General features: G+C 27.9%; 56 protein-coding genes (2 of these 56 cut by a window edge). 24 read left to right on the plus strand and 32 right to left on the minus strand.

Going from position 1 to position 57,671, the window contains the following annotated elements:
* The 6 genes from KO488_RS06425 to carA all read left to right on the plus strand — a co-directional run.
* Positions 1 to 351: the 3' portion of an ankyrin repeat domain-containing protein gene (locus KO488_RS06425; RefSeq protein WP_216057970.1), read on the plus strand. The gene continues 135 nt to the left of window position 1, outside the view; 351 of the gene's 486 nt are visible here — the last part of the coding sequence; the start codon falls outside the window, past its left edge; it ends in the stop codon at positions 349 to 351.
* A gap of 81 nt (positions 352 to 432) precedes the next feature.
* On the plus strand, positions 433 to 1,542 hold the full coding sequence (locus KO488_RS06430) for a pyridoxal-phosphate-dependent aminotransferase family protein (RefSeq protein ID WP_216057971.1): 1,110 nt from the start codon (positions 433 to 435) through the stop codon (positions 1,540 to 1,542).
* 5 nt (positions 1,543 to 1,547) lie between these two features.
* Positions 1,548 to 2,393, plus strand: coding sequence for an ATP phosphoribosyltransferase regulatory subunit (locus KO488_RS06435; RefSeq protein ID WP_216057972.1), 846 nt, complete (start codon positions 1,548 to 1,550; stop codon positions 2,391 to 2,393).
* 1 nt (position 2,394) lies between these two features.
* The gene (locus KO488_RS06440) at positions 2,395 to 3,648 is read left to right on the plus strand and encodes an adenylosuccinate synthase (protein ID WP_216057973.1); all 1,254 of its coding nucleotides are present in this window, start codon (positions 2,395 to 2,397) and stop codon (positions 3,646 to 3,648) included.
* 4 nt (positions 3,649 to 3,652) lie between these two features.
* On the plus strand, positions 3,653 to 4,204 hold the full coding sequence (locus tag KO488_RS06445; RefSeq protein WP_216057974.1) for a DUF507 family protein: 552 nt from the start codon (positions 3,653 to 3,655) through the stop codon (positions 4,202 to 4,204).
* 1 nt (position 4,205) lies between these two features.
* Entirely contained in the window at positions 4,206 to 5,327 is a 1,122-nt protein-coding gene (carA, locus tag KO488_RS06450; RefSeq protein WP_216057975.1) for a glutamine-hydrolyzing carbamoyl-phosphate synthase small subunit, read from the plus strand.
* 11 nt (positions 5,328 to 5,338) lie between these two features.
* On the opposite strand, the gene KO488_RS06455 is transcribed toward carA, so the two are convergent.
* The 7 genes from KO488_RS06455 to KO488_RS06485 form a co-directional block, all read right to left on the minus strand.
* The gene (locus KO488_RS06455; RefSeq protein WP_216057976.1) at positions 5,339 to 5,563 is read right to left on the minus strand and encodes a DUF2798 domain-containing protein; all 225 of its coding nucleotides are present in this window, start codon (positions 5,561 to 5,563) and stop codon (positions 5,339 to 5,341) included.
* 9 nt (positions 5,564 to 5,572) lie between these two features.
* Complete coding sequence (locus KO488_RS06460; RefSeq protein WP_216057977.1) at positions 5,573 to 6,052, minus strand: phosphatidylglycerophosphatase A; 480 nt, start codon at positions 6,050 to 6,052, stop codon at positions 5,573 to 5,575.
* 9 nt (positions 6,053 to 6,061) lie between these two features.
* A complete protein-coding gene (locus KO488_RS06465) occupies positions 6,062 to 6,952 on the minus strand; it encodes a DNA-binding response regulator (RefSeq protein WP_216057978.1) in 891 nt (296 codons plus the stop codon).
* A complete protein-coding gene (locus KO488_RS06470; protein WP_216057979.1) occupies positions 6,949 to 8,073 on the minus strand; it encodes a bifunctional 2-C-methyl-D-erythritol 4-phosphate cytidylyltransferase/2-C-methyl-D-erythritol 2,4-cyclodiphosphate synthase in 1,125 nt (374 codons plus the stop codon). Before KO488_RS06470 ends, KO488_RS06465 begins: the two co-directional genes overlap by 4 nt.
* A 57-nt stretch (positions 8,074 to 8,130) precedes the next feature.
* A complete protein-coding gene (locus KO488_RS06475; RefSeq protein WP_216057980.1) occupies positions 8,131 to 8,952 on the minus strand; it encodes an HDOD domain-containing protein in 822 nt (273 codons plus the stop codon).
* A 113-nt stretch (positions 8,953 to 9,065) separates the two neighbouring features.
* Entirely contained in the window at positions 9,066 to 10,010 is a 945-nt protein-coding gene (locus KO488_RS06480) for an FAD:protein FMN transferase (RefSeq protein WP_216057981.1), read from the minus strand.
* Positions 10,003 to 12,057 (minus strand): 4Fe-4S binding protein, encoded by a 2,055-nt coding sequence (locus KO488_RS06485; RefSeq protein ID WP_216057982.1) that lies wholly within the window; start codon positions 12,055 to 12,057, stop codon positions 10,003 to 10,005. Before KO488_RS06485 ends, KO488_RS06480 begins: the two co-directional genes overlap by 8 nt.
* A 152-nt stretch (positions 12,058 to 12,209) precedes the next feature.
* Between KO488_RS06485 and KO488_RS06490 the strand changes: the two genes are divergently transcribed.
* Positions 12,210 to 13,382 (plus strand): Mrp/NBP35 family ATP-binding protein, encoded by a 1,173-nt coding sequence (locus KO488_RS06490; protein ID WP_216057983.1) that lies wholly within the window; start codon positions 12,210 to 12,212, stop codon positions 13,380 to 13,382.
* Between the two features lie 193 nt (positions 13,383 to 13,575).
* Positions 13,576 to 13,935 (plus strand): hypothetical protein, encoded by a 360-nt coding sequence (locus KO488_RS06495; protein WP_216057984.1) that lies wholly within the window; start codon positions 13,576 to 13,578, stop codon positions 13,933 to 13,935.
* 102 nt (positions 13,936 to 14,037) lie between these two features.
* Here the strand turns inward: KO488_RS06495 and hisIE are convergent, their stop codons facing one another.
* Genes hisIE through KO488_RS06515 form a run of 4 tightly spaced genes read right to left on the minus strand, consistent with a single transcriptional unit; the run spans position 14,038 to position 17,100 of the window.
* Entirely contained in the window at positions 14,038 to 14,721 is a 684-nt protein-coding gene (gene hisIE, locus KO488_RS06500) for a bifunctional phosphoribosyl-AMP cyclohydrolase/phosphoribosyl-ATP diphosphatase HisIE (protein ID WP_216057985.1), read from the minus strand.
* 11 nt (positions 14,722 to 14,732) lie between these two features.
* Positions 14,733 to 14,999 carry a hypothetical protein gene (locus KO488_RS06505; RefSeq protein ID WP_216057986.1) on the minus strand — a complete coding sequence of 89 codons (267 nt, stop codon included), beginning with the start codon at positions 14,997 to 14,999 and terminating at the stop codon, positions 14,733 to 14,735.
* Positions 15,000 to 15,037: 38 nt separating this feature from the next.
* Positions 15,038 to 16,126, minus strand: a complete 1,089-nt coding sequence (locus KO488_RS06510; protein ID WP_216057987.1) for a prohibitin family protein — start codon at positions 16,124 to 16,126, stop codon at positions 15,038 to 15,040.
* A gap of 53 nt (positions 16,127 to 16,179) precedes the next feature.
* Entirely contained in the window at positions 16,180 to 17,100 is a 921-nt protein-coding gene (locus KO488_RS06515; protein ID WP_216057988.1) for a branched-chain amino acid transaminase, read from the minus strand.
* A gap of 153 nt (positions 17,101 to 17,253) precedes the next feature.
* Between KO488_RS06515 and KO488_RS06520 the strand changes: the two genes are divergently transcribed.
* Both KO488_RS06520 and ribA read left to right on the plus strand, forming a co-directional pair.
* The gene (locus tag KO488_RS06520; protein ID WP_216057989.1) at positions 17,254 to 17,949 is read left to right on the plus strand and encodes a hypothetical protein; all 696 of its coding nucleotides are present in this window, start codon (positions 17,254 to 17,256) and stop codon (positions 17,947 to 17,949) included.
* Between the two features lie 152 nt (positions 17,950 to 18,101).
* Positions 18,102 to 18,665, plus strand: a complete 564-nt coding sequence (gene ribA / locus KO488_RS06525) for a GTP cyclohydrolase II (RefSeq protein ID WP_216057990.1) — start codon at positions 18,102 to 18,104, stop codon at positions 18,663 to 18,665.
* A gap of 45 nt (positions 18,666 to 18,710) precedes the next feature.
* On the opposite strand, the gene KO488_RS06530 is transcribed toward ribA, so the two are convergent.
* Positions 18,711 to 19,625, minus strand: a complete 915-nt coding sequence (locus KO488_RS06530; RefSeq protein ID WP_216057991.1) for a metal ABC transporter solute-binding protein, Zn/Mn family — start codon at positions 19,623 to 19,625, stop codon at positions 18,711 to 18,713.
* A gap of 145 nt (positions 19,626 to 19,770) precedes the next feature.
* Between KO488_RS06530 and KO488_RS06535 the strand changes: the two genes are divergently transcribed.
* The 3 genes from KO488_RS06535 (at position 19,771) to KO488_RS06545 (ending at position 24,871) form a co-directional block, all read left to right on the plus strand.
* Positions 19,771 to 20,370, plus strand: a complete 600-nt coding sequence (locus tag KO488_RS06535) for an SAM-dependent methyltransferase (protein ID WP_216057992.1) — start codon at positions 19,771 to 19,773, stop codon at positions 20,368 to 20,370.
* Positions 20,371 to 20,522: 152 nt separating this feature from the next.
* Positions 20,523 to 23,999, plus strand: a complete 3,477-nt coding sequence (metH, locus tag KO488_RS06540) for a methionine synthase (protein ID WP_216057993.1) — start codon at positions 20,523 to 20,525, stop codon at positions 23,997 to 23,999.
* An 11-nt stretch (positions 24,000 to 24,010) separates the two neighbouring features.
* The gene (locus KO488_RS06545; protein ID WP_228319052.1) at positions 24,011 to 24,871 is read left to right on the plus strand and encodes a DMT family transporter; all 861 of its coding nucleotides are present in this window, start codon (positions 24,011 to 24,013) and stop codon (positions 24,869 to 24,871) included.
* Positions 24,872 to 24,923: 52 nt separating this feature from the next.
* Here the strand turns inward: KO488_RS06545 and KO488_RS06550 are convergent, their stop codons facing one another.
* Complete coding sequence (locus tag KO488_RS06550; protein WP_216058207.1) at positions 24,924 to 25,538, minus strand: peroxiredoxin; 615 nt, start codon at positions 25,536 to 25,538, stop codon at positions 24,924 to 24,926.
* Positions 25,539 to 25,845: 307 nt separating this feature from the next.
* Here KO488_RS06550 and KO488_RS06555 point away from each other — a divergent pair, with 307 nt between their 5' ends.
* The 5 genes from KO488_RS06555 (at position 25,846) to KO488_RS06575 (ending at position 31,623) form a co-directional block, all read left to right on the plus strand.
* Positions 25,846 to 26,238, plus strand: a complete 393-nt coding sequence (locus KO488_RS06555; RefSeq protein WP_216057995.1) for a rhodanese-like domain-containing protein — start codon at positions 25,846 to 25,848, stop codon at positions 26,236 to 26,238.
* Entirely contained in the window at positions 26,225 to 27,058 is an 834-nt protein-coding gene (locus KO488_RS06560) for an AraC family transcriptional regulator (protein WP_303572028.1), read from the plus strand. Before KO488_RS06555 ends, KO488_RS06560 begins: the two co-directional genes overlap by 14 nt.
* Before the next feature lie 48 nt (positions 27,059 to 27,106).
* On the plus strand, positions 27,107 to 27,718 hold the full coding sequence (locus KO488_RS06565; RefSeq protein WP_216057996.1) for a LysE family translocator: 612 nt from the start codon (positions 27,107 to 27,109) through the stop codon (positions 27,716 to 27,718).
* A 50-nt stretch (positions 27,719 to 27,768) separates the two neighbouring features.
* Entirely contained in the window at positions 27,769 to 30,387 is a 2,619-nt protein-coding gene (locus KO488_RS06570) for a bacteriohemerythrin (RefSeq protein ID WP_216057997.1), read from the plus strand.
* A 90-nt stretch (positions 30,388 to 30,477) separates the two neighbouring features.
* A complete protein-coding gene (locus KO488_RS06575) occupies positions 30,478 to 31,623 on the plus strand; it encodes an iron-containing alcohol dehydrogenase (RefSeq protein WP_216057998.1) in 1,146 nt (381 codons plus the stop codon).
* Positions 31,624 to 31,635: 12 nt separating this feature from the next.
* Here KO488_RS06575 and KO488_RS06580 read toward each other — a convergent pair whose 3' ends face one another.
* Complete coding sequence (locus KO488_RS06580; protein ID WP_216057999.1) at positions 31,636 to 32,511, minus strand: AraC family transcriptional regulator; 876 nt, start codon at positions 32,509 to 32,511, stop codon at positions 31,636 to 31,638.
* Positions 32,512 to 32,571: 60 nt separating this feature from the next.
* Positions 32,572 to 33,621 carry a CNNM domain-containing protein gene (locus KO488_RS06585; RefSeq protein WP_216058000.1) on the minus strand — a complete coding sequence of 350 codons (1,050 nt, stop codon included), beginning with the start codon at positions 33,619 to 33,621 and terminating at the stop codon, positions 32,572 to 32,574.
* A gap of 207 nt (positions 33,622 to 33,828) precedes the next feature.
* On the opposite strand from KO488_RS06585, the gene KO488_RS06590 reads away from it, so the two are divergent.
* A complete protein-coding gene (locus KO488_RS06590) occupies positions 33,829 to 34,323 on the plus strand; it encodes a hypothetical protein (RefSeq protein ID WP_216058001.1) in 495 nt (164 codons plus the stop codon).
* 11 nt (positions 34,324 to 34,334) lie between these two features.
* Here the strand turns inward: KO488_RS06590 and KO488_RS06595 are convergent, their stop codons facing one another.
* Genes KO488_RS06595 through luxS form a run of 5 tightly spaced genes read right to left on the minus strand, consistent with a single transcriptional unit; the run spans position 34,335 to position 37,138 of the window.
* Positions 34,335 to 34,577, minus strand: a complete 243-nt coding sequence (locus KO488_RS06595) for a BPTI/Kunitz domain-containing protein (protein ID WP_216058002.1) — start codon at positions 34,575 to 34,577, stop codon at positions 34,335 to 34,337.
* 24 nt (positions 34,578 to 34,601) lie between these two features.
* Entirely contained in the window at positions 34,602 to 35,417 is an 816-nt protein-coding gene (locus KO488_RS06600) for a hypothetical protein (protein ID WP_216058003.1), read from the minus strand.
* On the minus strand, positions 35,410 to 36,156 hold the full coding sequence (locus tag KO488_RS06605) for a tRNA (5-methylaminomethyl-2-thiouridine)(34)-methyltransferase MnmD (protein WP_216058004.1): 747 nt from the start codon (positions 36,154 to 36,156) through the stop codon (positions 35,410 to 35,412). The genes KO488_RS06600 and KO488_RS06605 overlap by 8 nt, the downstream gene beginning before the upstream one ends.
* Positions 36,157 to 36,172: 16 nt before the next feature.
* Positions 36,173 to 36,616 (minus strand): hypothetical protein, encoded by a 444-nt coding sequence (locus KO488_RS06610; RefSeq protein ID WP_216058005.1) that lies wholly within the window; start codon positions 36,614 to 36,616, stop codon positions 36,173 to 36,175.
* Between the two features lie 6 nt (positions 36,617 to 36,622).
* Positions 36,623 to 37,138, minus strand: coding sequence for an S-ribosylhomocysteine lyase (luxS, locus tag KO488_RS06615; RefSeq protein WP_216058006.1), 516 nt, complete (start codon positions 37,136 to 37,138; stop codon positions 36,623 to 36,625).
* A 211-nt stretch (positions 37,139 to 37,349) separates the two neighbouring features.
* Between luxS and KO488_RS06620 the strand changes: the two genes are divergently transcribed.
* Together KO488_RS06620 and KO488_RS06625 are read left to right on the plus strand one after the other, a co-directional pair.
* Entirely contained in the window at positions 37,350 to 39,044 is a 1,695-nt protein-coding gene (locus KO488_RS06620) for an AAA family ATPase (RefSeq protein ID WP_216058007.1), read from the plus strand.
* Positions 39,037 to 39,942 carry a hypothetical protein gene (locus KO488_RS06625; protein ID WP_216058008.1) on the plus strand — a complete coding sequence of 302 codons (906 nt, stop codon included), beginning with the start codon at positions 39,037 to 39,039 and terminating at the stop codon, positions 39,940 to 39,942. Before KO488_RS06620 ends, KO488_RS06625 begins: the two co-directional genes overlap by 8 nt.
* 3 nt (positions 39,943 to 39,945) lie before the next feature.
* On the opposite strand, the gene KO488_RS06630 is transcribed toward KO488_RS06625, so the two are convergent.
* From KO488_RS06630 to aceE, 7 genes are all read right to left on the minus strand, one after another.
* The gene (locus KO488_RS06630) at positions 39,946 to 40,329 is read right to left on the minus strand and encodes a hypothetical protein (protein ID WP_216058009.1); all 384 of its coding nucleotides are present in this window, start codon (positions 40,327 to 40,329) and stop codon (positions 39,946 to 39,948) included.
* A gap of 95 nt (positions 40,330 to 40,424) precedes the next feature.
* On the minus strand, positions 40,425 to 40,967 hold the full coding sequence (locus tag KO488_RS06635; RefSeq protein WP_216058010.1) for a DUF1439 domain-containing protein: 543 nt from the start codon (positions 40,965 to 40,967) through the stop codon (positions 40,425 to 40,427).
* A 9-nt stretch (positions 40,968 to 40,976) separates the two neighbouring features.
* Positions 40,977 to 42,023, minus strand: coding sequence for an AbrB family transcriptional regulator (locus tag KO488_RS06640; RefSeq protein ID WP_216058011.1), 1,047 nt, complete (start codon positions 42,021 to 42,023; stop codon positions 40,977 to 40,979).
* 36 nt (positions 42,024 to 42,059) lie between these two features.
* Positions 42,060 to 44,417 carry a methyl-accepting chemotaxis protein gene (locus KO488_RS06645; protein ID WP_216058012.1) on the minus strand — a complete coding sequence of 786 codons (2,358 nt, stop codon included), beginning with the start codon at positions 44,415 to 44,417 and terminating at the stop codon, positions 42,060 to 42,062.
* A gap of 173 nt (positions 44,418 to 44,590) precedes the next feature.
* A complete protein-coding gene (gene lpdA / locus KO488_RS06650; RefSeq protein ID WP_216058013.1) occupies positions 44,591 to 46,018 on the minus strand; it encodes a dihydrolipoyl dehydrogenase in 1,428 nt (475 codons plus the stop codon).
* Between the two features lie 13 nt (positions 46,019 to 46,031).
* Positions 46,032 to 47,666 carry a dihydrolipoyllysine-residue acetyltransferase gene (locus KO488_RS06655; protein ID WP_216058014.1) on the minus strand — a complete coding sequence of 545 codons (1,635 nt, stop codon included), beginning with the start codon at positions 47,664 to 47,666 and terminating at the stop codon, positions 46,032 to 46,034.
* A gap of 9 nt (positions 47,667 to 47,675) precedes the next feature.
* Positions 47,676 to 50,348, minus strand: a complete 2,673-nt coding sequence (aceE, locus tag KO488_RS06660; protein WP_216058015.1) for a pyruvate dehydrogenase (acetyl-transferring), homodimeric type — start codon at positions 50,346 to 50,348, stop codon at positions 47,676 to 47,678.
* Positions 50,349 to 50,596: 248 nt separating this feature from the next.
* Between aceE and KO488_RS06665 the strand changes: the two genes are divergently transcribed.
* From KO488_RS06665 to KO488_RS06675, 3 genes are read left to right on the plus strand one after another with little or no spacing between them, the layout of a single operon-like run.
* Positions 50,597 to 51,304, plus strand: coding sequence for a lipoate--protein ligase family protein (locus KO488_RS06665; RefSeq protein WP_216058016.1), 708 nt, complete (start codon positions 50,597 to 50,599; stop codon positions 51,302 to 51,304).
* A gap of 11 nt (positions 51,305 to 51,315) precedes the next feature.
* Positions 51,316 to 52,200, plus strand: coding sequence for a lipoyl synthase (gene lipA / locus KO488_RS06670; protein ID WP_216058017.1), 885 nt, complete (start codon positions 51,316 to 51,318; stop codon positions 52,198 to 52,200).
* 14 nt (positions 52,201 to 52,214) lie between these two features.
* On the plus strand, positions 52,215 to 53,153 hold the full coding sequence (locus KO488_RS06675) for a malate dehydrogenase (RefSeq protein WP_216058018.1): 939 nt from the start codon (positions 52,215 to 52,217) through the stop codon (positions 53,151 to 53,153).
* 45 nt (positions 53,154 to 53,198) lie between these two features.
* Here KO488_RS06675 and KO488_RS06680 read toward each other — a convergent pair whose 3' ends face one another.
* The 5 genes from KO488_RS06680 to KO488_RS06700 all read right to left on the minus strand — a co-directional run.
* Positions 53,199 to 53,855: an HAD family hydrolase gene (locus KO488_RS06680; RefSeq protein WP_216058209.1), complete on the minus strand. Its 657-nt coding sequence runs from the start codon at positions 53,853 to 53,855 to the stop codon at positions 53,199 to 53,201.
* 23 nt (positions 53,856 to 53,878) lie between these two features.
* Positions 53,879 to 55,558 (minus strand): peptide-binding protein, encoded by a 1,680-nt coding sequence (locus KO488_RS06685; protein WP_323134179.1) that lies wholly within the window; start codon positions 55,556 to 55,558, stop codon positions 53,879 to 53,881.
* Positions 55,485 to 55,874 carry a 30S ribosomal protein S9 gene (gene rpsI, locus KO488_RS06690; RefSeq protein WP_216058019.1) on the minus strand — a complete coding sequence of 130 codons (390 nt, stop codon included), beginning with the start codon at positions 55,872 to 55,874 and terminating at the stop codon, positions 55,485 to 55,487. Before rpsI ends, KO488_RS06685 begins: the two co-directional genes overlap by 74 nt.
* Positions 55,874 to 56,299, minus strand: coding sequence for a 50S ribosomal protein L13 (gene rplM / locus KO488_RS06695; RefSeq protein WP_216058020.1), 426 nt, complete (start codon positions 56,297 to 56,299; stop codon positions 55,874 to 55,876). The genes rpsI and rplM overlap by 1 nt, the downstream gene beginning before the upstream one ends.
* A gap of 76 nt (positions 56,300 to 56,375) precedes the next feature.
* Positions 56,376 to 57,671, minus strand: partial view of an ATP-binding protein gene (locus tag KO488_RS06700; protein ID WP_216058021.1) — the 3' portion only. It continues 81 nt past the right edge of the window; only the last 1,296 of its 1,377 coding nucleotides appear in the window; its start codon lies off the right edge, out of view — the gene reads right to left on this strand; its stop codon occupies positions 56,376 to 56,378.

Here is a 57,671-nt window from a genome sequence, read left to right on the forward strand (position 1 = left end):
ACAATTAAAGATGATACATTACTAATGCTGGCAACTTATAATGGTAATTATGAAACAGCACAGATGTTAATCAAAAATGGTGCTGATTTAGATAAAGTAAATCAAAGAGAACAAACCCCTTTAGAAGGAGTTTGTTTTAAAGGTTATTTTGAAATAGTAAAATTACTTGTCGAAAGTGGTGCTACAATTACAAATAATTCTATAAGTTTTGCAAGCATCTTTGGACATAAAGAAATAGTAAAATATTTAAAAAATAAGGCTCCTTTAAAAAAACATAAAATAGTAGGAATTGATGTAGAAAGTATTTCTACTTTTGTAGCAAAAATTAAAAATATTTTTAGAAAAAATTGATTTCTTTTCTTAACCTCTTCATAATAAAAACTTAGATAAAATAATACGTTTTGCTATAAAGAATGAAATAAGGAAACGAATATGTTATTAACTCCAGGTCCTACTCCTGTACCAGAATTTGTAAGAAAAGCAATGGCCGATATTACAATTCATCATAGAACTCCAGAGTTTGAAGCTATTTTTGCCCAAACGAGAGAGTTATTATTTGAACTATACAATATGGATGAGGTTGTTATGCTTGCATCTAGTGGTTCAGGTGCTATGGAAGCTTGTATTACAAACTTAACACATAAAAAAGCTCTTACTATTAATTCAGGAAAGTTTGGTGAAAGATTTGGAAAGATATGTAAAGCTTTCGATATTGAATATACTGAAATTAAAAATGAATGGAATAAAGCAGTTACTGTTGAAGAAGTGCTTTATACTCTTGAACAAGATAAAGATATTGATGCGATTTTTATTCAAATTTGTGAAAGTGCTGGAGGATTAAGACATCCTGTAGAGCAAATTGCACAAGAAGTTAAAAAATTAAACAGAGATATTATGATTATTGCAGATGGTATTACAGCAATCGGTGTTGAAAAAATTGATACTACAAACTTAGATGCAGTAATTACAGGAAGTCAAAAAGCTTTAATGCTTCCTCCAGGACTTGCAGTAATTGGTTTATCAAATGATGCAGTTGCAAAAATAGAAAAGAAATCAAGAGGTTTCTATTTTAATTTAGCGACAGAAATTAAACAACAAAGAAAAAATACTACAGCATGGACAGCAGCTACTACACTTATCATTGGATTACGAGAAATTTTATCAAATATTAAAAACAATGGTGGTTTTGATGCTTTATATGAAAAAACTGCATTAAGAGCTAGTTCATCTAGAAAAGCATTAAAAGCAATTGGTTGTAAGATTTATCCTTCAACTCCTGCAAATGCTATGACTACAATTTATACTGAAGATGCACCTGCAATTAGAAAAATATTAAAAAATAAATATGATGTAAATATTGCTGGTGGACAAGATCATATTAAATCATTGATTTTTAGAATTAATCATATGGGCTTAGTTGATGATAATGAAGCTGCATGGGTTTTAAATACAATTGAATTAGCAATGGATGAATTAAAAATAAGAACATTTGATGGAACTGCGAATAGAGTGTTTTCTACAAATATGTTTAAAGGAAACTAGAATAGATGGTTTTTGAGCATGAAATCCCAAAAGGAAGTAGATTATACTTTGGTAAAGTTGCAAAGGCTAAAAGAGCTTTAGAAAACAAAGTATGTGAGATTTTAGATAATAAAGGTTTTGAAGAGATTATTACTCCAAACTTTTCTTATTCTCAACATCAATCAATTGAAAATGAAAAAAAACTAATTAAGTTTTCAGATGAGCAGAACGAACAAGTTTCTTTACGAGCTGATTCAACTTTAGATGTAGTTAGAATTATTTCTAAAAGACTTGGAAGAACAACAAAACATAAAAAATGGTTCTATGTTCAGCCTATATTTACATATCCTTCAACAGAAGAGTATCAAATTGGTTGTGAGTGGATAGGGCATGATAATATATCTGATATGATGAATTTAACTACAGATATTTTAAAAGCTTTAGATGTAGAACCTATTTTACAAATATCAAATATTAATATTCCAAAGCTAGTAGCTAATGAATTAAATATTGATATTGAATTATTTAAAAATGGTGAAATAGCATCACTATTTAAACTTAAATGTGATTGGTTAAATCAATTATTAAAAGTTAAAAATATTGAAGATTTAGAAAAAGTAGCGTTAGTAGTTCCTGCTTCTATTCAAGAAGAATTAAAAAAACTATTATGTAAAGCAAAAGAAGTTAACTATTCAAATATTATTATTGCACCACTTTATTACGGTTTCTTAAAATATTACGATGGTATTTATTATAGAGTTATCAGTGATAACTTAACAGTGTGTAAGGGTGGAATGTACTCAAGTGAGGGTTCATGTTCACTAGGTTTTGCACTTTATACAGATAGTTTATTAAAAATTTTAGAGGATTAATATGAGTAAAGCAGATTTAATTGTAGGAATACAATGGGGTGACGAAGGTAAAGGTAAGATGGTTGATATGCTTGCCCAAAATTACGATATGGTTTGTAGAAGTCAAGGTGGACATAATGCTGGTCATACAATCTGGGTTGATGGTGTAAGATTTGCACTTCATTTAATTCCTTCTGGAGTTTTAAATCCAAAAGCTATTAATATTATTGGAAATGGAGTTGTTTTATCTCCTGAATCAATTATTAAAGAAATGGAACAGTTTGGAAATTTAGAAGGTAGATTATTTATCTCTGATAAAGCACATTTAAACTTACCATATCATGCTTTAATTGATCAAGCAAAAGAGAGATTAAAGGGTGATAAAGCTATTGGAACAACTGGAAAAGGAATAGGTCCTGCTTATGCTGAAAAAATCTCTAGATCTGGATTTAGAGTTGGTGAGTTATTAAACCCTACAAAATTAACAGCTTCTATTTTAGAATATTTTGAACAAAATAGAGCAATTTTTGATGTACTTGAAATTGCCACTCCAAAAGAAGATGAATTATTAGAACTATTAACTTCTTATAAAAATGCTTTAGCACCACTTATTGCAAATACAACAAAAATGGTGTGGGATGCAATTGATGCTGATAAAAAGATTTTATTAGAAGGTGCACAAGGTACTTTACTTGATATTGACCATGGAACGTATCCCTATGTTACTTCTTCTTCAACTGTAAGTGCAGGAGCTTGTACTGGTTTAGGAATTAGTCCAAAAGATATAGGACTTGTAACGGGAATTGTCAAAGCATATACTACAAGAGTAGGAAATGGACCTTTCCCTTCTGAAGATTTTACAGACGAAGGTCAAAAAATAGCTGACATTGGAAAAGAAGTTGGTGTTACAACTGGACGTGGTAGAAGATGTGGTTGGTTTGATGCAATTGCAGTAAAACATGCAGCTAGACTTAATGGTTGTGACCAATTATCATTAATGAAATTAGATGTATTAGATGGTTTCCCAAAAATTAAAATCTGTGTAGCATATGATTTAAATGGTGAAAGAATCGATTATATGCCATCTGATTTAGAAAATGTAAAACCAATTTATGAAGAATTTGATGGATGGGATACATTAGTAGGTGCAAGAGATTATGATGAACTACCTGAAAATGCAAAAAAATATATTGAAAAAATCGAAGAAGTAACATCTGTTAAAGTAGGAATTGTTTCGACTTCACCAGAAAGAGCTGACACAATTATAAGAGGATAGTATTATGAGAATGAAGACACATCATACACCATATATTTCAAGAAGAATCACAAGAGATTTAGTTACTTGTGAGTTTGTTGAAATAAGAAAAGAAAAGCATAGTATTGAAGCTGAAGTAGAAAAAATACTAGATGCTGATATTGATAAAGAGTATGATCTAGATGAAAAAGTTGATTCAATCTTAGATGAACAAGAAGAAGAAATAGAATTTCATAATGCAGATAGAAGACAATTATTTTGGATGACTAAAAAAAGATTAGCAAATGATTTTGGAGTTATTTTAAATAATGAAGATAGATTCTCTGATATTGCACATCAGATTTTAGATTATTTATGGGATGAAGATTATATTCATTATACATGTTCTGATAATCAAATTAAAAATGTAATTTTTGCTTCAATTGAGCAATTTATGAAAGGTTTTGAAGAAGCAGATTCTGCTGTTTATGAAAAAATTAAAACATATAAAAGAAAGCTAATACCAGGAACTGAAGATTATGATATTATTTATCATAGATTATATGAAGAAGAATTAATTAAAAGGGGATTGATTTAATATGCAAAGAGTTTGGATATATTTAGAAAATGGAACATTTTTAGAAGCAAGATCATTTGGTGCGACAGGTACATCTGTTGGTGAAATAGTTTTTAATACATCATTAACTGGATATCAAGAAATTATTTCAGATCCATCATATGCAGGTCAATTTGTTACTTTTACAATGCCAGAAATTGGTAACGTTGGAGTTAACTCTGATGATATGGAGAGTAAAACTTGTCACTGTAAAGGTGTATTAGTTAGAAATTATCATCATGATTATTCTAATTATAGAGCTACTGATAATTTAGATTCATTATTAAAAGAACATAATGTTTTAGGTATTTGTGACATTGATACTAGATATTTAACTAAGATGTTAAGAGATGAGGGGGCTATGATGATGATAGCTTCGACTGAAATTTCATCAAAAGAAGAGTTAGCTAAAAAATTAGCATCAAGTCCTAGAATTGAAGATATCAACTATATTGAGCAAGTATCTACAAAAGAAGCTTATGTTCATAAGTTTGGAGCTTGGGATCATGAAAATAAAGCATATAATAAAGCTGTTATGAGTGACAAAAAAGTTGTTGTTGTTGACTTTGGTGTTAAAAGAAATATCTTAAATGAATTAGTACAATCAGGTCTTGAAGTAGAAGTTATTCCTTCATCTTTTAAAGCTGTTGATTTAATTGAAAGATTTGAGAAAAAAGAAATTGGTGGAATTTTTCTTTCAAATGGTCCAGGTGATCCATTAACACTTACAGAAGAAAAGAAAGAAGTTCAAAAACTAATTGATGCAAATATTCCAATGTTTGCTATTTGTTTAGGACACCAAATGTTATCAATTGCTCATGGATATGATACATATAAATTAAAATTTGGTCAACATGGTGGTAACCATCCTGTTGCAAATCCTGATAATATAGTAGAAATTACTGCACAAAATCATAACTATAATGTTCCAGATAATATTATAGAAATAGCAGAAATTACACACCAGAATTTATTTGATAATACTATTGAAGGTGTAAAATATAAGAATAAAGAGATTTTCTCAGTTCAACATCACCCTGAAGCATCTCCAGGTCCTCATGAGTCAAAATATATCTTTAATGAATTTGCAAAGATTGTAAAATAAGGTTTAACCCCTTATTTTACTAATAGTTTTCCTACGGCTTTTTTAACAAAAGGAACTACTATTATTATTGTTGGAAATGCAACTAAAAATGCTTTCCAATAAGCTTCTAACCAAATAATTATAAAACTGTCAACAACACCTAAATTAATATATGTAATCACAAGGCTCATGAAACCTGACATAAATAAGCTCATTAAAAAAGCAAATAGTATTATTTCATATTTTCTTGGAATCATTTTAATTCTTTATATAGTTGTAAGTGTTTGAAATAATTCATATGTTGCAGCAGTTGCAATTCCTGCTGCAATTCCAGCAACTAAATCATCTCCCATAACTCCCCATCCACCTTTTACATCTCTATCAATACGTCCAATAATAGATGGCTTCCAAATATCAAATAATCTAAAGTAAATAAAAGCAAGAGGTGCCATAATCATCAGATTTTCTTGAGTGATTCCACAGATTGATATGGCAATCCACATACCTGCTAATTCATCAATTACAATCTCTTTGCCATCATGAACACCTACTTCTTTTTCATAAATATCTATTTGTTTAACAGCAATTACACTAATAAATAAGGCTATTAAAAAAATTGTAGATACATGTAAATATGGCAGTAATGCTAAAACTAATAATAAAGAAACAAAAGAACCTACAGTTCCTGGTGCTTTAGGACTTAAACCTGAATATCCAACTGTTAAAAAAAATTTTCTAAAATCCACAATTAATCCTTATTTTTTCTTTTCAATACCAAGTTTTTTTCTTTTTTCCCAAAGAGATTTTCTTGAAATTCCTAATTTTTTAGAAAGTTCTGTGTCTGGGTATTTTGATTGGTATGATAAAACCATTAGTTTTACATAATCATTTATTGTCATAATATTCGTATTACTCATTAGTAAATTTGAATCATTAAATTCTACTTTCCTATATGGAAAATCTTCTTCACTTTCTAGTGAAGATATTACACAATTTTTATCTTCAATTAATTTGATTAAATTTTCTTTTGCACTTCTTTTTAATGAATGAAATTGTGTTAAATAAATGATTCTTTTTTTATCAATCGTATTTAATTGCTTTTGCCATGTTGATGTAGAAAGAGATATAAAAGAGATTGGTTTATCTAATTTTCGTGATAGTTCAAATACTAATTTATCGGCACTCTTTTGTGAATTTGATTCTATTAATGTTGGAAATGAAGGTGGAAGTAAAACTTCTTTAGTATCAATATCTTCCATAATAAAATCTACATACTCTCTTAAGCTTTGAAGCTCTTTCTTCATTGATCTACACTCTTTGTAGTGGTATATCTTTCTAACTAATTCATCCATTATAAAAGGCTTCATAATATAATCTTTTGCGCCATCTTTAATTGGATTAGTAACCGTTTCATCTGAAATATATGAAACTAATAAAAGTATAATTGAAGTTTGACTATATCTTTTAATTATATTTTTACATAAAGAAGAGGGAAGGGAAGTAGATAATAAAACTATATCATAATCTTTAGTTAGGTTATCTATATTTGGTGATTCAATATAATCACAACTGTGCCCATCATCTAGTAATCTTGAAACTACTTTTTGTGCTAAGTAAATTTCATTTTCTATAATTAATATATTCATTTTTTAGTCCAATTATAATATTTTAAAGTAGCTATACTTTGTACTGCAACGCCTTCGCTTCTTCCAATAAAACCCATCTTTTCAGCAGTAGTGGCTTTTATGTTTACAAATTGTTTTTCAATTCCTAATAATTTTGCAATTGAAGATTTAATTTCTTGTTTATGTGGATTTATTTTTGGTTTTTGAGCAATGATTGTTAAATCAATATTTACAATTTCATATCCAACATTATAAATAAACTCTACAATTTTTTCTAATAAAACCTTTGAATCAATACCTTTATATTGTTCATCTGTATCAGGGAAGAACTCCCCGATATCTCCTGCTCCAGCAGCTCCTAAAAGTGCATCAATAACAGAGTGAATTAATACATCTCCATCACTATGAGCTTTAAACCCATAATCTACAGGTAATTTAATTCCGCCTAGATACATTTCTTTATTATCTTCAAACTGATGAATATCAAATCCTGTTCCAGTAAAGAAGTTATTAGAAGGAGTTTTTAAACAAGCTAGTTCATCAATTTCATTTCCAAAAGTTAATTTTTTGCTTTTTGTACTTCCTTGAATATATTTAATAGTTCCATTATTTGCTTTTATTGCAGAACTATCATCCGTATGCTCAATATTTGTTTTTAATGAGTTCCTTAGAACCTCTGTATTTGAAAGTTGAGGAGTTTGTATTAATTTTACACTATCTCTATTTATTGTATTTTCATCATAAATTACAGTATCTGAAACATTTAATACAGGTACTATACAATCAGCATGGTTTTTATTTTCTAATAAATCAATAATTACACTTTTAGGAATACAAGCTCTTGCTACATCTGAAATCATTACATGACTTGTACTTACTTCTTTTAATGAATTTACAATAGATTCTTGTCTAGTATTACCACCTGCTATAAAGCAGTAATCATCAGAAAAGTTTTTCATATAGGAAAGTTCATTTTTGGAAGAAGTAATTATTATTTTGTCAAAATCAGCATATTCTGACATCTTTTTTGTAACATTTAACCATAGCGGATGATTATCTGTTCTTAACCATTGTTTTTTTGCTTTATGTTCAAATCTACTTGAATTTCCAGCACATAATATTATCAGTGTAACATCTAGCAAATAAGTCCCTTGTGTAAAAAAGTTACATATTATAGTTAAAAGTTACTTACGCATAAGTTAAGAATTTTTATCTAACTCTTCTTTTATCGCATCTATTGAATTAATAAAGTGTTCTAAATCTAATTGGTATTCAACAACTTTAGCTATTGCTTTTTCAACAGAATCATCACTAAGAGGGGCTCTTACATTAGTTAGTATTTTTATAATTTCAAGTATTTGTACTTTTTGAATAAATTCTTTAGGGCAGTTTTCTATATCTCCCACAAATCCAATTGAAAATATTAAATTATGTCCAAGTGACCAGTTTTTAAATATATTTGCTGTAATTCTAGCACAACTATATCCTACAAACTTTTCTTCACATAAAGACATATCTTCATTTTTATTTAATTCATCTAAAAATTCTTCAGTTTGTTTATTTTCTTGAATTATTTCAGAGATTACAAATTTTCCTGTTTCTTGTAAAAATGCAGGGAGAAGTAATTCATCTTTTAAATCAAAATCAATACTTGAAATCCAAGTATTAACAATTTTTGTAGCTAAGGCACTTGTAAATATAAAGTCATCAGTTGTTACTGCATAAGCGCAAAGATTAGATTTAAGTGTATCTTGAATTAAAGTTCCCATCGCAACAGAAATAGTAAAATTTATTCCTAATAAATGAATAGATCTACTTAAAGTATCAACTTCACTTCTAAATCCAAACATAGCAGAGTTAGCAATTCTTAAAATTGTTGTAACCATTAAAGGATCTTGTTCAATTATTGTTATTAATTTTTCTGGACTTGAGTCTTTGATTCTTTTAAAATCTTCTAACTCGATAATACTACTTGGTAATGGAGGTAGCGAATCTATCTTTTTTATTAAAATTTTTTTCATATTATTCCTAAGTTGTATTTCAAGTATATATAAAAGCAATTATATAGAAAAGAAACTTACATAAGTAATAAAATAAATGTTAAAAGTATTGATAAATAATTTATATATATAACTTAAGAAATATATACTTCAATATTAGGATATATATTTAGAAGCCTTTTTCTTTTTTCTTTTGACATTACACAAAATGCTGTAGCTAGGGCATCTGCTAATATTGCATTTTCCGCTTTTACAGTAACTGATTTTAAATAATTTGCACTTGTTCCTGTATTTACATCAAATAAATGATGATATTTTTTGCTAAATCTTGTACCATATCCACCTGAACTTGCTAATGCATTATTATTTAGTTTTAAATATTTTTTATTTTTTAAATATGGAGTAGCAATATTCCAATCTCTATTATCCTTATGTCCTCCAATACTATTAAATTCACCTAAATCAACTAGAACATTTTTAAAACCTTTTTGTCTTAAAATATTTGTAATTCTATCAGTTATATATCCTTGTGCGATTCCATTTAGTGTTATTTTCATATCTTTTAATTTAAACCGTATTTCTTTTTGCTCTATAATTATATTTTTATAAGATACTAGTTTAATAGCTTTATTTATATACTTTTCTAGATTTTGACTATTACCTTTTGTTTTAAAAGCTTTGTCATGTGCAAGCCATAAGGGTTGAACAGTAACATCAAAAGCTCCCTTTGTATTTACAGATATTTTATGTGCAAAGTTTAATACTTCAACTAATTCTTTGGGTGGATTTTTTAAAACACCATCTTTATTTAATTTTGAAATTGAAGAATTTGTATCAAAGAGACTAAAGATTTTTTCTAATCTTTTAATCTCATTAATACAAATTTTTAAACTTTCATTTGCATAGTTTTTATCTGAATGGAATAATGTCATATGAGATGTTGCACCTAAAGCAACTCCTTTCCAAGATGCTACTAAGGATTCTTTAGTATTTTCTGCATTTAATTTATCAAAAGGTAAAGTAAGACTTAAAGAACTAGCTAGAATTGTTAAAAACTTTCTTCTTGATACTTTAGACATTTGTTTTTCTCCAATCTTTAATTTCCATATCTTTTTCTTTTTTTGCATCTTTTTTTAATATCTTACATAAATTTGCATCACTATAAATTTGAACACAATCTAAACATTGAAAACAATCTGCATATTTGATATGACCATCAGTTTTGTCAATTGCTTGATAATTACAGCTTTTATGGCAGTTATTACATGGGTTTCCGCACTCAGCTCTTCTTGGTAACCAGTCTAATATTTGTAATCTACCCATTAAAGAAAGGAATGCTCCTAAAGGACAGAAGTATCTACAAAATCCTTTAAATAAGAACATTCCTAGAATTAACCAAAATAAGGCATAAACTACATACGGCCATTGTCTATCAAAGATTAAAGTAATTGAAGTTTTAAAAGGTTCTATTTCGATTAAATACTCAGTAATATTTGGAGCAAATATAGCTGAAAGAATTAAGGATGCAAGTACTACATACTTTATATATATAAGTTTAGAATTTAATTTTTCTGAAAATCTAATTCGGGGTAATTTTAATATTCTTCCTAAATAGTGAGAAAATTCTTGAAGTACTCCATATGGACATAACCAACCACAAAATGTTCCTCTACCCCAAATAACTAATGATAGTAAAACAAAGAACCAAATTATAAGTGAGAAGGGATCATATAATAAAAATTGTAAGCTTTGAGAATTTACTACTGCTTTTACTAAACCTAAGATAGTAACCATACTAAGCTGACCTTGTCCATACCAACCTATAAAAAATAGTGTTATTAAAAGAAGAAAACTTCTTTTATATCGCAAGTTTGTTAGGACTACTTGATACTTAAATAAAATTATAAACAACCCACTTAATAATAGAGTTAATATTATTAGTTTCTCTTTTTGCTCATAAATTGAAGCAAGCCAAAGAGGAGTTTCTTTTACTTTCTCTTTAATGTCAAAATATTTTTTATCTATATGTACATCTAAACTTAAATTTTTAATAACAGGAATTGAATATAAAGTTGTATCTCCACGTACTAGTTTTGTATTTAATGTCCAAGAACTTGATGGGTCAAAATCAAACCTTTTATCTACTTGCAAAATTAAGGATTGATCAAATTGTGGAATACCTTCTAATAAATCAATTTGATAATCTCCATCTCTTATATTTAAAGCAAAACCTTCTTGTTGTATTTCTAAAGTATCAGGAGAAGTATTTCTTACAAAATCTTCTCTTAAGATTTGATGCGCACCATTTGCTAATATGAGTATTGCTTCTTCAGTTTCTAAGAGTTGTCCATCTAATTCGTTTTGAGTTGTTTGTTTTATTATATTTTTAGCAATTGAAGGAATAGTTAAATCAGCTACATATAAATCTAAAAAGAGTTCATTTTTTTCTTCATCTAAAAGTTCATTTACATACTCTGTATTTTCAAAAAGTTTTTCTGCTTCTTTTTTTGTAACTTTTAAATTTTTAACAAGTTTATTATCTAGAAGACTTTCCCAAGTATGTTTTTCTAATAAATCTTTTTTAGGATTTGAAATCTCTTTAGGTGCAACACCTGAAAGTTTTTCTTTAGCAATCTTAATAGAAGAGGCTAAGATACTATCATTTGCAATTTTTACAGATGCTGTTGCTTTACTTACACCATCTAAATAAACAGTATTCCCAGAGCTTTTTAAATCGCCAACTTTTATACTGTTTTTTAAGGTTTTATCTTTATATTGTTTTAAAAAATCTATAAAAGGCTGTACCCCTAGACCTGAAACAAAAACAGGCTCATCTTGCTCTAAAAGATAAACATCTAAAAATTTGCCTTCAATACTCATTTTTATTAATATATTCATTTTTCCACCTGAAAAACCTGCAATTGGTGCTAAGTCGAATGTTTCAAATATATAAGAGTGGAGGTTTTTATTTTCATCTAATATTTCCCATACTGGAAGGGCTTTATCTTTTTTTCCAAGACTCATAGGTTTAGTTATAAATTTTGTAAGTTCTTCTTTTGTCATTGAAGCATGGATGTTATTAAAAGATACAAGTAAAATAAATATTATTAAAATTAAACGAATCATAATACCTCTTTAGTTTTTTTAAGTTAATAAAGAGTATATAATATGAATATAGCTTAGGATTAGCGATAATTAATAAAATGCTCTTTAATTAAGACAATAATTATCCTATTTTAATTATAATACGAAAATAAATACAATAAAGGAAATTTTCTATGGCAAATATCGAAGATATTAAAAAAGAATTAGAGAAAGTTAAGTATCCTGGTTTTGCAAAATCTATTATAGAATTTGGTTTTGTAAAGGATGTTAAAGTAGACGGTTCAAACTGTTCTGTTACTTTAGATATAACATCAACAGCTGCTGAAGTTGAAGCACAGTTAACAAAAGAAATTACAGCATGTTTAAGCGCTATTGGAATGAATGTAACATTAAGTTTCAATAAGCCTCAAGCTCCAAAACAAAGTAGTAATGCAGTAAGTGGAAAAAACATTGCACCTCAAATTAAAAAAATAGTAATGGTTAGTTCAGGAAAAGGTGGTGTTGGGAAATCAACTACTACTGTAAACTTAGCAGTTGCAGCAGCAATGCAAGGTAAAAAAGTCGGTATCTTAGATGCTGATATTTATGGTCCAAATATTCCTCGTATGATGGGTTTAAATGGTAAAGAAGTTGAAGTAATTGGTGATAAAGCAAAACCTTTACATGCATATGGTGTTGATGTAATGTCAATGGGTGTATTAATGGAAGAAGGGCAAGCTGTAATCTGGAGAGGTTCTATGATTATGAAAGCTATTCAGCAATTATTAAGAGATATTTTATGGGAAAATTTAGATATCTTATTTATTGATATGCCACCAGGAACTGGAGATGCTCAATTAACATTAGCACAAAGTGTTCCAGTTGCAGCTGGTATTAATGTTACAACTCCTCAACATGTTGCTTTAGATGATTCTAGAAGATCACTAGATATGTTTGATAAATTACATATTCCTGTAGCTGGTGTAGTTGAAAATATGAGTGGATTTATTTGTCCATCATGTAATACTGAATCAGATATTTTTGGAATGGGTACATGTGATGCATTAGCTGATCAATATAACACTCAAGTATTAGGTTCTTTACCAATCGAGCCTGCTATTAGAGAAGGTGGAGATAGCGGTAAACCAATCGTTTACTTTGCACCTGAATCAGTTTCTGCAAAAAGATATATGGAAGCAGCAGCTAAAGTTATTGCTTTTGTTGATGCTATTGATGATGATAGAACAAATGAAGATATTCAACCAACAACGCCTCCTGGTGTTAGTGCTTGTTCAACTACAACAGCAGCTCCTAAAAAAGAAGCTTCAAGTGGTGAAAGCTGTGGTACTGGATGTGGTTGTCACTAATTGACAGTTCTATAATATTTTGAGTATAAAAAAAGGGGAGATATTAATATCTCCCCTTTTTTAATTTTAAGAATCCTTGCATATATTATATTTATCACTACACAAACAATAAACGAACTCTTTATATTGACTTCACACTTCTTTACTATAATTCAACTACAAAATATAAAACAATATAAAAAAGGATTTCAAAATGAGAAAATTAACAACAACAATTATAGGATTAAGTTTATTAGCAGGAAGTGCATTAAGTGCACAAGATAATTTCGCAAGTTTTTACCCAGAACAAGATAATGATACTCCAAGTTATTTATTATCGGATAACCATGATTCTAAAGCATATCAAACATTAGCAAAAGTATCTTCACCTAATAATATATTTACATCTTTTTATCCAGCAGAAGATACTGATACACCTGATTATTTAGCTAGCTTTAGTGATAACTCATCAGAGGGATATCAAACATTAGCAAAAACATCAATTAGTCATTGTTCGTTAACTGCTTTATACCCAGAAAAAGGTCTTGATACAAGAGTTCAAACTTCTTGTTAATTACTATAAATTATTAAAAATACTATAAAATTTAAATAAAAAAAAGGGGAAGAATTATAAATTCTTCCCCTTTTTTAATATCCTAAAGTTAATAAGAAAATATTATTTTTCAGTTCTAGAATTCTTCTCTTCAATTCCAGACATTCCAAATCTTCTTGCTAATTCTTGTTTTACTCTATCCGGACTTACATTTTTAGATGCAAGTGCAACTAACATATGATAAGTAACATCAGCAGCTTCATAGATGATTTCTTCAGTATCATTATCTTTTATTGCAAAAGTAAATTCACCTGCTTCTTCTACAATTTTTTTAAGCATAGAGTTTTCTTTTCCATTAAGAAGTTTTGATGTGTATGATTTTTCTGGATCATCATTCTTTTTTTCTAAGATAGTATGATATAAAGTATCAATTACTCCATATGCTTGTACTGTATCAACTTGTACATCTGATATTATTTCATTTGTTTTCATACTTGTAAAGAAGCATGATTTTCTTCCAGTATGACAAGCAACACCTGTTTGATTAACTTTTAATAAAATTGTGTCATTATCACAATCAAGCATAATATCAACAACTTCTTGAGTGTGGCCAGAGCTTTCACCCTTTTTCCAAATTCGCTGCTTACTTCTAGAAAAATAATGAGCAATATTTGATTCAAGTGTTAATGATAATGCTTCTTTATCCATGTATGCTAACATTAAAACTTCATTTGTAGAGGCTTCTTGTGTTACCACAGGAATTAAACCATCCATTTTATCCCAATCAATAGTATTTATTTGACTCATTTATTTAATCCTTAGAATTTTTTACCTACGTCTATTTTTAGACTATCTATTTCTCTTTTTTCTTTATTTACATTAGCATCTAAATTTAATGCTGAATCTTCTTTTTTCTTTCTTTTATTTGGAAGAGCAAGAGGTTCTTCATATTTATCTGTAGGCTGATATTTATCTTCAATTATTTCAGGATCTAAAATTATAATTGGATCTGATAATTGATTGGCATTTATAAGAAATGTAAGTAAAAAAAGTTTTGTTAGTATTAATATAGTAATTTTTTTCATAATTAAGTAAAAGAGTAGAAAAATTCTACTCTTTAAGACTATTGGCTAATTGCCGCGTCTCTTGATTTACTTTTAGTATCAACCCAAATATTTGGAGTTGAACCACCAGGTGTTAAGAAAATCTTAGCATCTTTATTTGTTTTAAGTGCTTCATTGAATTTCCCTTGAACTTCAATTTGTTGCATTTGAAGAAGTTTTGGAGTTAAAGATTCTGCAATTGATTTATTTGCTAAAGCTTGTGCTTTTGCTTCAATAGTTACAGCATCTGCACGTCCTTGCGCTTCAATTCTGTTAGCTTCAGCATCACCAATAGCTTTAGCAGCTCTTTTTTCAGCTTCTTGCTTAGTTCTTAAAACTTCGTATTTTACTCTTTCAGATTCTTGATTTGCAATTTGAACTCTTTCAATTTGTTCTTTAATCTTAGTTGGTAAAACAATTTCTCTTAATTGAACAGATAATAAAGCAACTGGTTTCCCAGGTAATGCATCTATATTTGCTCTTACACCATCTTCGATTTTAACAGCGATTTCATTTCTTCTTGTTGGTAAATCTTCAGCTGTATATACACCAACTACATTTCTTACAATATCTCTTACAACTGGATTAATAATTTTGTCTTCCCAAGAGAATCCCCAGTTAGCAATAGTTGTTGGAGCACCTTCTGCTGTTAATCTATATTGAACTGTTAATTCAATTGAAACAGGTAGCCCTCTTGCATCAAGAATATTTATTGCAGGATTTAATCTAATACTTTGATCAAAACCACCTGTAGTTTCTACAGATGCATAATTCATTAATCTAACTTTTGTATCTATTAATACAACTTTTTGGAAACCTGGAATATATAAGTGAATACCTGGTCTTAAAGGAGTCTCTTCATATTTACCAGTAGTACTTTTAATACCTACTTCCCCTGATTCTACAATCACAAATGGTTTAAATAAGAATAATGCAACAATAATTGCAATAATTACATATACAAACCCAGCTTTTTTACCTAAGTTTTTGAAAAATTCAGGTGGCTCAAAAGGTGGTTGATAGTTTCCTCCACCTCCATTATTATTCGATGAATTTCCCCCACCGTTCTGTTGTTGTTTCTTTTTAAAATAATCGTTATCTATTGGCATAATTGTCCTTAAAATTTTTATAAATATTGTTCATCAACTGATTTTACTGTTGTTTAGTTAATGTATGTTAAATCGTTTAAATATTTTTCATTTTTTCCAGCAACTACATCAAAATATGCTGTTTGTAAAGCTTCAGTTATTGGACCTCTTTCACCTTTTCCAATTACTCTTGCATCAATATCTCTAATAGGAGTTACTTCAACAGCCGTTCCTGTAAAGAATGCTTCATCTGCAACATAAACTTCTTCTCTTGTTAATCTTCTTCTAACAACTTCATAACCTAAATCTTTTGCTAAATCAATAACAGTTGCTTGTGTAATTGATTCTAAAGAGTTGTCATTTGGTGGAGTAATAATTACACCATCTCTAACTATAAAGAAACAAGCTCCTGAAGCTTCTGCAATATAACCTTGGTCATCTCTTAAAAGTGCTTCATCATAACCACATTCAACTGCTTCAAATTTTGCCATTTGTGAGTTTAAGTAGTTTGCAACTGCTTTTGCTTTACCCATTCCCGAAGTATTTGAATTTCTAGTCATTGATGCAATTTTTACTCTTACACCTTTCTTCATTCCTTCTTCGCCTAAGTAAGCTCCCCATTCCCATGCAGATACAGAAACTTTTACAGGTGCTTCTTTATGATAAAGACCCATAACTCCATAACCTAAATAAACTAAAGGTCTAATATAAGCACCTTCAAATAATTCATTTTTTTGTAATAATTCAATTTGTGCTTTATTTAATTCATCTTCTGAAAAAGGAACATTTATTAAAGTCATTTTTGAAGAATTGATAAGTCTTTTAGTATGTTCTTTTAATTTAAATATTGCACATCTTCCATCGTGAGTTTTGTATGCTTTAGTACCTTCAATAGCACCATTTCCATAATGTAAAGTATGAGATAAAACGTGAACTTTAGCGTCATGCCAGTTTACATATTCGCCATCCATCCATATATATTTTGCTTCAGTCATGGTATAAATTCCTAATGATTAAATTTTTAATTAATATTTTATCTAAGATATAATTAAAAAATACCGATAATAGAATTTTTACTACTTTTTTTATAAAAACATTTACTAATTATGGTATATTGTCGAAAATTTTTTAAAGGCATAAAATTTAATATGAAATATAAGAATATTATAAAATTAATCACATCATTTCTTTTAATATCTTTTTTAACAGGATGTGGAGTAAGACAAATAAAAACAGTTGATAATAATGGAAATGTTACGTATATCAATAAAAATGAAAAAATAGTATATGAAAGACCAGAAGTATCAGAATTATTAAAAAATAGAATTCGAGAAATTTTAAATACAATGGCTTCAAATGATTTAATGCGGCTAAATAAAAAATATATTCATCCAGAGTTTGGATTTTATAATCTTTTTAAAATGGATGGAACAAAGTTTTTTTTAGAACAAAAAGAGATTTATAATATAATAGAGGATGAAACAGAAGAAGTTTCACATATTATCTCAAGAGTAAAAAATGATTCTACTAAACTTAAAATAATTCAAAAAAATGTAGTATTTAATTGTAGCCCAAATAATGATGCTTTTTATGGTTGGAATGATGATGGTTTGTTTTTATCTAGTATGACAGATTCTTTTTTATCTAAAATGATGAAAGAGACAAATATTTATCAAAAAGATAAATATAAAACAAAAGATTTTCAAAAAGCAGATCTAATAGAAAAGACAAGTTATAAAGTAGTATTAACTCCTGAACTATCTTTTTATCTTACAAAAATTGATAATAATTGGTATATAACATTAATTGATAGAATCACCTCAGATTGTAGTTCTATTAATTAGTAAAACAAGATTAATGCAACTAAGTTGCAGCTAAGAATAAAATGATAAAATTCCTCCCAAAAGGAAAATAATGAAAAATTATATATTAACTAACGTAATTATTTCTTCAGTATTATTCATAAAATATAAAATAAAAAAAAATAAGTTTTAAAATGTCCATAGAATTATCAAACATAGCAAAGCTACCAACACAATATGGAAATTTTAAAATACAATCATTTAAAGAAAATGGCTTAGATCACTTCGTAATATTTACTGAAAATTTACCAACAACTCCTTACATTAGGATTCATTCTGAATGTTTAACTGGGGATGTATTTAAAAGTATAAAATGTGATTGTGGTGAGCAATTAGATTTTGCAATGAAGAAAATAAGTAAAGAAGGTGGTATGATAATTTACTTAAGACAAGAAGGAAGAGGAATTGGACTTTTTAATAAAGTAAATGCTTATTCATTCCAAGATATGGGGTATGATACTATTGAAGCAAATAAAAAGCTAGGTTTTGAAGCTGATTTAAGAAAATTTGATTTAGTACCTAAAATATTAAGAGAGTTTAAAATAGATAAAATTAAACTAATGACAAATAACCCTAGAAAATTAAGCTCTTTAGAAGATATAGAAGTGGTTGAGAGAATTCCTGTATTAATAAGTTCTTGTGAATATAATTATGAATATTTAAAAGTTAAAAAAGAAGAATTAGGACATCTTTTATAAAGTAAAACCTTTTACAAGGTTTTACTTTTTAATTAGATTCTATGATTAATTATTGTTTGCAATTGTATTTGCTACGTGAATTAAGTTTTGTGACCAATTTGTTGCTAAAGGTGTTTCTTTAATAACTTTTATTTTTAATTCGTCTGCTATTACTTTAGCACTTTTATCAGAAAATTCACTTTGTGTAAAAATAGCTTTTATATTTTCTTTTTTTGCTTCTTCTATTATTTCTTTAAGTATTTTAGGTTTTGGTTCTTTTCCTTCAACTTCTACAGGAAATTGAATTAAATTATAATCTTTTGCAAAATAACCCCATGCTGGATGGAAAACCATAAACTTAGAATTCTTAGGAATTTTAGTAAAAATTTCTTTTATTTTTTTATCTGTTTGATTTATTTCATTTACGAAATTGTTATAATTATTTAAATAGTACTCTTTATTTGAACTATCAACTTGAACTAATACAGCATAAATATTTTTTGCCATGATTTTAACATTTTTAGGACTTGTCCAAGTATGTGGATCTTCTTTGTATTCTGCTTTATCAGTATGTTCTTCGTGTTCATGATGCTCGTTATGTTCATGATCTTTTTTATTCTCATCATGCTCTTTATGTCCTTCATGATGGTGATTATGCTTTTTCATCATTATTCTTTGAACATCTTTAGTCATTTTAATAAATTTCATATTCTTATTTTGATTTGCGAATTTATTAAGCCAAGTGTCTTCAAATCCAAAGCCAATTGGAAAATAAATATCTGCTTTTGAAATATGTATCATTTGAGATGCTTTAGGCTCATAAGAGTGTGGGTTACTTCCTGGTGTAACCATTGAAACAACGTTTACTTTATCTCCTCCGATTTTTTCAACAAATGTTTGTTGAGGTAAAATACTAACTACTATATTTGTTTTAGCATAAACAAAATTTACTAATAAAAATAATGGGATTAAAAATCTCATGTATTACTCCTTCTATATTATTGCAACTAAGTTGCATTGATGGAATTCTAATTAAATATTTATTAAATGCAACTTAGTTGCATTTAATAAATTATGGGTATAATATATAAAATACAAAAATTAACAAAAATAATAAGGTTTAAAGATGAGTCAACGAGAATTTTGGAATAACAAATTTTCAAGAGATGGTTTCTTATATGGATTGAAACCTAATACTTTTATAGCTTCAAAAATAGGGCTTTTAGCAAAAAAATCCCAAGTATTATGTATTGGAGAAGGTGAAGGTCGAAATGCAATATTTTTTGCAAAAAAAGAGTTTAATGTTACTGCTGTTGATGCTTCTGATATTGGATTATTAAAACTTCAAGAAAGAGCAAAAGAAGAGAACCTAGAAATTAATACATTATGTATGGATCTAAATCATTGGGAGATTACACATAAATACGATGTAATTGTTGCTTCTTATTTACATATGTATAAAGAGGAAAGAAGTGCTTTATTTAATAAAATAGAAGAATCCTTGAATACTAATGGTTATTTTATTGGAGAATTCTTTTCAACTAAACAATTAAAATATACAAGTGGTGGTCCAAAAGATGAAGATTTACTTTATACAGTTGATGATTTTAGAAAATCATTTTTATTATGTGACAAAGAGATAAAAGAGCAAGTTACCATTTTAGATGAAGGAAAAGGTCATCAAGGTGAGGCATGTGTTATTAGAGTAGTGATTCAAAAACTATAATAAAAACTAGATAAAAAATCTATATTCTGATTTTTTTATCTAGACTTATATACTAGAGTATTTATTAATAATCACTTAACGGAAATTTAACAAAAATTTAAATACACTCCTAATAATTATAATAGAACAAATTAATCAAAATAGAGAATAAAATGTTAACAAAAATAAAAGATATAATAGAAGAAAAAGTACTAATAATAGATGGAGCTATGGGAACACAGCTTCAAATATCAGATATAAAAAAAGAAGAATGGATATATGAAGGTGAAGATTTAGAAGGTTGTAATGAACTTCTAAATTTAACAGCACCTCATATCTTACGAGGTATTCATGATGCTTATGCACAAGCAGGTGCAGACTTAATTACAACAAATACTTTTGGTTCAATGAATTGGGTTTTAGATGAATACGATATTTCTCAAACTTCTTATGAATTATCAAAATTAGGTGCGCAACTTGTAAAAGAATCTTGTGAGAAATATTCAACACTAGAAAAACCAAGATTTGTATTAGGTTCAGTAGGTCCTGGTACTAAACTTCCTTCATTGGGTCATATTAAATATGATGATATGTATGAAGGTTATAAAATCATGGCACAAGGCTTGGCTGATGGTGGAACAGATATCTTCTTACTTGAAACTTGTCAAGATCCCTTACAAATAAAAGCAGCTCTTCATGCACTAAATGATGCCGCTCCTCATATTCCAATTATGGTTTCTGTTACTATTGAGTTAACAGGAACAATGCTTATTGGAACGGATGCTCAAACAATTGCTGCAATTATGGCTCCATTTAATATTTTATCACTTGGATTTAATTGTGGAACTGGTCCTAAACAAGTTCATAAGCATGTTAAATCTTTGAGTGAAGTTTGTAAATTCCCAATTTCTGTTCATGCAAATGCAGGACTTCCTCAAAATAAAGGTGGTGTTTCTTACTACCCAATGGGTCCAACAGAGTTTACTAATTTACAAAAAGAGTTCTTAGATATTAATGGAGTTTCATTTTTAGGTGGATGTTGTGGAACTACACCTGAGCATATTAAGGAATTATCAGAAGGAATAAAAGATAAAAAGCCTTTAAAACCTTGTGGGTTTTTAAAAGCATCACTTGCATCACTTTTTAATACAGTTACTTTAAAACAAGAACCAGCTCCACTTTTAATAGGTGAGCGTTCAAATGCAACTGGTTCAAAAGCTTTTAGAGAATTACTTAAATCAAATGATTATGAAGGAACACTTTCTGTTGGACAACAGCAAGTTCGAGCTGGTGCACATATTATTGATGTATCTGTTGGATTTGCAGGTAGGGATGAAAGAGAAGATATGGATAAAGTTGTTGAGCTTTATTCTCAAAAAATATCACTTCCTTTAATGCCAGATTCAACACAAATTTATGCCCTTGAAGCAGCACTTAAACAAATAGGTGGAAGACCTATTATTAACTCTGTAAACCTAGAAGATGGAGAAGAAAAGTTTGATGCCGTTTGTGCTTTAGCTAAAAAGTTTGGTGCGGCTCTTGTTTGTCTTACAATTGATGAAGTTGGAATGGCAAAAACAAAAGAAGATAAAATACGAATTGCTGAGCGTATTTATGACTTATGTGTAAATCGACATGGCTTTGATCCTCATGATTTAGTATTTGATATGCTTACATTCACTATTGGTTCTGGTGATGATGAGTATAGAACAGCAGGTATTGAAACTCTAGAAGCTATTAGAGAGTTTCAAATACTTCATCCTGAAGTTGGAACTACTTTAGGACTTTCAAATATTTCTTTCGGTTTAGATATAAAAGCTAGAGCTTACTTAAACTCTATTTACTTAGATTATTGCGTAAAAGCTGGTTTAACATCTGCTATTGTTAATGTTAAACATATTTTACCACTTAATAAAATTTCTGAAGATGATAAAAAAGCTTGTGATGATTTAATTTTCAATAATCAAGAAGTAGGAGATCCTTTATTTGCCTTTATTGAGCATTTCTCCAATGTTGATGATATTGAAGAACAAAGTGATGAAGAGTATCAAAATCTTCCTGCTATTGAAAAAGTAAAGAAATTACTTTTAGATGGAGATAAAGATAGACTTCTTCCTTTAGTTGAAGAATTAAGACATGATATCAAGCCTGAAATTATTGTAAATGAATGGTTAATTGATGGTATGAAAATCATTGGTGAGTTATTTGGTTCAGGTCAAATGCAATTGCCATTTGTACTTCAAAGTGCTGAAACTATGAAAGCTACAGTTGATGCTTTAAATCCATATTTACCAAAAGAAGAAAAAGCTAGCGAAACTGTTATTGTAGTTGGAACTGTAAAAGGCGATGTTCATGATGTTGGTAAAAACTTAGTTGATATTATTTTAAGTAATAATGGCTTTAAAGTTATAAATATTGGAATCAAAGCTGATTTAAATAGCTTCTTAATTGCTGCAAAAGAGCACAAAGCGCAAGCTATTGGAATGAGTGGATTACTTGTAAAATCAACAGCAGTTATGAAAGAAAACTTAGAAGAATTACAAAAAATGGGAATAGATATTCCTGTACTTATTGGTGGAGCAGCACTTACTAAATCTTTTGTAAATGATTTTTGTAGACCAATATACGATGGACCAATTTTCTATTGTCGTGATGCCTTTGATGGTGTAGTTTCTATGCAAAGAATAGAAGAGGGTGATTTAGATAATACAGCTTTAGCTGCGGATTTAATTGAAATAGCAGATACAAGTGAAAAAGTAGAGAAAGAAGCAGTTGTTATTCCTCCTTATGAAGAAATTAAAATGCCAAAAGAGACTACTTTTACATTTCCTCCTTTATGGGAAAGAATTGGGAAAACTGGTGATGCATTAGATAAAGAGCTTATTTTTAAATGGATAAATCATAGAGTATTATTTAGACAAAGATGGGGATATAAAAGAGGTAAACAAAATAGAGACGCTTTCTTAAAATATGAAGAAGAGACAGTTGAGCCATTATATAGAAAACTAAAAGATGATTTATTAGATAAAGATATTTTTGATCCAATTGCAATTTATGCTTATTATCCTTGTATTTCGTATGACAATAAACTTTATATCTTTGATAAAAAGTATTTATTTAATTCTCTTGAAGAAGCAAAAAATGTACCACCTTTAGAAGAAGCTATAAAGGTTTTAGAATTCCCTAGACAAAAAAGAAAACCGTTTAGATGTATTCCTGATTTTTTTAGAAACGATAGATTAGATGTTATTGCTTTTACACTTGCAAGTGCAGGATTAAAAATATCTGATTATGAAAGAGGATTATATGATGAAGGTAAATTTACAGAATATTACCAAATTCACGGACTTGGTGTTGAATTAGCTGAAGCTTTAGCTGAGGTTTTACATAAGCAAGTTAGACTTGATTTAGATATTGTTCCTAAAGAAGGACATACTTTAAATGATGTACAAATGAAACAATATGTAGGTTGTAGATATTCTCCTGGTTATGCTGCTTGTCCAGACCTAGCTATGAATAGAGATATCTTTGATTTATTAAATCCTGAAGAGTTCGGAATAGAGTTATCTGAAACTTTCCAAATGCATCCTGAACAAACAACTTGTGCAATAGTTGTTCCTCATCATGAAGCAAATTATTATAATATTTAAAAGCTTTATTATTGAGTGATAAGGCAAAAGGTCTAGCGATTACATCGTTAGGCGTTTTGATAATGAGCTTAGAATCTCTTCTTATTAAATTTGCAAATATTGATGTCTTTACCTTTTCTTTTTATTTAGGTATCTTTATATTTATTTCAATGACTTCATCATTGATGATAAAACAAAAAGATGTATTTAAAAAAATTACTACAACTTCTTTTCCTATATTAATAATATGTGCAGTTTTAATGGGATCTTCAAATATATTTTTTATAAATGGAATTAAATATACTACAGTTGCAAATGTAGTTTTGATTTTTGGAACAGCTGCTTTATTTTCAGCTTTTTTCGCATTTTTAATTTATAAGGAAAAGATTACAAAAAATATATTAGTAGCATCTTTTTTTATGATTATTGGACTTTTTATAATTTTTAAAGATGAATTAGTAACAGGAACTATGACAGGTAATATTTATGCTCTTTTATCCGTGAATAGTTTTGCATTAGCATTTGTATTTTTAGTTAGGTATATAGAAATCAATCGTTTTGTTTTAATTGCAGCAGTAGGTCTTAGTATGACAGTAATTTCTCTTTTCTTAATAGAGTCTTTTTATATTGATTTAAATACTTTAATGATTATTGCTTTCATGGGATTAGTTATAACACCTCTTGCACGTGTTTTAACTTCAAGTGGAACTAAATTTATAAGTGCAAGTGAAATTGGTCTTTTGATGATAATTGAAACAATAATGGCACCCCTTTGGGTTTGGCTATTTCTAAATGAGATACCAAGTTCAAATACATTTATAGGTGGAAGTATTATTTTAATAACTTTAATATTAAACTCAATATATACCTTGAGAAAAAAAGAGTTGGCATAAAAAAGGATGTAAAGATAAGCTTGACATCCTTTTATTTCTAATTATTAAAAGATTAAGATAGAATTTCTTCAATCGTAATATAATCACCAACTCTACCAGTCATTTGCTCAGAATCAGTATTTACAGGAAGTGTTTTCTTTCCTGGTCTCCATCCTGCTGGACAAACTTCACCTGTAGTAGTTGCATGTTGCCAAGCTCTAACTTGTCTTAAGAACTCATCTACATTTCTTCCAACCATTGGAGCTTGAACTTCCTGAGCTACACAAATTCCTTCTGGATTAAATAGGAATCTTCCTCTTAATGCCATACCTTCTTCTTCAATTAAAACACCAAAATCTTCACTAACTGTAGTAGTAGAATCAGCACCAATTGTAAGTTTTAAACCAGCTAAAATTGGCTCAGTTTCTACGAATCTTTTGTGAGAGAATTTAGTATCAGTTGATACTGCTAAAATTTCAACACCTAATTCTTGGAACTCATCGTAGTGTGCATTCATAGCTGCAATTTCTGTTGGACAAACAAAAGTAAAATCTGCAGGGTAGAAACAAACCACTGCCCATTTACCCATGTAATCTTTATCAGAAACTGTTGTGTAGTGACCTGTTTTTGCATCATATGCATCCATTTTAAACTCTGGCATTAATTTTTGAACCATACTTGAACTCATTTTCTTATCCTTTTTTATATCTGTATTATTGTTATTTGTATCATTATCTGTAATTATTGTTTTTTGTTTTCTAGCTTTTACACTTGTATCACAAGCCATATTAAATCCTTTCTTACAAAGGATAATTATTTTCCTTTGATAAAAGAATTGTATATCATATAAAATTAAATTTTGCTTAAATATAATAAGAATATCTTATTTTATAATATAAGTTTATCTTATTAAAATAAATGATAATTTTAGATATTAATTATTCTGTAAAAGATTTGTAATATAATACTTATATTAATTATTAAGGAAATAGTATATGAATCAAATAGACTTCTATGAAGCTAAACTAGCTTATGAAACTGACTCTTGGGATGTTTTTGATGCACTAAATAAAGGTGATGATATTATTGTTATTGATGCACGATCTATAGAGGCTTATGAACTTGAGCATATTCCAAATGCAATAAATATTCCACATAAAAAAATGAATGAAGAAACAACAAAAAATCTTGATAAAGATAAACTATATGTAAGTTACTGTGATGGAATAGGGTGTAATGCCTCAACTAAAGGTGCTTTAAATATGTCAAAACTAGGTTTTAATACAAAAGAGTTGTTAGGTGGACTTGATTGGTGGAAAAGAGATGGTTATGAAACAAGTGGATTAAATGCAAGAAAAGGAACAAATATATCTTGTGGATGCAATTAAAGTAAAGTTTATGAATAAAACATTTACTAAAGTATTTACACATGAAAATCTTCCTTTTTTAGAACTAAGGTATTCAAATTCTAATGCACATTATAAAAAACATTTTCATGATACTTTTTCAATAGGTGTAAATAAAGAAGGAAGAAGTATTTATGAAAATAGTACTAAATCATATCCTTTAGATAAAAATATGTTGAGTATCATAAATCCTTTAGAGGTTCATTCTTGTAATTCTTGTACTGATATTCTAAATATTTATTATATGTTATACCTAGATGCTAAATGGTGTATGAACATTCAAAAGCTTATAAACTGTGAAGTAGAAGAGTTTGTAAAAATACCTGTACATATATTGGAAGATGAAAACTTTTATAAAGAATTCTTGCACTTATGTGAATTTATATCTAAGGATAATTCTATTTCAGAAAAAGAAGATGAATTGATAAAGTTTTTTTTGAAGTTTTTCTCTTTATATTTAGAAAATAAAGATTTAGAAGTTATAGATAAAAGATTTAAAGAAATAGTTATATATTTAGATGAAAACTATAAACAGAATATTTCTTTAGATGAATTATCAAATAAATTTGAATTAAATCCTTTTTATATAATAAGACTCTTCAAATCTCAAATGAATTTGACACCTCATTCATATATTTTAAACGTAAAAATAAATAAAGCAAAAGAGTATTTAAAAAGTGGTTATTCCATTGTTGATACAGCATTAGAATGTGGTTTTTTTGATCAAAGTCATTTTCATAAAAACTTTTTAAAAATAGTTGCAACTACTCCTAATGAATATAAAGTCAATTTTGTACAATAATTAACTTTATATTTGTCATATACTCTTTTAAATAAAAATGGAGCGTTTATGACACTAACTATACTTTTAACAATGATATCTTTTTCTTTTGCGATGTCAATATCTCCTGGACCTGTTAATATGATGATTATCACTTCTGGAATTAACAATGGTTTTTCAAAAACTTTTTCTTTTATAAGTGGTGCAACAATTGGTTTTACTTTTTTATTAATAGTTATATCATTAGGTCTTAAAACTTTTTTGGATGAATATCCACTTTTTTTAGAATACCTTGGGTATGTAGGTTCTTTTTTTATTATATATATGGGATACAAAATAGCTAGTTCAAAACCAAATATAGAACATGAAAACAGTATGAAAAAATTAAGGTTCTATGAAGGTTTTTTACTTCAATGGCTCAATCCAAAAGCGTGGGTAGCATCGATATCTGGTGTTGCAATGTTTTCTTTTAATGAGTATATCTTAGCTATTTTTATAAGTATCTATTTTATTGTTTGTTATTTAAGTCTTTCTTTTTGGGGTTTATTTGGAGAAAAAGCTACCAAATTCCTAAATACTAGTAAAAAGTTAAAAGTTTTTAATTTTATAATGGGGTATATTTTGATTATTTCTACATTAATACTAGTATATATAAGTATTTTTTATGAGTTTATATTATAATATAATAACAAATAAGTTTTAAAATCATGTAGGTGCTGAAGGATAGTTAATTGAATAATGATGAAACTAAATTCTTTGAGATTTTTCCTTGGGATAAGAATTTTGAAACGGGAATTAATCTTATAGATGATCAACATAAAAAGCTTGTCGATATTTTAAATCGACTAGCAGCACATTTAGCTAATTTATCTAGCGTAAATGAATTAGATAAAATTTTTGATGAATTAGCTGATTATGCAGACTACCATTTCAAATGTGAAGAAGGTATTTGGAGTAAGTATTTTAAAGAAGATGAATGGTTTAAAGAGCATGAAAAAACACATGGTTCTTTTATTCATGAAGTTATTGAATTAAAAAATAATAAAGAAAATAAACCTTTTGATGATGTTATATATGCTATTGTAATATTTTTATCAAAATGGCTTGCCTATCATATCTTAGATACTGATAAACGTATGGCTAAAACTGTATTAAAAGTTAAAGCTGGTGTACTACTAGATGACGCAAAAGATCAATCGAACCTTGATATGAGCGGATCAATGCAAACTCATATAGAAACTGTACTCAGTATGTATAGTAGTATTTCGACACGTACTTTAGATTTAATGAGAGAAAAAGCATTACGAATTAAAGCAGAGAAAGCTTTACATATAAGTGAAGAAAGATGGAAGTTTATACTTGATTCAGGCAGTGAAAATATTTGGGATTGGGATATTCAAAGTGATACTTTAGTCTCTTCAGAAAAAGATGTTTCAATTATTGATATTATTAATAATAGTCTATTGGAAGGGAAAAACGAGTCAACTATTCACCCTTCAGATAGGGAAAAAGTAAAAGCTGATTTTAAAGACCATCTTGATGGAATAACAGAATTTTATAGTAATAAACACCGTATATTAAAAAAAGATGGTTCTTGGTCATGGATTTTAAGTCGTGGAAAAGTTGTTAGTCGTGGTCCAAATGGTGAAGCATTACGTATAATTGGTACACATACTGATATAACCGAAAGAGAACTAGCTTCTTTAATATATAAAAACAGTTCTCAATCAATGTATGTATCAGATTCAAACAATAATATAATTAGTGTTAATCCTGCATTTACAACAGTAACAGGATATACACAAAATGATGTTTTAGGAAAAAATCCTAAAATACTTTCTTCTGGAAAACAAGATAAAAATTTCTATAAAAAAATGTGGAATTTTATTGAAAAAAATGGCTATTGGAATGGTGAACTTTTAGATAAGCGAAAAAATGGAGAAATATATAGTCAAGAGTTAAAAATAAATAGCGTGCTTAATGATAATGGCGTTATAGACCATTATGTTGCACTTTTTTCTGATATTACTGAAAAGAAAAAATCAGAAGAAATTATTATAAAGCAAGCAACTTTTGATTCTTTAACTCATTTAGAAAATCGTCGTATGTTTAAACTACGTTTAGAACAAGAAATAGATAGAAGCTCTAGATCTAAAATACCTTTTGCTGTATTATTTATTGATTTAGATCACTTTAAAGATGTAAATGACAGTTTAGGTCATGATGTAGGAGATCTTTTATTAATTGAGGCCTCTCAACGGATTAAAAATACACTTAGAGAATCAGATATTATTGCACGTTTTGGGGGAGATGAGTTTACTATTATTTTAACTGAAATAAATGAAACATTGGGAATTGATAATACAGCAGAAAAAATAATTACTGCGTTAACTGCTCCGTTTGTTTTAGGAAAAGATACGATTTATCTTTCTGCTAGTATTGGAATCACTTTATATCCAACTGATTCAAAAAAAGGACTAGAACTACTTCGTAATGCAGATCAAGCGATGTATGAAGCAAAAAAAATGGGTCGTAGTCGTTTTCATTATTTTACACCTTCTATGCAAGAAATGGCAAAAAAACGAAAAGAACTTTTAACAGATTTACATCAAGCTTTGGATTTGAAGCAATTTGAAATGTATTATCAACCAATTATTGATTTAAAGACCAATGATATATTTAAAGCAGAAGCTTTGATTAGATGGAATCATAGTTATGAGGGATTAATTTCTCCTGCAAATTTTATTCCTTTAGCTGAGCAATCAGGACTTATTGTAAATATAGGAGATTGGGTTTATAAAGAATGTATATCTCAAGTAAAAGAATGGATTAATAAATATAACAAAGACTTAAAAGTTAGTATAAATATGTCACCTATGCAATTTAAAAATATGGTAAGTCTTGATGATTGGATTGATTATTTAAAATTAAATGGTTTAAGTGGTGATAATATAGTAATTGAAATAACAGAAAGTTTATTGATGGAAAATGAACAGATTATTACTGATAAGCTATTACGATTTAGAGATGAGGGAATTGAAATATCACTCGATGATTTTGGAACGGGTTATTCTTCTCTTTCATATCTTAAAAAAATGGATATTGATTATTTAAAAATTGATAAATCTTTTATTGATAATTTAAAAGCAGACTCTTCAGAAATGGCACTTTGTGAAGCTATTGTGGTTATGGCTCATAAGTTAGATATTAAAGTTATTGCAGAAGGAATTGAAACTAAAGAGCAAAGAGATTTACTTTTTATGATGGATTGTGACTATGTTCAAGGTTATTATTTTTCAAAACCTATTCCTGCAGATGAGTTTGAAAAAGAGTTTTTAAAAAAGATGTAGAAATTGACATATAATTTATAGAATTTGATATTCACATCTTCAAATATTTATTCTATACTACATAAATTAAAAAAATATGAAGGAAAATTTATGAGTTTAGTATATGATTATTCAAACCCAACAGCAATTCACTTTGGAAAAGGTCAAATTGCTTCAATAGTAAAGCATTTAAATAAAGATAATAAAATATTAGTAGTTTATGGTGGTGGTTCAATTAAGAAAAATGGTGTATATGCTGAAGTTTCATCAGCACTTGATGGCTTTAATTGGATTGAGTTTTCAGGAATTGAAGCAAATCCATCTTATGAAACATTAAATAAAGCAGTTGCTTTAAGTAAAGCAGAAAATATTGATTATATTTTAGCAGTTGGTGGAGGTTCTGTTATTGATGGAGCTAAATATATAGCAGCAGCTTCTTTATATGAAAAAGATGGATGGGACTTTTTAGATGGAAGTGTAGCTGTAGAAAAAGCACTACCTTTAGGTGCAATTTTAACACTACCTGCAACTGGAAGTGAATCAAACGGTAATGCAGTTGTATCAAAAAAAGAAACAAATGAAAAAAGATTTTTTGCTTCACCTTTAGTTTATCCAGTGTTTGCAGTTTTAGACCCAAGTGTTATGAGTACATTATCAGATAGACAATTAGCAAATGGCTTAGTTGATGCTTTTGTTCATACATGTGAACAATATTTAACTTGTCCAAATACTTCACTTTTACATGATGGTTACTCTGAAACTATTTTAAGAGGATTATTCTCACTTGCTCAAACTTGGGATAATAGAAAGGATCCAATTTGGGAAGAAAACTTAATGCTTCTTGCAAATCAAGCTTTAAATGGATTTATAGGTTCAGGTGTCGCACAAGATTGGGCAACACATATGATTGGACATGAGTTAACAGCATTTTATGGAGTTGACCATGCACAAAGTTTAGCAGTTGTTCAGCCTCAATTATTAAGAGTTATGATTGAAGAAAAAAGTGAAAAATTAGCACAAATGGGTGAAAATGTTTTTGGTATTAAAAATGATAATGAAGCTGTTATTGTTGCAATTGAAAAAATGTATGAAAGTGTTGGAGTTACAACAAATTTAAATGATTATGAAAATGTAGATGATAAAGTTATTGAAACTATCATTCCATCATTAGAAGCTCATGGAATGACAGCAATTGGTGAAAATCAAAATATTACTCTTGAAATCTCAGAAAAAATTCTAAAAATGGCTATGAAATAGTTTTTTAAGAATCTATAAAATCTCAAAAGAAGCTTTTGCTTCTTTTGGTGGATATCCATAATAACTCTTAAAATCTTTAGAAAACTGTGAGCTACTTTCATATCCAGTAGCATATGCAGTTTCATTTACTTGTAAATTTTTTCTTGTTAATAAATCCATAGCTTTATGTAGTCTAATCTTTTTTATATATTGTAAAGGTGATAAAGAAGTCACTTTTTTAAAGTGTGTATGAAAAGATGATACACTCATATCTTCTTCTTTTGCTAATCTTGGAATATCAAGATGTTCATTATATTCATGATGAATGGTTCTTAATGATCTTATCATTTTAGCTTCTGCTTTATTTTCTAAAAACATCTTATGTAAGAAATGTGAATTCTCACCTATAGCAATTCTATAAAAGATTTCTTTTAAAATAGATTCACCTAAAATATCAGATTCTTCTTTTGATTGTAGTATTTTTAAAAGCCTATAAATTGAATCTTCTAAACTCTTTGTTACATTATCTTGGAAAACACCTATTTGAATATCTTCACATTTTTTTGATTCTTCTTTTGATATTGATGAGATAATCTCTTGCATAAGTTCTTTTTTTATATCAATTAAGATACAGATATAAGGCTCTTCTTTTGAAGCATAAGTTTCACACTCAAAAGGCATTGTAGTTGGAACTACTAAATAGTTTTTTGAGTCATATTCAAATCTATTGTTTGAAAGATAACCAATCTTTTTACCTTGTAATACAAACACTAAGCAAAAATCATAAGTAAGAGGAGTTCTAGGAAGAAAGGTTGTAGTTTTATAAAGGTTAATACCTTTAATATTTGTTCTAGTTAAAGAGTCTTCTTTTATTAGTTTATTTGCTTCTTCTAAGATTTTAGGGTTCATAATACTTCCAAGTTTATTTTTTAAAGATTATACTAAAAATGGAATTATAGTTGTTTGTTTTTACAAGTGATTACTTTTTATTCGTCTAATTTCTCTCATTTTAGTTCTAGCAACTTCTCTCATATCAATATTTGTATCTAGTTCATCAACTATTTCTACACCCAAAAGTGTTTCAACTGCATCTTCAAGTGTAACAACTCCTTTTGTTTGCTCATAGTTATCTACAACTAGGAACATATGTTCTTTTTTTATTAAGAAAAGATCTATTAGTTTAGAAATAGGTATATTTTCACTTACACTAAAAATAGGTTTGATAATTTCTTCTTTATTTTTTATATTATTTTGAATGTATTCATGAAAATATTCTTTTGAAATAACTACTCCAATAATGTCATCGATATTTTCACCATAAACAGGAACTCTTGAATACTCTTTAAATTTTTCTAAATTTAAAACTGTATGAGTTTTAAAACTATTGATTAGATTATCTTTTTGTACAGAAAAAAGTACACTTCTTGGAGTGAATATATCTCTTACTTTTATGTCATTTAATTGTAGAAGGTTTTCAATTACGTCACTTTCACTCTCTCTTAAAATTCCACTTTCTTCTGCTATATTTGCAGTTGCTATTATCTCTTCTTTTGTAATAGTTTCTTTGTTTTTTGGTGTAATATAGTTGGTGATTTTATTTAAAACTATAAGTAAAGGGTATGTTATAAAGATTAAAACTTTTATAGTTCTAGTTGAGAATCCTGATAAACTTTTCCAATAATAAGCACCTAAAGTTTTAGGGATAATTTCAGAAAAAACTAAAATTAATAGTGTAAGAACAGCAGAAATATAAAACATATAATCCTCGCCAAAAATCTTTGCAGCTTCATGTCCAACTCCAGCTGCTCCTAGTGTATGTGCAAAAGTATTAAGTGTTAAAATTGCAGCGATTGAGAAATCTATATTTTTCTTTTGTTTTTGCATTTCAGAACCAAGTTTGTTGTTCTCTTGTTTGATAAGCTTAATGTGAGAGGCACTGATTGATAGTAATACAGCTTCTAAAATTGAACATAAAAATGAGACGCCAACGGCCATTAAAAAGTAAATAAGTATTAACATTAAATATCCTCTAAATATTTTTATACAAAATTATTATGAAAGCATACCAAAGGATTGATAAATCAAGAGTGAAAGAAGCTATGATTTGAGTAATTTTTGTTATTATTTATAATAAACAATATTTTAAATGTAAACTTTATACTTTTAATTAACACATTATTATATTTAATTAGATAAAATGAAAACAATTAATTTATAGGAATATAAATGCAAAAAGAAAAAACATTTAAAAACAAAGTCTTAGATTATATATATATTGTATCTAAGCAACCAATATTGTTAAGAGATTTACTTATAGCAAATAGGCAGTATAAAGAAGGTATGCATGTTGATCCTGCAAAACTTGGTTTTAGAATAAGACTTACTCGTGCCTATTTAGTTTATATGGGAATTGTTTTAGGGGTTTTAATTCCTATTTCTGGTCTTACTCATAAGCCTTTAGCGCACTTAGATTCTCATATTTCTATAATAGGTGCAGTTGTTATTACTGCAATTATTTTTATAGGATTTAATTTTTTTAGAGCAAAGATGCGAGATTTTATAACTATAGAACTTATAAAAAAGTCTTGGAAGTTACATTTTCCTTTCTTTTCTTACGATGAGTATTCTGAAAAAATAGAAGAGATTTTTGAAAAATCCTTAAAAGAAGAGATTTCAAAAAGAGATTTAGAAAAATACATTTTAGATAATCTTACAGAATAGTTTCTGTAAGATTATTTTTCACAAGTACTTTTACACTCATTTAAAGTGTTAAAGGGAATATTTCCTTGACATCCACCCCAAACAAAACTTTTACATTTTTTATCATTTGCATCAAAATAGTATTTTTTGAAGTATGCTTTACACATTCCTCCATTAGGTTTTTCAAAACATTTCTTTGGAAGAGGAACTTCTTTTGTACTTGCACATGATGTAAATACTAAGGCAAGTAATATAAGTGAAAGTTTAGTAATCATTTTCGTCCTTTTTTATCGTAAATTTTATTTTCTTAAATCTAAGTCTAAATGTATTTCAATAAAAGTTAGTAGAGATTCTACAAAAGCTTTTGCACATTTTTCTCTATTTTCATTTGTATCTCTTACATCTGTATATGGGAATTCTATTTGAATTCCACTTATATTTCCACCATTTAATGAACCATGAGTGATTGTATTATAAGCACCTTCAAAATAGTTATCATCACTTGCATAGGGTAATTTAACAGAAGGAACTGAATCATAACCTTGATTACACATCAAACTTCCCATAGAATGAGGACCTCTTAACTGATCTATAAAACACTCTTTTGTAAACTTTGATAAAGCAGAAATACTTGAATTTTCAATATTCTCTTTTTCTTTTAAAGAACCATTATGCTGTTTGATAATTGAATTATCAAGTAAGTATCCAAACTCTAAATATCCACTAGGATGTGATTGGCCATGAATATCAATATATAAACCTTTTGAAAATTCATCTTCTATTTCTTTTTTTGCAGTTTTAATAAAATCATGAAATTGATTATAAGGAATAGCTGCTTCTTCATCTTCATAAGCTTCTTCTTTTGCTCTATTTATATCTACTTTAACTCTTGAGATATCTGCAATTATTGCATAAGGAGTAAGGTTTGTTTGTTTATAAAATTCTTCTATAATTAGTTCTGTAAGTTCATAAGTGTAATCATCTTTATCAAATACACCTTTTGTTCTAGTTTTTATTTCTTTTGGTTCTTCTTCTCCACCATGAGGGGCACTTAAAATAATAGGTGCATTTCCTTGGTAATATTTTATATAATTTTTTGTAATTGCTTTAGTCATAAATTGCTCTTGCGTCCTTGTTTCTTTCTCTTTTTAAATCCATATCGATATATTTACCTAATACGTCTTTTTTTGTTTTTGTGGCAAGTGTAATTTTTCTTTTCACAGGTCTATATTCATATATAAAAAAACCAGCTTCATTCATTGATAATCTAATTGGAGTTGCTATTGAGTATGAACTCATCACGCAATCCTCTTTACATAGCTTATAAATATCATCAAAGTACTCTTTTGTCCAAAGCTCTTTATTAACCTCAGAAGAAAAAGCATCTTGGTATATAATCTCAAATGAATCTTTTTTAAGTGTTTTTATATACTCTCTTGCATCACCTATATTTACTTCAATTTTTATCTTGTCATCTTCATATTTTAGGTTTTTTGCTACTTGTTTTATTATGTGCTTTATCTCTTCAAATTCTTTTGGAAACTCAAAATTTTCTAAGGATTTTACTAAGTTTCCGTCTAACTCTGGAGAGAAAATAGATACTTTTATATCTAAGTTATGTTTTATAATATAATTTAGTGTAGTAAAAGTGTTATATCCTATTCCAAAGCAAATATCTAAGATATTTAGTTCTTTTTTATTCTTATGAAATTCAAATGTAGGAAGTATATGTTTTGATAATGATTCGTTTATAGCTCCATCATCCGGATTGTGATAGTGTTGATTGTATTTTGAAGAAAAAAGTGTGTTTGAACCATCTTTGGTAGAAACAACACTGTTGATATTATCTTGCAATATAAAAAAGACGACCTTAAAGGCCGTTGTCCCAATGGTGCATTTTTTTTGCAGTGAAAATATATGTATCATCAAAAAGTTCAATACAATTTGCAGCTTGAAAACCAATATTTTCTAATAGTTCTAAAAGCTCGTATTTATTGTCATTTTCAATTTTTTCTAAGATTATTATATTTCCAGAATTCTCTATTGCTTTATACATTAGTTTTAATATCTGTTCTTGATTAGGGCAAGATGTTAGGATGTTTCCTAATACGATATATTCGTATTCTCTAGCAGTTGCACGAAGTTTTGCACTTGATTCATCTACAAAAGGAATATATTTAATATTCCCTTCATTCTTTTCTCTTACTTCTTCAAGTGCAGTATCAACTAAACCTAAAGAGTTGTCTATATGTAAAATTGCAATATTTATATAATCTGCAAATAACTCTTTAAATAAAGATAGTTTTTGTTCCATAAAGTTTTAGTTTCCTAAAGAAGCTAACTTTTCATCAGAAAGAAATAAATCTTCATTTGACATAACACCAATATCACTATCTAAAATATCTTGAGCAATCTCTTTTGCTTCAGAAAGTGAATGCATTTCACATGTTCCACATTGGAAGATGTTTAATTCAGGAATATCATCTTGTTTTTCAACATTAATAACATCTTGCATTGCAGCTCTCCATGCAGCTCCTACTGTTTTCTCATCAGGATTTCCTAATAAACTCATGTAAAAACCAGTTCTACAACCCATTGGAGAAACATCAATGATTTCTACAGTATCACTATTTAAATGATTTCTAATAAATCCTGCAAATAAGTGCTCTAAAGTATGAATACCTTTTTCACTTAACATTTTTTCATTTGGTACACAAAATCTTAAATCAAAAACTGTGATAATATCTCCAGATGGTGATTTCATAGTTTTTGCAACTCTAACTGCAGGTGCTGGCATAATTGTATGGTCTACTCTAAAACTGTCTAATAATGGCATAATAATTCCTTTTAATTTTTGTAATATAATTTATTCATATATAGTTTTTCTTAAGTTGCGATTATAGCTAAAGAATAGTAAATTGGTTATTAGTGGTTTTTTTGTATAGATGATATGGATTATTGAAGATAAAATCAAAATAAATCAAAAGCAGAAGTAAATAACTTTTTAACTATTATATAAATAATAAAAAAGATGATAAAGAGTAAATATGGAATTAGTTTATTTATGGGTTGAGGATTATAAGAATATAAAGAAGCAAGGGTTTAATTTTTCGCCTAGGTTTGAATGTGAGTTCTTCCCTATATACGAAGAAGATGAGTATGTAGGAATAAAAATAAGTGATAAAAGTCAGTTGTTGGTAAAAGAAAATAATCATATTAATATTTTTGAGGATAATATTAATATCACTGCAATTGTTGGAGAAAATGGCAGTGGAAAAAGTAGCATTCTTGAATATTTGTTAAGTAATAAAACAAACAGTAATATAAAACTATCTCAAGATTTTGATGATGGACTTTATAATATATTATGGGTTTATGATAATAAATTAAAAAAGATTGTTAAGCTGAATTATCAAAATTTAGTGGATACTGAAATTATTCTACATAATGAGGATATAGATTCAGTATTACACAATAACAGTTATAACACAAATAAATATTTAGAAAAGAGTTTTGGTACTGAGAATAGGAGTGATATTAATAATATTATTATTAGTTATTTTTCACATGCTGAGAATTTGCAATACCTAACAGATTTAAACTTTTTACCTACTCATATTGAATTAAACTTACTTAGTTCTCTCAATGAATTTAAGAATCTATATGGATTAGAAATTAGAATTGATAATTATTTTGACTCTCATGATATAATTAAAATACATGAACAAGAAATTGAAAGATTTAATAACTTTATAAAGAAAGAGTTAGATAGTCAGATATATAATTTTAATGAAAAAGGAAATATAAAGTACTATCTTTATATTAGAGAATTTATTCATAAATTATCAAGAGATGATTTTAGTTCAATAAATATATTTAAAGAAATAGTTATAAATAATTATACTGAAAGAAATTTTATAAATAAGATAGAAAATAAATTGTTTAAAAATGAAAATGAATTAGTATTTATTTCAATTATTGAGCAATTTAATAAAATAAATAAAAAGAAAGAAGATGATAAATTTATTATTGATTTAACTGAAAATGATTTAGTGGTATTGCTCAAAAATAGTAATAGAAATTTCTTTAGAATTAAATTCTTCCAAGAAATTAATAATAACAATAGGATATATTTTTCTGATTTAAGTTCAGGAGAACAAAAAATTATAGTATTATTTTCTAAATTATATTATCTTGTTTCTCGAACAAAAAAGAAAGAAATATTAATCCTTTTGGATGAACCAGATAATTATTTACATCCAAATTGGCAAAGAAAATTTATCAATAATTTTTTGTCATTTATACAAAATACAGAGCTTTTTAATGATAGGATATTTAATATTATTATAACATCACACTCTCCTTTTATTCTTTCTGACCTATTAAAAGAACATGCCCTTTTCCTAAAAGATGGAAAACAGAAAAAAATAAATTTAAATCCTTTCGGAGCAAATATTCATACTTTACTTTCTCATGGTTTTTTTATGAAAGATGGACTTATGGGTGAGTTTGCAAAAGATAAGATTGATACAGCTATTAAATACCTAAATCAAACTAAATTAAGTGATGATGAAATTTCTTATTGTGAAAATATTATTTCAATTATTGGAGAGCCAATAATTAAAAGGCAACTTCAAAAAATGCTTGATAGCAAACGTCTTAAAAAAGTAGATAAAATTGATGATATTGAAAAACAAATTTTAAAATTATCACAAGAACTTAAGAGTTTAAAAAATGATTAAAATTAATATTGAAGATTTGGAAGGAGCTTTAAATAATCATGTTGAGAATGTACAAGATTATATAAATTATGATGCTTTGGAAAATAGAGAAAGAATTTATATTGAGAAAAATATTGAATATATTTTAAAAGCTAAACCTGATGAGTTTGAAGATGTCATTATGAAAGCAAGACAGAATAATATAGATAATAATAGACTGAAAAAAGCATTTGTTGGAGGATCAAAATATGGAGGAAGTATTGGTTATTCAAAATTCTCATCAAAAGGAACAAGTACATACAACGCTTATGACTTAGCCCAAAAGTTAAAAGTAAATATTTGTCCATATTGTAATCGAAATTATACCTTTACAATAAAAGAAAAAAACAGTAAATCAACAAGACCTGATTTTGACCATTTCTATGATAAAGGTACTTATCCAATATTAGCTTTGTCTTTTTATAATTTAATACCTTCTTGTATATTATGTAATTCAAGATTAAAAGGTAGAGCAAAGTTTTCTATTAATACGCATCTTCATCCTTATAAAGATAGTTTTAATGATTATGCAAAATTTAAATTAAAAGTTCTAGATAGTAAGTTTTATTATGATGAAAAAAGTTTTGAAATAAAACTTGAAACAAAAAATAATAAAGCAAAAAAGATTAAAGAAGATTTTGCATTAGAAACTTTATATCAAGAACATAAAGATATAGTTTTAGAACTAATCCAAAAAAGAGAAGTTTATCCTGATTCTTATATTGATGATTTATTTCAACAGTATGAAGGAACTTTATTTAAAAATAGAGAAGATGTCTTGAGACATATAACAGGTGGATATATAGAAGACAAAGATATAGATAAACGCCCACTCTCAAAACTCATAAAAGATATAAGCGAAGAACTGGACTTAATCTAAAAACTAATTCAAATATCCATAATTTGTAAGCAGTGTTTTTAGATATTTTGTTGCTTTAGTCTTTTGATAATAAACAAAGCCAATAATAGGAAGGATTCCTAAGCCATAGGTAAACAATATAGACAAGATTATAAGAAGCGTGATAAATAGTGTATATGAATTATCAAGTTCAGCGTCTATTACTAATGTGTTAGAATCAAACTTAGCACTTAGATTATATTTTAAAAATGTATCTATTGGATTCTTTTTAATGTTTAGTTCATCATTTTTTATAGTGTAGTCATATTTTTCATCTTTAGATAATTGTTTATAAAAAAACTCATATAAGTCATTTTTATCTTTTTCTAGTTTTAACTCTTTAATAACTTGAACATCAAACATTCCCATAATAAGCCTTGATTTTATTTTGAGTATAACAAAAAATCAAAGCTAAACTATTTCCTAGGTGTTTATAATTTAAACAACTGTATATAAAATTATAATTAAAGTCCAAATGTAACTAAAAGCTCAGAATCTTCTATCTTTACCTCTTTTACAAAAGAGCCTTTAAAAGAATCTTTTTCTATTGTATATATTGGGATTTGCTTGAAAATACTATCTAGAATTGGTTTGATATTTGAAGTTAATGAATTTAAAATATTTTTATCTATTTTTGCATCTGTAAAATCTATATCTTCAATTGTAACGTCATTTAAATAAATTGATGAGTTTTCTTTTTTAAAGTAGGGTACTCCAGATATTTCAAACTTTCCAGCACTTTTATTTATAAATATAGTAGATAAATTTATATCTAATTTTGCACTTATTCTATTTTCTCCATCTTTAATAAAAATATTTGGCTGATTGATTTCAACATTTGCTAATAAAAAATCTTCTTGTATTGGAAACTTACTTGATGGCGTGTTTAACTGCTCATCACTTACATTCATAGTTAAACCATTTAATCCTACATCTCTTACACATCCTGTAAATAGTGTAATCATTAGAACAATTAAAAGTGTATTTAGTTTTTTGTTGATAGTCATTTGTTTTCCTTAGTTTTTAATTTTTTTAGCAAAGATTGGCGCTAGATTCATAACTATAAAAAGCCTCATTATATGATGAATCGTAATATATGGAATATTTGCAGCTACTAAAATAGCGATTAGATTTATCTCAGCTTGTCCTCCTGGGGAGAAAGCTAGAAGTATTGAAACAATTGGAAAATCAAATAAATAATATGCAAGAGTAATAAAAGATATTGAAATCAAAGCAAGAATGATAAAGTGCCCAAAAGTTGCAATTAAAGTTTGTAGAATTGTTTTATAATTAACTCCTTTAAAAGTAAAGCCAATAATAGTCCCAAAGATAACTTGGACAAATTTTATAAGTTCATCAGGTATTTTTGTATGTATTAAACCATTTGAATGAATCATAATACTTAAAATCATAGGACCTATTAAGTATGCAGCTGAGATATTTAATCTCTTTGCTATATATGCTCCTATTGCTCCTACAAAGAAAAGAATAAAAAGTTCTTTTAGATTTGTATCTATTAGTGGTACTGTTATTATTTGGTTACCACTAATATTAATATGAAAGATATATTGAATTACAAAAGGAAGAGTTATGACTATAAAAAATAGTCTTGAAGATTGAACAAGAGTTATTTTAGAGATATCAGCTTTTATCTGCTCTCCTATTATCACCATCTCAATAACACCACCTGGCATTGAAGATAAAAAAGCAGTTTTCTTATCAAAATCTAAAAACTTATAATAGTAATACATTCCACAAATTATTGTAATAACTGTATACGGAATAATAAGAAGTATAGAAAAGAAGTAAACACTTAAATACTCTAAAACTTCAGGAGTAAAGGCACTTCCAATTACAAGTCCTATGATTATTCGTGCAGGAGTTGAAAATATATGATTTGGTTTTTTTATATAGTTGTTTTCAAATTGTATTAAAATAGAGGTAATAAAGATTGAACCTAAAAGCCAAGGCAAGGGAAGGTTTAAATAGATAAATATTATTGAGCCTATAGTTCCACATAGAAGTGCAAGTATTATTTTAAAGTAGGGTGAAATTGTTTTCATAAAGCTCATTAGACTAGAAGTGTATAAAATACACTTTTAGTTCTTGCCTTCAAAATTATTCTCATTAACACTAATAACTGTCTCAATAGCAATTTTATTTGTTTCTAGTGCAATTACATTTGTTCTATCTGCCACAGAAGCATTCTGCTGTGTAAATTGATCTAATTGATTAACTGCATCACTAATTTGTGCCATACCTGTATCTTGTTCTTGAGCAGCGTTTGAAACATCATCAATTAGTTGACTTGTTTGTTCTATATTTATTTCTAATTCTTTAAACCCTTCTATCATTGAAGAACTGATTTCTTTACCTTCATTTGTTTTTATAGTCGCAGTTTCAACTAAGTTTTTAATTTCTCTTGCCGCTTCTGCTGATCTACTTGCAAGATTTCGAACCTCTGCTGCAACTACTGCAAATCCTTTCCCAGCTTCCCCTGCAGTTGCTGCTTCAACAGCTGCATTTAATGAAAGAATATTTGTTTGGAATGCAATTTGGTCAATAACAGAAATAGCATCATTAATAGTTATTACTGTTTCATTTATATCTTCCATTGAATCCGCTGTTTTTGTGGCCAAATCTTTACCAATATTTGCTGAGGTTTGAGTTTTATCTGAAATAGATAACATTTGTTGTGCTTTTTCACTTGTTTGTCTAATATTTCCAGTGATTTCTTCAATTGATGCAGCTATTTGTTCTAACGAAGCTGCTTGAGAACTTGCATTTTGATTTAATATATTAACATTTGATGTTAATTCTTCAGAACGAGTTTTTAAACTATTTCCATCTTTTAAATTATCTTGTAGCATTTTAGTAATCATTTTATTCATATTTATAATATCTGTACCAATTTTACCACTATTTTCACAAGCAATTTTTTCAGTAAAGTTCTTTTGTGCATATTGTTCTAGAATTGCACTTAAGGCATTGATATTTGTTCCAACTAAAGATTGAATATTATCAAGCATATTATTTAGTAAAGTTTTTAGCTCTTCTAATGATTCATTATTTGTTATTGAAGAGATTCTTTTATCCATAAATCCATTTCCAACATGGTTTACTATTTCTTTTACATCATTAATTAAAATATTATCTTGATCAAAAATAGTTTTTGTTTTATTGATATTTTCGTTTATTAATTTTGACATATTACCTATCTCATCATTAGCATCAATATTTAAGTCTTCTATTTCGTTTTTTTCTTTATTTACATATTTAAAAAAGTTTAATAATCCATTTTGAAATTTTTCTAAAGGATTGAAGATGATTTTTTTCATTATTAAAATAATTAAAAATGAAATTAATGCTATTAGTACAATAATTTGTAAAGTAGAAGTAACAATAGTACTATATATTGTATCTTCTGTTTCTTTATTCATATGGATAACTTTATCTTCTATTTCAATAAGATATGCTCCTGTTCCTATAATAAAGTCCCAAGGTTCAAATTTTTTAACATAAGAGAATTTTTCAAATTCTCCAGTTTTTCCAGGTATTCCCCAGAAATATTTTACAAGCGAACCTTCTTTATTTTCATTGGCACTTTTTACTATTTCTCTATATAAGTACTTGCCTTTTTTATCTTTTAAATCATACATACTTTTTCCAACAAGTTTATTATTAGTTCCATGCATTAAAACAACATGATTTGAATCATTTATCCAATAATATCCATTTTTCCCATAGTGCATTTTACTTATTGCCTCTAGTGCTTCAGCTTTCATTTTTTCTGCAACATCATCAATATATGCGCCTGTTCCTAAAATCCAATTATATGGTTTAAAAACTTTTACAATAGAAGCTTTAAATACAGTTTTTTGACTACTAGGGTTAAAGAATGAATACTCAATAAATCCAGTATCCGTACCATTCTTTTTTAATTCGTCTACACCTAGTTGTACAAAAGGGACTTTGGGCGTATTTTTAAAGTATTTACCCGATAAATCTTTTTTAATTGGATGCATCACCATTTTGTATTCAAAGTCATTTATCCAAAAATATCCAGATTTTCCATATCTTGTTGATTCGATTATGGATTTTATTCTTTGTTTTAATTCTTCTGGAGGCAAAATATCTTTATTTTTCTCATATTCACTATTTATAATAGAAAATAAGAAATCTGATTGTTCACTAATATATTTTTCTACTTCACTTTTAATTTTATCTTTTGCTGTTCTTGCATGATAAGATTCAATAGTTTTATAAGCTAAAGATACATAGTTTTTCAATTCATTTTCTTTTGCTTTATAAGCTTCACTTGTGGATTTTTCAATTATTGAACTAGAAGTATTTTTAAGACTTATAATTGATTGAAGTAACATAATTACTGTTACAAGAATCATTGCTCCAATTATTGTTGATAATAATTTTACTTTTATAGACTTATTTTTTAACATCATTAATCCTTTTTTTAAGAATAGCTAATTTAAGATTAAAAGATGTTATTATTTGAAATAAATAATTATTGATTTTAAGTATAATTACTTATAAAAGGAGGTTTGTAGATATAATACTAGTTTAAAGGTTTAAAAATAATCTAGTATTAATAGGAATTAAAGCAAAAAAGAAATTATTTCTTTTTTGCTTTTGGGTTAGGAAGATCAGTAATACTTCCTTCATAAATTTCAGAAGCTAATCCTACTGATTCATGAAGTGTTGGATGAGCATGAATAGTAAGTGCTATATCTTCAGCATCACAATCCATTTCAATAGCAAGACCAATCTCACCTAATAATTCACCTGCATTATCTCCTACAATTGCACCACCTATTAAAGTATGGTCTTTTTTGTCATAGATAAGTTTTGTAAATGCATTTTCACTAACATCACTAGCAAGTGCTCGACCTGATGCTGACCATGGGAAGTTTGCAACTTCATAATCAATACCAGCTTCTTTTGCTTCTTTTTCAGTCATACCAGCCCATGCAATTTCAGGGAAAGTATATGCAATAGAAGGAATCATTTTTGGTTCAAAATAGTGTTTTTTACCTGCAATTACTTCAGCTGCAACATGACCTTCATGTACACCTTTATGTGCAAGCATTGGTTGACCAACAATATCTCCAACTGCAAAAATATTTTCTACATTTGTTCTCATTTGTTTATCAACTTCAATAATCCCCCAATCATTTACAGTAACACCAGCATTTTCTAAAGATAATAATTTACCATTTGCAGCTCGTCCAATTGCAACTAAAACTGCATCATAAACGATTGGTTCAGCACTAACTCCCTCACCTTCCATTGAAACGTGAATACCATCTTCTTTTGCTTCAACTTTAGCAACTTTAGTATTTAACATAATATTAAATCTATTTTTATTTGCTTTAGTATATGCTTTGATTACATCAGTATCAGCAGCAGGAACTAATTGACTTTGCATCTCTACAACATCAACATTTGAACCTAATTTACCGTAAACTGTACCCATTTCTAAACCAATAATTCCACCACCCATAATAAGTAGTTTAGGAGGAACATTGTTTAAATCTAGTGCATCTGTAGAATCCCAAACTCTTGGATCTTCATGTGGAATAAATGGTAATTCAATTGGTCTTGAACCTGCTGCAATAATTGCATTATCAAATTTAACAATAGTATCAACACCATCTTTTGAAACAGTAACAGTGTTTTTATCTACAAAATTTGCAAGTCCTGTAACAACTTTTACTTTTCTCATTTTTGACATTGCACCTAAACCATCAGTTAGTTTTTTTACAACACCACTTTTATAAGCAGCAATTTTTGTAATATCAATTTCTGGTTTACCAAAACTTACACCATGAGGTGCAATATGTTCAGCTTCTTCAATAACTTTAGCAACATGAAGTAGTGCTTTTGAAGGAATACACCCAACATTTAAACAAACTCCACCTAAAGTATCAAATTTTTCAACTAAAACAACATCAAAACCTAAATCTGCACTTCTAAATGCAGCAGAATACCCAGCTGGTCCTGCTCCTATTACTAATACTTGTGCTTTTATTTCTGTACTCATATTTTACCTTCTTCTATAAAAGTAATAATCTAATATTACTTAGTAATTTAGATAATGTTGTTGTAAATCTAGCTCCATCAGCTCCATCAATAACTCTGTGGTCATATGATAAAGATAAAGGTAACATTAACTTAGGTTCAAATTCACTTCCATTGTAAACAGGTTTAATTTCTGATTTTGAAAGTCCTAATATTGCAACTTCTGGTGCATTAATAATTGGAGTAAAGTAAGTTCCACCAATTCCACCTAATGAAGAAATTGTAAAACAACCTCCTTGCATATCAGCAGCTTTTAGTTTTCCTTCTCTAGCTTTAATTGAAAGCTCTTTTAACTCTTTAGAAATATCTTCAAAACCTTTTTTATTTGCATCTTTAATAACTGGAACAACTAAACCATTTGGAGTATCAATAGCAACTGCAATATTTACATATTTTTTGTAAATAATACTTTGACTATCAGAACTTAATGATGAATTAAAATTAGGATGTATTTCTAAAGCTTTTGCAACAGCTTTTACTGCAAATACTAATGGAGATATTTTAACATCTACACCTGTTTTTGCATAAACTGCATTTTGTTCTTTTCTAAAGCTTTCAAGTTCAGTAATGTCAGCTTCATCAAATTGAGTAACATGAGGTATACTAACAGCATTTCTATGTAATGATGGTCCAGATATTTTCTGAATTCTAGATAACTCAACAGTTTCAATCTCTCCAAATTTAGAGTAATCAATCTCTTTTAATGCAGGGAAGTTGAAACCTAATCCAGAACCAGTTGATGTTGCACCTGAATTTACTTTAGATAATTCAGACTTAATATATAATCTTACATCATCTTTTAAAATTCTATTTTTTGCTCCGCTTCCAGATACTTTTCCTAAGTCAACACCATATTCACGTGCTAATCTTCTAATACTTGGACTTGCATATACTTTTCCAGTAGTTTTTACAGGTTCACTAGTAGTTACACTTGGAACTTCTTCTGTTTTCTCAACTACAGTTTCAGTTTTTACTTCTTCTTTTTTTACAGTTTCTTTTGGAGTTGAAATAGCTACATCTTTTTGCATTCTTGCAATTAAATCACCTGTTTTAACTTTAGCTCCAGCTTCTACAAGAATCTCTTTTAAAACTCCTGTAAAAGGTGCAGGAACATCCATTGTTGCTTTTTCAGTTTCAAGTGTGATTATTCCTTCTTCTTCAGAAATAGAATCTCCAATACTTGCAAGGATTTCAATAACATCAACAGCTTCATCCCCACCAATATCAGGAACAAAAACATCTTCAATTACAGAAGTGATTTCTACTGAACTCGTATCTGTTTGAATAACTGCTTTTTCTTCTTCTTCTTTTGTTTCTTCAATAACAGCAGTAGGAGCAACTTCTTCTTTAACTTCAGGAGAAGCTTCTTCTGCTCCTTCTGTTTTAACAGTACCAATAACCATACCTTCTGATATTTTATCACCAGCTTTTACATTTAATGATTCAATAGTACAATTATATGGTGCTGGAATATCCATTGAAGCTTTTTCAGTTTCAACAACTATTATTGCATCATCTTCTTCAAGTTTATCTCCAACACTAACACTAATTTCAATAATTTCTACTTCTTCTCCACCAACATCTGGTAGTTTTATCTCTTCTATACTCATTTTCTTACCTTATGCATATAATGGATTTATTTTATCTGGATTTATATCAAACTTCTTAATTGCATCAATTAAAACTGTCTTTTCTATTTTACCCTCATCTACAAGTGAAGCTAAAGTTGTGTAAACAATAAAGTTTGCATCAACTTCAAAGTGTGCTCTTAAGTTTGCTCTTGAATCTGATCTACCAAAACCATCAGTTCCTAGTACCTTAAAGTTACCTTCAACATAACCTCTTAATTGATCTGAGTATATTTTCATATAATCTGTTGCTGAAATTACAATATTCTCTTTATCTTTACCTAAAACACTTGTAACATAAGGAGTTTTATTCTCTTCTTCTGGATGTAATAAATTATATCTTTCTACATCTTGTGCTTCTCTTGTTAATTCATTGTATGATGTAACAGAGTAAACTTCTGATTTAATATTATAATCATTTGCAAGTATATTTGCAGCTGTTCTTACTTGTTCTAAAATAGAACCTGAACCTAATAATTTAACTTTATAATCATTTGAAGCTTCAACAGTATCAAGTTTATAAATACCTTTTTTAATACCTTCTTCAACACCTACAGGCATTGCAGGTTGTTTATAGTTTTCATTTAATGTAGTTAAATAATAGAATACATCTTCTTGTTTTTCTCCATACATTCTATTAACACCATCTTGAACGATAACTGCTAATTCATAACCATAAGTAGGATCGTATGAAATACAGTTTGGAATAGTATTTGCTAAAATATGTGAGTGACCATCTTCATGTTGTAAACCTTCACCATTAAGTGTAGTTCTACCAGATGTTCCACCAACTAAGAATCCTCTAGCTCTTAAATCTCCAGCAGCCCAAGCCATATCACCTGTTCTTTGGAATCCGAACATTGAATAATAAATATAGAATGGAATCATCGGAGTATCATTTACTGAGTATGAAGTAGCCGCTGCTGCCCAAGAACCCATTGCTCCAAGTTCATTAATACCTTCTTGAAGTACTTGACCTTTTTTATCTTCTTTATAGTATGCAACTTGATCTCTATCTTGAGGAACATATTTTTGTCCTTCATTAGAATAGATACCAATTTGTCTAAACATACCTTCCATACCAAATGTTCTAGCTTCATCTGGAATAATAGGAACAATTCTATCACCTATATTTTTATCTTTTACTAAAGTATTTAAAATTCTAACAAATGCCATAGTTGTAGAGATTTCTCTATCTCCACTTCCTTTAGTAATTGCATCAAATGCACCCAATGTTGGTATTTCTAATTTAGCAGTGAATTTCTCTAATCTTTGAGGAACAAAACCATGAAGTTCAGCTCTTCTTTCTTTCATATATTTTAGTTCAACAGAATCTTCATCAAAAGTATAATATGGTAGTTTTTCTAATTCTTCATCAGTAAAAGGTATTCTAAATCTATTTCTAAATTGTCTTAATGAGTCAACATCAACCTTTTTAACCCCATGGGCAATATTTTTACCTTCAGCTGCTTCACCCATTCCATAACCTTTTACAGTTTTAGCTAAGATTACAGTTGGTCTGTCTTTTGTCATATCTGCTATTTTATATGCAGCATGTACTTTAATAGGGTCATGTCCACCTCTGTTTAAGTGGAAAATTTCATCATCACTCATATTTTCAACTAATTTTGCAGTTTCTGGATATTTATTAAAGAAATGTTCTCTTGTATAAGCTCCACCTTTTTGCTTAAAGTTTTGGTACTCACCATCAACTGTTTCTTCCATTAATTGTAAAAGTTTTCCTGATTTGTCTTTTTCTAATAAGGCATCCCAATGTCTACCCCAAATTACTTTAATAACTCTCCATCCATTTCCTCTAAAGTTTCCTTCAAGTTCTTGAATAATACTACCATTTCCACGAACAGGTCCATCAAGTCTTTGTAAGTTACAGTTAATAACAAATACTAAGTTATCTAAACCTTCACGACCTGCCATATCAATTGCTCCAAGAGATTCAGGCTCATCACATTCTCCATCACCCATGTAACAATATACTTTTTGCTCACTACAATCTTTAATTCCTCTATTTGTAAGGTATTTTAAAAATCTTGCTTGGTAAATTGCTTGAATTGGTCCAAGTCCCATTGATACAGTTGGAAACTGCCAATAATTAGGCATTAATTTTGGATGTGGATAAGAAGAAAGACCTTTTCCATCTACTTCTTGTCTAAAGTTGTCCATTTGTTCTTCAGTAATTCTACCTTCTAAGAAAGATCTAGCATAAATTCCAGGTGCTATATGTCCTTGATAAAAAACTAAATCTCCACCATCTTTTTCATTTGGTGCTCTAAAGAAATGGTTAAATCCAACGTCATAAAGTGTTGCACTAGATTGAAATGATGCAATATGACCACCAAGTTCTAAATTCTTTTTAGATGCTCTAAGAACCATAATTTGTGCATTCCATCTAATAGCAGATCTAATTCTTCTTTCAATGTCTCTATCACCAGGCATTTTAGGTTCATCTTTAACATCAATACTATTTAAATATGCAGTTGTTGCTTTAAATGGTAAATAAGTACCTTTTCTTCTAGCCTTATCAATTAATTTTTCTAATAAGAAGTGAGCTCTTCTTGGCCCTCCTTCTTCTATAACATTTTCTAAAGCTTCAAGCCATTCGCCTGTTTCTTCTGGATTAATATCATTTAACTTTTTATCTGACATTTATAACTTCCTTTGTAGTTTAGTTTTATTTATATTATAATATAAATAACATAATTTTGTTTATTTTTTAATCAAAAATTAATTATAATAGTATTATATTTTCTTAAGTTTAAAATAAGTTGTAGTATAATTTTATGGTTTTATTATTAGTTTTAGCTTAAATTAATAATCTTTTTATAAAATTTAAGTTAAAATTTAGAATCAGTTCTAATTATCAACAATTATTAAAGGTATTTATATAATATAATATGAAAAATAAACAATTTAGATTAATTTTGACACCTAAATATGACGCAAAAACCAATATGGCGATTGATTCAATTTTAGCATCATCTTTTAAAGAAAATGACAATGCAATATTAAGATTTTATACGTGGGAAAAGTCCTTTACATTAGGAATGTCTCAAAAATTCGAAAATTATAAAGATCTTGAAAAGGAATATAATTATAACTGTGCAAAAAGAATAACAGGTGGTGGAGTATTATTCCATGGTCATGATATTTCTTACAGTTTAGTAATGCCTAGTTCTTGGTTCAAAGATTTAAGCGTAAAACAATCTTATGAGCAAATATGTCAGTTTCTCTTATACTTTTATAAAGATTTAGGACTAGATACACACTTTGCAAAAGATTTGGAACAAATTAATTTAAGTAAAAGTGATTTTTGTCAAGTAGGCTTTGAAGCTTACGATATAATAGTGAATAATAAAAAAATTGGTGGGAATGCCCAAAAACGTTCTAAAAAAATAATTTTTCAACATGGTTCAATTCCATTAGAACAAACTATCCAAAGTGATAAGTTTGGTTCATCATTAAAAGATTTTAATATTAATTTGACATTTAAAGAACTTGAAGAAAAGCTTATTAAAGCTTTTGAAAAAACTTTTGATGCACAATTAATTTTAAGCTTATTAAACGATGATGAAAAAGTTAAATTAAATAACTTATTAAATTAAAAAGGAATTAAATGTCAGTACTTACTAAAGTTGATTTTAAAAAGCCTGTTTGGCTGAGAAAAAAACTTTCAAATAAAGCACAAAAAGATATGGAAAATCTTCTTGACAATGCAGGACTACATACAATTTGTCAGGAAGCTAAATGTCCAAATATTAGTGAATGTTTTGCAAATAAAAATGCGACATTTATGATTTTAGGAGATTTATGTACAAGAAGATGCCAATATTGTAATGTTAAAACTGGAAACCCAAATGGATATGTAAATCAAGAAGAAGTAGAACAAATTACACTATCTGTAAAAAAATTAGGTTTAAAATTTGTTGTAATTACAAGTCCAGCTAGAGATGATTTAAAAGATGGTGGAGCTAACCATTTTTATGAAGTTACAAAAAGTATTTTAAATAATACAGAAGATACACAAGTAGAAATATTAATACCAGACTTTCAAGCAAAAGATGATTCAATTCAAAAAGTAGTTGATTCAGGTGCCGTGATAATTGGACATAATGTTGAAACTGTACCTAGTTTATATAAAGTAAGAAAAGGTGCAACATATAAAAGATCTTTAGAAGTTTTACGAAGAATTAAAGAACTTGGTGGAGAAAAGATAAAAACTAAAAGTGCTTTAATGGTTGGATTGGGTGAGACTGAAGATGAAATGGTTCAAGTTTTTAAAGATCTAATTGAAGTTGGTTGTAAGTTCTTAAGTATTGGTCAGTATTTAGCACCATCAGGTGATTATGCTGTTGTAAAAGAGTATGTAAAACCTGAGCAATTTGAAAGATATAAAAAACTTGCTCTTGATTTAGGTTTTGAGTTTGTACATAGTACGCCATATGCAAGAAGTTCATATATGGCACATGAGTACTTATCAAATGGAAATAATAAAATATAATAAAAGGATAATTTTTGGAAAATAAAAAAGTTGGTGTAATCGGTGTAGGAAATGTAGGGGCAACTCTTGCTTTTAATTTAGCGACAAAAAATATTTGTAATGAAATAGTTTTAAAAGATTTAAGAGAAGATTATCTTCAAGCTATGGCTATAGATATTTCTCAAGCTGCTAATGCTGCTAATTCAAGCACAAATGTTTCAGGTGATAAAGAAGATTTTGTGAATTGTGATGTTATCGTTATTACTGCTGGGATTCCTAGAAAACCAGGAATGAGTAGAGATGATTTACTTCTTACAAATGCAAAAATTATGACTTCAGTTATTGAAGAAGCAGTTCTTACAAATAAAGATGCAATTTTTATCATTGTTTCTAATCCTCTTGATGCAATGGTTTATACAGCACTTAAAGCTTCAGGATTACCTAAAAATAGAATTTTAGGAATGGCTGGTATTTTAGATTCATCTAGAATGGCACACTTTATTTCTAAAAAATTAGGAACTGGACAAGGCAAAGTTAAAACTGCAGTAATGGGTGGACATGGTGATGATATGGTTCCTTTAGTAAACTATTGTACAGTTGATGGAAAAAAATTAACAGAACTTTTATCAAAAGAAGATATTGAAGAGATTGTAACTTTAACTAGAAATGGTGGAGCTCAAATTGTTAAACTTTTAGGGAATGGTTCAGCTTATTATGCTCCTGGATATTCTTCATCATTAATGGTTGAAGCTATTTTAAATGATACTAAAGAAACTTATCCTTGTGCAGTTTTACTTGAAGGTGAATATGGTTATAAAGATATTGTTGCTGGAGTTCCTGTAAAACTTGGTAAAAATGGCGTTGAGGAAATTATAGAATTAGAATTAAATGAAAATCAAAAAGAAGAATTTTCAAAATCTATTACTTCTGTAAAAGAATTAGTAAATACATTAGACCAAAAGTTTTTTGTATAAATTTATTCTAGGATAATCCTAGAATAAATTTATACTATTACTCTTCTAAGAATTAAGCTCTATAAATTTCACCGCATCTAATGCAGTATTAGAGATATTTTCTGTGAATTCTTTTAATTCATCTTCTTTTCCATACCCACAAAGAACTGCAATAGAATCAATATTAGCTGCTTCTGCCGCAATTAAATCTAATTTTGTATCTCCTATCATCCATGCTTTATGAATATTCTCATCATAATTCATTTGATCTAATGTAACTAAAATTGGCTCAGGATGTGGTTTTGGGTTTTCAACATTTTCTCTTCCTGTTACGATTTCGAAATATTTACCTATTTGGAAGTGATCTAATAGTGGTATAGTATATAATCTTGTTTTAGTAGTAACCACTGAAACTCTAGCAATTTTTGATGCAAGTTGTACGGCTTCAAATGCATTATCAAGTAATAGTGTTTGTTTTGTTGATATTTGTCTATATCTATTTTTATAAGAAGCTACAAAATCCCAAACAAGATTTTTTTCAATTCCTAAGTCTTGATACATAATATCTAAGGGATAACCAATTAATGATTTTATATCTTCTTCATTCCCTTCAAAGTTATAATTCATTTCTTTAAAAGAGTGCATAAAAGTAGATACAATTGCATCTGTTGAGTCTATTAGTGTTCCATCTAAATCAAATAATATAATATTTTCTTTCAAAATTTTCCTTCTTCTATTTTATATTTTTAGGGTTTTATCCAATCTTTTTGATTATGTGTAATACCGGTAAATGCCGGTTCAATATTTTTTATTTCATTATTTATAACAGTAATAGAATTTGGAATATACAAAAATAAATATGGAATATCTGCAGTAATCTTTTTGAAGATACTTTTATATATTTTCCCTAGTTCATCTCTATTTATTGTAGTTGAACCTTTTTCAATTAATCTATCTACTTCTTTATTAGAATATCCAACTAAATTAAATCTTCCTGTTTTATCAGAACTAGAATGCCATAAAGGATAAGCATCAGGCATTAATGATAAAGACCAACCTAAAAGTATTGCTTCATAATTTCTTGGATGAACTATTGTATTTAAGTAAGCTTGCCATTCCATTACACGGATCTTCATATCAATTCCAGCTTTTGATAACTGGTATTGTAGTATTTGAGCAGCGTTTATTCTTGTATCATTTCCCGTATTTGTAATTATTTCAAAGCTAAATCGATTATTTTCATCATAACCTAGTTCTTTTAAAAGCTCTTTTGCTTTTTTTATATTATGTTCTGCGGGTTTTGTTTGCTCATCATATGCAAAGCTTCCAGGTAAAAATGGTCCATTACATACTTTTCCATGTCCAAAAAATAAGATATCAACTAGTTCTTGTCTATTAATTGCCAAAGATAAAGCTTTTCTAATTCTTATATCTTTAAACTTTTTATTCTTTAAATTTAATCCAACATAACTATATGAAAAACTTGGCTTTTCAATAATTTTAAAAGATTTTTTAAAATCTGCATCAATCTGCCTATCGATTTGAAGAGGTGTTAAGCCTGATAAATCAAGTTTTTTCTGTTTTAAAAATAAAAAAGATGTATTGGTATCTGGAATAAATTTATATAATAACTCATCAATCTTAGGTCTTCCTTCAAAATAGTTATCATTTGCTTTCAATTTTATATTTTGTCCAACTTTGAAACTATTTAAAACATAAGGTCCTGTTCCTATTGGATTTTTATTAAAAGAACTTGTCATTAAGTTTTTTTCATCTTTTAATAGGTGATAAGGAAGTATTCCAACCATCCAAATTTCTAAGGCTTTAAAATATGCTTTTTTATATATAACTTCAATAGTATAATCATCTAATGCTTTTACTGATGCTACTTCTTTATAATTTGATTTAATGGAATTAAATACTTTTGGATCTAAAATTGTATTATATGTAAATACTACATCTCTTGATGTAAAGTCTTTTCCATCATGCCATTTGACATTTTTTCTTAACTTTATAATTAGTTTTGTATCTGTTTCAAAAGTATGGGAAAGAGCTAAATCTTCTATAGGATTTCCATTCTTATCATATTTAAATAAACCATTAAAAAGCCAATCTGCAATTTCAGAACTTGCTGTATCATTTGCTAAAATTGGATTTAATCTACTTGGACTTGAACTTATTGATAAGTTTAAAGTACTTGCTTGAATATATGTGAGGATAATTAGTAATATTGTTATAAATCTCATTAAGTATTGTATAGTTTTTTTGTATAAAAGTGCATAAAAAAAGGGAACAACGTTTGTTGTTCCCTTTTTAAAAATACAAAGATATAAAATCTTTGAAAAATTGAATCTATCTTTTTGAGAATTGACCGCTTTTTCTTGCTTTTCTTCTTCCGTATTTTTTTCTTTCAACTGATCTAGCATCTCTAGTTAATAAACCATAAGGTTTTAAAACTGGTCTGAATTGCTCATCATAAGCTACTAAAGCTCTTGAAATACCATGTCTAACAGCATCAGCTTGTGCAGAGTAACCTCCACCTAAAGTTTTAACAACGATATTTACAGAAGTTTCTTGTTTAGCTACTTCTAATGGTTGCATTACTCTCTTTTTAATTGCTTCATGTCCACCTAACCATACGTCTAAAGACTGACCATTGATTGTTAGTTGACCATTACCAACTTCTAGCCATACTTTAGCTATAGATGTTTTTCTTCTTCCTGTTGCGTAAACTTTAGCCATTAGTTTTGTCCTTTAATTTGTGCAGTATGTGGGTGATTAGCATCTGCATAAACTTTTAATTTTTTTAACATATTTTTTCCAAGAGTAGTCTTTGGAAGCATACCTCTTGTTGATAATTTGTATAATTTTTCTGGATTATTTTCAAACATATCAGACATTTTGTGAGTTTTTGTACTACCAAAATACCCTGAGTGTGTGTAATAGTTTTTAGTTTCTAATTTGTTTCCAGAAAACTTTGCTTTAGAAGCATTAATGATTACAACGTAATCTCCACAATCAACATGAGGTGTATAGTAAGGTTTATTTTTACCTCTAAGAATAGTTGCTACTTCAGTGATTATTCTTCCGAATACTTTATCAGTTGCATCGATTACTATCCAATCTCTTTCGATTTCGTTAGCTTTTGCCATTTGAGTAAATTTCATTTATTTTCTCCGCTTTTATTAATGAGGTGGAATAATAGTGTAGTAATACTTAAATAAACCTTAATTTAAGTGATTTTTAATATTTTATTATAAATTCAGAACCTTTATTAAATTCGGACTTGATTTCAAGTGAAAACTTATGTAACATTAGTATAGAATGAACGATAAATAAGCCTAATCCTAAAGAGTTATTCCATCCATTATTTGAAACTCTATAGAATTTATTTTTAATTTTTTCTAGCTCATGTTCTTCAATCCCAATACCCTTATCAATTATAATAATAGAATTACTTGTAAGTTTAATAATTACTTCGTCTTCGGAATATTTAAGTGCATTCTCAATTAAATTTGAAATAGCCATAGAAATTAGTGTTTCATCAACTTTTAAATTTATATCTTCACCTTGGATTAATATTTCTCTATCTTTATATTTCTCTTGTAAGTCATGAATAATATCTTCAAGTAGTTGTTTAATTGAACAAGAGCTTAGAATAAGGTCTTGTTTTCCTTCTTCAAATTTAAGTGTTAATCGTAGTTTATCAATAATCCGTGACATTTTATTTGCATTTGAATGTATTTTATGTAAAAACTTATTCTTCATTGAACTTGGGATATCTTTATCATGCAAGATAGTCTCTGCATAGCCTGAAATGATTGCAATTGGATTTTTAAACTCATGAGAAAGTGCTGAAATAATTTCATCTTTTTGTCTATTGGCCATTTTTAGTTTTGCATTTTGTTTTGCTTTTTGTTTTTCTCTTTTTGATAATTTTAAGGCAACTCTATTTAGAAGTTTTGAGATTTTACTAAATTCAAGAGTATAATCTGATTTTAATTGATAAGAAGGTTTTTTATCAGATAATTCTTTTAGAAAAAGTAGAATTGAATCTGTTTCTTTTTTAATTTTTAAACTAATAAAATATGTTGATACAAAAGCAATAATTAAAAAGATAAGAATAAAGGCAAATACTTGAAATGTAAGTTTGACAAAGTTATCTGTAATTTTATTTGTATAATCAGCCATTCTAATAAAGTATATTTTTTTGTCTATACTTACTTTTTTTGCTATATATAGTAGCTCTTTATCTACACTATTTGAGTATCTTATAACTTTCCCCATTCCAAAACTTTTTGCTTGTAATACTTCTTTTCTTTGTGAATGGTTATTCATTTGATTTTTATCTCTATCACTTTCTGCAACTACATTACCTTTTTCATCAATAATTGTAATTCTAAGCTTTATTTGAGATTTTAAGTCTTTTACGATTTGATCTATATTATCTAAATCTTTTAACACTATTGAAAGAATATCAATATTTCTAGTTAAACTTTTTTCGCTTTGTTCAAGATAAATATTTTTTGACCAGTAGTA

It is taken from the genome of Poseidonibacter lekithochrous (assembly GCF_018861145.1).
Lineage (GTDB): Bacteria > Campylobacterota > Campylobacteria > Campylobacterales > Arcobacteraceae > Poseidonibacter > Poseidonibacter lekithochrous_A.

Coding starts and splice junctions, on each gene's coding strand:
- KO488_RS06435 (WP_216057972.1), top strand. CDS start 1,548: ATGGTTTTTGAGCATGAAATCCCAAAAGGAAGTAGATTATACTTTGGT.
- KO488_RS06505 (WP_216057986.1), bottom strand. CDS start 14,999: ATGAAAAAAATTACTATATTAATACTAACAAAACTTTTTTTACTTACA.
- KO488_RS06465 (WP_216057978.1), bottom strand. CDS start 6,952: ATGAATATATTAATTATAGAAAATGAAATTTACTTAGCACAAAAAGTA.
- ribA (WP_216057990.1), top strand. CDS start 18,102: ATGTCCATAGAATTATCAAACATAGCAAAGCTACCAACACAATATGGA.
- KO488_RS06595 (WP_216058002.1), bottom strand. CDS start 34,577: ATGATTACTAAACTTTCACTTATATTACTTGCCTTAGTATTTACATCA.
- KO488_RS06520 (WP_216057989.1), top strand. CDS start 17,254: ATGAAATATAAGAATATTATAAAATTAATCACATCATTTCTTTTAATA.
- metH (WP_216057993.1), top strand. CDS start 20,523: ATGTTAACAAAAATAAAAGATATAATAGAAGAAAAAGTACTAATAATA.
- hisIE (WP_216057985.1), bottom strand. CDS start 14,721: ATGAGTCAAATAAATACTATTGATTGGGATAAAATGGATGGTTTAATT.
- KO488_RS06455 (WP_216057976.1), bottom strand. CDS start 5,563: ATGATTCCAAGAAAATATGAAATAATACTATTTGCTTTTTTAATGAGC.
- KO488_RS06550 (WP_216058207.1), bottom strand. CDS start 25,538: ATGAGTTCAAGTATGGTTCAAAAATTAATGCCAGAGTTTAAAATGGAT.
- KO488_RS06490 (WP_216057983.1), top strand. CDS start 12,210: ATGGCAAATATCGAAGATATTAAAAAAGAATTAGAGAAAGTTAAGTAT.
- KO488_RS06590 (WP_216058001.1), top strand. CDS start 33,829: ATGCAAAAAGAAAAAACATTTAAAAACAAAGTCTTAGATTATATATAT.
- KO488_RS06685 (WP_323134179.1), bottom strand. CDS start 55,558: ATGCTAGATCAGTTGAAAGAAAAAAATACGGAAGAAGAAAAGCAAGAA.
- KO488_RS06620 (WP_216058007.1), top strand. CDS start 37,350: ATGGAATTAGTTTATTTATGGGTTGAGGATTATAAGAATATAAAGAAG.
- KO488_RS06475 (WP_216057980.1), bottom strand. CDS start 8,952: ATGAAAAAAATTTTAATAAAAAAGATAGATTCGCTACCTCCATTACCA.
- KO488_RS06655 (WP_216058014.1), bottom strand. CDS start 47,666: ATGAGTATAGAAGAGATAAAACTACCAGATGTTGGTGGAGAAGAAGTA.
- KO488_RS06575 (WP_216057998.1), top strand. CDS start 30,478: ATGAGTTTAGTATATGATTATTCAAACCCAACAGCAATTCACTTTGGA.
- rpsI (WP_216058019.1), bottom strand. CDS start 55,874: ATGGCTAAAGTTTACGCAACAGGAAGAAGAAAAACATCTATAGCTAAA.
- KO488_RS06480 (WP_216057981.1), bottom strand. CDS start 10,010: ATGTCTAAAGTATCAAGAAGAAAGTTTTTAACAATTCTAGCTAGTTCT.
- lipA (WP_216058017.1), top strand. CDS start 51,316: ATGTCAGTACTTACTAAAGTTGATTTTAAAAAGCCTGTTTGGCTGAGA.
- KO488_RS06495 (WP_216057984.1), top strand. CDS start 13,576: ATGAGAAAATTAACAACAACAATTATAGGATTAAGTTTATTAGCAGGA.
- KO488_RS06585 (WP_216058000.1), bottom strand. CDS start 33,621: ATGTTAATACTTATTTACTTTTTAATGGCCGTTGGCGTCTCATTTTTA.
- KO488_RS06645 (WP_216058012.1), bottom strand. CDS start 44,417: ATGTTAAAAAATAAGTCTATAAAAGTAAAATTATTATCAACAATAATT.
- KO488_RS06430 (WP_216057971.1), top strand. CDS start 433: ATGTTATTAACTCCAGGTCCTACTCCTGTACCAGAATTTGTAAGAAAA.
- KO488_RS06600 (WP_216058003.1), bottom strand. CDS start 35,417: ATGACTAAAGCAATTACAAAAAATTATATAAAATATTACCAAGGAAAT.
- KO488_RS06630 (WP_216058009.1), bottom strand. CDS start 40,329: ATGGGAATGTTTGATGTTCAAGTTATTAAAGAGTTAAAACTAGAAAAA.
- luxS (WP_216058006.1), bottom strand. CDS start 37,138: ATGCCATTATTAGACAGTTTTAGAGTAGACCATACAATTATGCCAGCA.
- KO488_RS06610 (WP_216058005.1), bottom strand. CDS start 36,616: ATGGAACAAAAACTATCTTTATTTAAAGAGTTATTTGCAGATTATATA.
- KO488_RS06555 (WP_216057995.1), top strand. CDS start 25,846: ATGAATCAAATAGACTTCTATGAAGCTAAACTAGCTTATGAAACTGAC.
- rplM (WP_216058020.1), bottom strand. CDS start 56,299: ATGAAATTTACTCAAATGGCAAAAGCTAACGAAATCGAAAGAGATTGG.
- KO488_RS06665 (WP_216058016.1), top strand. CDS start 50,597: ATGAAAAATAAACAATTTAGATTAATTTTGACACCTAAATATGACGCA.
- KO488_RS06445 (WP_216057974.1), top strand. CDS start 3,653: ATGAGAATGAAGACACATCATACACCATATATTTCAAGAAGAATCACA.
- KO488_RS06510 (WP_216057987.1), bottom strand. CDS start 16,126: ATGCCAATAGATAACGATTATTTTAAAAAGAAACAACAACAGAACGGT.
- KO488_RS06515 (WP_216057988.1), bottom strand. CDS start 17,100: ATGACTGAAGCAAAATATATATGGATGGATGGCGAATATGTAAACTGG.
- KO488_RS06485 (WP_216057982.1), bottom strand. CDS start 12,057: ATGATTCGTTTAATTTTAATAATATTTATTTTACTTGTATCTTTTAAT.
- carA (WP_216057975.1), top strand. CDS start 4,206: ATGCAAAGAGTTTGGATATATTTAGAAAATGGAACATTTTTAGAAGCA.
- KO488_RS06640 (WP_216058011.1), bottom strand. CDS start 42,023: ATGAAAACAATTTCACCCTACTTTAAAATAATACTTGCACTTCTATGT.
- KO488_RS06635 (WP_216058010.1), bottom strand. CDS start 40,967: ATGACTATCAACAAAAAACTAAATACACTTTTAATTGTTCTAATGATT.
- KO488_RS06580 (WP_216057999.1), bottom strand. CDS start 32,511: ATGAACCCTAAAATCTTAGAAGAAGCAAATAAACTAATAAAAGAAGAC.
- KO488_RS06565 (WP_216057996.1), top strand. CDS start 27,107: ATGACACTAACTATACTTTTAACAATGATATCTTTTTCTTTTGCGATG.
- KO488_RS06625 (WP_216058008.1), top strand. CDS start 39,037: ATGATTAAAATTAATATTGAAGATTTGGAAGGAGCTTTAAATAATCAT.
- KO488_RS06530 (WP_216057991.1), bottom strand. CDS start 19,625: ATGAGATTTTTAATCCCATTATTTTTATTAGTAAATTTTGTTTATGCT.
- aceE (WP_216058015.1), bottom strand. CDS start 50,348: ATGTCAGATAAAAAGTTAAATGATATTAATCCAGAAGAAACAGGCGAA.
- lpdA (WP_216058013.1), bottom strand. CDS start 46,018: ATGAGTACAGAAATAAAAGCACAAGTATTAGTAATAGGAGCAGGACCA.
- KO488_RS06535 (WP_216057992.1), top strand. CDS start 19,771: ATGAGTCAACGAGAATTTTGGAATAACAAATTTTCAAGAGATGGTTTC.
- KO488_RS06440 (WP_216057973.1), top strand. CDS start 2,395: ATGAGTAAAGCAGATTTAATTGTAGGAATACAATGGGGTGACGAAGGT.